This window comes from Sphingomonas sp., from assembly GCF_013812825.1.
In the GTDB taxonomy this organism is placed as follows: Bacteria; Pseudomonadota; Alphaproteobacteria; order Sphingomonadales; family Sphingomonadaceae; genus Sphingomicrobium.
Genome location: NZ_JACCSU010000045.1, coordinates 53484 through 108085, shown reverse-complemented (window position 1 = coordinate 108085; position 54602 = coordinate 53484). Strand labels below are relative to the sequence as shown.

55 protein-coding genes and 1 tRNA gene (2 of these 56 cut by a window edge) are annotated in these 54602 nt (G+C 66.5%); 20 read left to right on the top strand and 36 right to left on the bottom strand.

What is annotated here, in order from left to right; translation table 11 throughout:
• The 3 genes in view from rpiB to nrdR are tightly spaced (each overlapping or abutting the next) and all read left to right on the top strand, a layout consistent with a single transcriptional unit that may run on beyond the window.
• Positions 1-7 carry the 3' portion of a ribose 5-phosphate isomerase B gene (gene rpiB / locus H0T81_RS06300; RefSeq protein ID WP_294011035.1) on the top strand. It extends 440 nt beyond the left edge of the window, so the window shows 7 of its 447 coding nt (coding positions 441-447); the start codon falls outside the window, past its left edge; its stop codon occupies positions 5-7.
• A complete protein-coding gene (gene glyA / locus H0T81_RS06295) occupies positions 7-1311 on the top strand; it encodes a serine hydroxymethyltransferase (RefSeq protein ID WP_294011033.1) in 1305 nt (434 codons plus the stop codon). The genes rpiB and glyA overlap by 1 nt, the downstream gene beginning before the upstream one ends.
• A complete protein-coding gene (nrdR, locus tag H0T81_RS06290) occupies positions 1311-1820 on the top strand; it encodes a transcriptional regulator NrdR (RefSeq protein ID WP_294011031.1) in 510 nt (169 codons plus the stop codon). The genes glyA and nrdR overlap by 1 nt, the downstream gene beginning before the upstream one ends.
• Here the strand turns inward: nrdR and apaG are convergent.
• The 4 genes from apaG to H0T81_RS06270 form a co-directional block, all read right to left on the bottom strand.
• Positions 1817-2209: a Co2+/Mg2+ efflux protein ApaG gene (gene apaG, locus H0T81_RS06285; protein WP_294011101.1), complete on the bottom strand. Its 393-nt coding sequence runs from the start codon at positions 2207-2209 to the stop codon at positions 1817-1819. The two genes, nrdR and apaG, sit on opposite strands and share 4 nt — an antisense overlap.
• A 62-nt stretch (positions 2210-2271) precedes the next feature.
• Positions 2272-3009, bottom strand: a complete 738-nt coding sequence (recO, locus tag H0T81_RS06280; RefSeq protein ID WP_294011029.1) for a DNA repair protein RecO — start codon at positions 3007-3009, stop codon at positions 2272-2274.
• Entirely contained in the window at positions 3006-4955 is a 1950-nt protein-coding gene (gene uvrC / locus H0T81_RS06275; RefSeq protein WP_294011027.1) for an excinuclease ABC subunit UvrC, read from the bottom strand. The genes recO and uvrC overlap by 4 nt, the downstream gene beginning before the upstream one ends.
• Before the next feature lie 145 nt (positions 4956-5100).
• Positions 5101-5505, bottom strand: coding sequence for a hypothetical protein (locus H0T81_RS06270; RefSeq protein WP_294011025.1), 405 nt, complete (start codon positions 5503-5505; stop codon positions 5101-5103).
• 76 nt (positions 5506-5581) lie between these two features.
• On the opposite strand from H0T81_RS06270, the gene H0T81_RS06265 reads away from it, so the two are divergent.
• Together H0T81_RS06265 and H0T81_RS06260 are read left to right on the top strand one after the other, a co-directional pair.
• On the top strand, positions 5582-6796 hold the full coding sequence (locus H0T81_RS06265; RefSeq protein WP_294011023.1) for a histidine kinase: 1215 nt from the start codon (positions 5582-5584) through the stop codon (positions 6794-6796).
• Positions 6793-7641 carry a LytTR family DNA-binding domain-containing protein gene (locus H0T81_RS06260; protein ID WP_294011021.1) on the top strand — a complete coding sequence of 283 codons (849 nt, stop codon included), beginning with the start codon at positions 6793-6795 and terminating at the stop codon, positions 7639-7641. The genes H0T81_RS06265 and H0T81_RS06260 overlap by 4 nt, the downstream gene beginning before the upstream one ends.
• Before the next feature lie 377 nt (positions 7642-8018).
• Here H0T81_RS06260 and H0T81_RS06255 read toward each other — a convergent pair whose 3' ends face one another.
• The 3 genes from H0T81_RS06255 to H0T81_RS06245 form a co-directional block, all read right to left on the bottom strand.
• Positions 8019-8735, bottom strand: a complete 717-nt coding sequence (locus tag H0T81_RS06255) for an amino acid racemase (protein ID WP_294011019.1) — start codon at positions 8733-8735, stop codon at positions 8019-8021.
• A gap of 130 nt (positions 8736-8865) precedes the next feature.
• Positions 8866-10275: an NAD(P)(+) transhydrogenase (Re/Si-specific) subunit beta gene (locus H0T81_RS06250; RefSeq protein ID WP_294011017.1), complete on the bottom strand. Its 1410-nt coding sequence runs from the start codon at positions 10273-10275 to the stop codon at positions 8866-8868.
• The gene (locus H0T81_RS06245; RefSeq protein ID WP_294011015.1) at positions 10268-10558 is read right to left on the bottom strand and encodes an NAD(P) transhydrogenase subunit alpha; all 291 of its coding nucleotides are present in this window, start codon (positions 10556-10558) and stop codon (positions 10268-10270) included. Before H0T81_RS06245 ends, H0T81_RS06250 begins: the two co-directional genes overlap by 8 nt.
• A gap of 170 nt (positions 10559-10728) precedes the next feature.
• Between H0T81_RS06245 and H0T81_RS06240 the strand changes: the two genes are divergently transcribed.
• The 3 genes from H0T81_RS06240 (at position 10729) to H0T81_RS06230 (ending at position 14541) form a co-directional block, all read left to right on the top strand.
• Entirely contained in the window at positions 10729-13035 is a 2307-nt protein-coding gene (locus H0T81_RS06240) for an EAL domain-containing protein (RefSeq protein ID WP_294011013.1), read from the top strand.
• Positions 13036-13612: 577 nt separating this feature from the next.
• Positions 13613-14035 (top strand): secondary thiamine-phosphate synthase enzyme YjbQ, encoded by a 423-nt coding sequence (locus H0T81_RS06235; RefSeq protein WP_294011011.1) that lies wholly within the window; start codon positions 13613-13615, stop codon positions 14033-14035.
• A gap of 17 nt (positions 14036-14052) precedes the next feature.
• Positions 14053-14541, top strand: coding sequence for a YbaK/EbsC family protein (locus H0T81_RS06230; protein WP_294011009.1), 489 nt, complete (start codon positions 14053-14055; stop codon positions 14539-14541).
• Here H0T81_RS06230 and H0T81_RS06225 read toward each other — a convergent pair.
• Both H0T81_RS06225 and H0T81_RS06220 read right to left on the bottom strand, forming a co-directional pair.
• On the bottom strand, positions 14538-15662 hold the full coding sequence (locus H0T81_RS06225) for an NAD(P) transhydrogenase subunit alpha (RefSeq protein ID WP_294011007.1): 1125 nt from the start codon (positions 15660-15662) through the stop codon (positions 14538-14540). The two genes, H0T81_RS06230 and H0T81_RS06225, sit on opposite strands and share 4 nt — an antisense overlap.
• Positions 15663-15694: 32 nt before the next feature.
• Positions 15695-15844, bottom strand: coding sequence for a hypothetical protein (locus H0T81_RS06220; protein ID WP_294011005.1), 150 nt, complete (start codon positions 15842-15844; stop codon positions 15695-15697).
• A 108-nt stretch (positions 15845-15952) separates the two neighbouring features.
• On the opposite strand from H0T81_RS06220, the gene H0T81_RS06215 reads away from it, so the two are divergent.
• Positions 15953-17404, top strand: a complete 1452-nt coding sequence (locus H0T81_RS06215; RefSeq protein ID WP_294011003.1) for a sigma-54 dependent transcriptional regulator — start codon at positions 15953-15955, stop codon at positions 17402-17404.
• A gap of 17 nt (positions 17405-17421) precedes the next feature.
• Positions 17422-18237: a phosphodiester glycosidase family protein gene (locus H0T81_RS06210; RefSeq protein ID WP_294011001.1), complete on the top strand. Its 816-nt coding sequence runs from the start codon at positions 17422-17424 to the stop codon at positions 18235-18237.
• Here the strand turns inward: H0T81_RS06210 and folP are convergent.
• The 9 genes from folP to H0T81_RS06165 all read right to left on the bottom strand — a co-directional run bounded on the left by folP (position 18188) and on the right by H0T81_RS06165 (position 29307).
• Positions 18188-19258: a dihydropteroate synthase gene (gene folP, locus H0T81_RS06205; RefSeq protein WP_294010999.1), complete on the bottom strand. Its 1071-nt coding sequence runs from the start codon at positions 19256-19258 to the stop codon at positions 18188-18190. The genes H0T81_RS06210 and folP overlap by 50 nt on opposite strands.
• Positions 19255-20100: a C13 family peptidase gene (locus H0T81_RS06200; protein ID WP_294010997.1), complete on the bottom strand. Its 846-nt coding sequence runs from the start codon at positions 20098-20100 to the stop codon at positions 19255-19257. The genes folP and H0T81_RS06200 overlap by 4 nt, the downstream gene beginning before the upstream one ends.
• A gap of 168 nt (positions 20101-20268) precedes the next feature.
• Complete coding sequence (locus H0T81_RS06195; RefSeq protein WP_294010995.1) at positions 20269-21408, bottom strand: site-specific DNA-methyltransferase; 1140 nt, start codon at positions 21406-21408, stop codon at positions 20269-20271.
• 149 nt (positions 21409-21557) lie between these two features.
• Positions 21558-22226, bottom strand: coding sequence for a ribonuclease HII (locus H0T81_RS06190; RefSeq protein ID WP_294010975.1), 669 nt, complete (start codon positions 22224-22226; stop codon positions 21558-21560).
• 61 nt (positions 22227-22287) lie between these two features.
• Complete coding sequence (gene thiD, locus H0T81_RS06185) at positions 22288-23460, bottom strand: bifunctional hydroxymethylpyrimidine kinase/phosphomethylpyrimidine kinase (RefSeq protein ID WP_294010973.1); 1173 nt, start codon at positions 23458-23460, stop codon at positions 22288-22290.
• Positions 23457-24791: a phosphoglucosamine mutase gene (gene glmM / locus H0T81_RS06180; RefSeq protein WP_294010971.1), complete on the bottom strand. Its 1335-nt coding sequence runs from the start codon at positions 24789-24791 to the stop codon at positions 23457-23459. The genes thiD and glmM overlap by 4 nt, the downstream gene beginning before the upstream one ends.
• Before the next feature lie 86 nt (positions 24792-24877).
• Entirely contained in the window at positions 24878-26260 is a 1383-nt protein-coding gene (locus H0T81_RS06175; protein WP_294010969.1) for an amidohydrolase family protein, read from the bottom strand.
• Entirely contained in the window at positions 26257-27651 is a 1395-nt protein-coding gene (locus tag H0T81_RS06170) for an amidohydrolase (protein ID WP_294010967.1), read from the bottom strand. Before H0T81_RS06170 ends, H0T81_RS06175 begins: the two co-directional genes overlap by 4 nt.
• A 21-nt stretch (positions 27652-27672) precedes the next feature.
• Entirely contained in the window at positions 27673-29307 is a 1635-nt protein-coding gene (locus H0T81_RS06165; RefSeq protein ID WP_294011099.1) for a peptide MFS transporter, read from the bottom strand.
• Positions 29308-29483: 176 nt separating this feature from the next.
• Between H0T81_RS06165 and H0T81_RS06160 the strand changes: the two genes are divergently transcribed.
• Genes H0T81_RS06160 through H0T81_RS06150 form a run of 3 tightly spaced genes read left to right on the top strand, consistent with a single transcriptional unit; the run spans position 29484 to position 31423 of the window.
• Positions 29484-30086, top strand: a complete 603-nt coding sequence (locus tag H0T81_RS06160; protein ID WP_294010965.1) for a nitroreductase — start codon at positions 29484-29486, stop codon at positions 30084-30086.
• 30 nt (positions 30087-30116) lie between these two features.
• On the top strand, positions 30117-30473 hold the full coding sequence (locus H0T81_RS06155) for a GntR family transcriptional regulator (protein ID WP_294010963.1): 357 nt from the start codon (positions 30117-30119) through the stop codon (positions 30471-30473).
• A gap of 38 nt (positions 30474-30511) precedes the next feature.
• A complete protein-coding gene (locus H0T81_RS06150; RefSeq protein ID WP_294010961.1) occupies positions 30512-31423 on the top strand; it encodes an L-threonylcarbamoyladenylate synthase in 912 nt (303 codons plus the stop codon).
• Here the strand turns inward: H0T81_RS06150 and msrA are convergent.
• The gene (msrA, locus tag H0T81_RS06145) at positions 31420-31983 is read right to left on the bottom strand and encodes a peptide-methionine (S)-S-oxide reductase MsrA (RefSeq protein ID WP_294010959.1); all 564 of its coding nucleotides are present in this window, start codon (positions 31981-31983) and stop codon (positions 31420-31422) included. The two genes, H0T81_RS06150 and msrA, sit on opposite strands and share 4 nt — an antisense overlap.
• A 52-nt stretch (positions 31984-32035) precedes the next feature.
• Positions 32036-32746 (bottom strand): PilZ domain-containing protein, encoded by a 711-nt coding sequence (locus H0T81_RS06140; protein ID WP_294010957.1) that lies wholly within the window; start codon positions 32744-32746, stop codon positions 32036-32038.
• A gap of 139 nt (positions 32747-32885) precedes the next feature.
• Here H0T81_RS06140 and H0T81_RS06135 point away from each other — a divergent pair, with 139 nt between their 5' ends.
• Together H0T81_RS06135 and H0T81_RS06130 are read left to right on the top strand one after the other, a co-directional pair.
• Positions 32886-33275, top strand: a complete 390-nt coding sequence (locus tag H0T81_RS06135) for a response regulator (protein ID WP_294010955.1) — start codon at positions 32886-32888, stop codon at positions 33273-33275.
• Positions 33272-34120 (top strand): EAL domain-containing protein, encoded by an 849-nt coding sequence (locus H0T81_RS06130; RefSeq protein WP_294010953.1) that lies wholly within the window; start codon positions 33272-33274, stop codon positions 34118-34120. The genes H0T81_RS06135 and H0T81_RS06130 overlap by 4 nt, the downstream gene beginning before the upstream one ends.
• 50 nt (positions 34121-34170) lie before the next feature.
• On the opposite strand, the gene H0T81_RS06125 is transcribed toward H0T81_RS06130, so the two are convergent.
• The 5 genes from H0T81_RS06125 to H0T81_RS06105 form a co-directional block, all read right to left on the bottom strand.
• A complete protein-coding gene (locus H0T81_RS06125) occupies positions 34171-35325 on the bottom strand; it encodes an aminotransferase (protein WP_294010951.1) in 1155 nt (384 codons plus the stop codon).
• Positions 35326-35426: 101 nt separating this feature from the next.
• On the bottom strand, positions 35427-36473 hold the full coding sequence (locus tag H0T81_RS06120; protein ID WP_294010949.1) for a glutathione synthetase: 1047 nt from the start codon (positions 36471-36473) through the stop codon (positions 35427-35429).
• Positions 36474-36485: 12 nt separating this feature from the next.
• The gene (locus H0T81_RS06115; RefSeq protein WP_294010948.1) at positions 36486-38333 is read right to left on the bottom strand and encodes a flavohemoglobin expression-modulating QEGLA motif protein; all 1848 of its coding nucleotides are present in this window, start codon (positions 38331-38333) and stop codon (positions 36486-36488) included.
• A complete protein-coding gene (locus tag H0T81_RS06110; RefSeq protein ID WP_294010946.1) occupies positions 38323-39066 on the bottom strand; it encodes an N-formylglutamate amidohydrolase in 744 nt (247 codons plus the stop codon). The genes H0T81_RS06115 and H0T81_RS06110 overlap by 11 nt, the downstream gene beginning before the upstream one ends.
• Before the next feature lie 60 nt (positions 39067-39126).
• On the bottom strand, positions 39127-39384 hold the full coding sequence (locus H0T81_RS06105; RefSeq protein WP_294010944.1) for a GlsB/YeaQ/YmgE family stress response membrane protein: 258 nt from the start codon (positions 39382-39384) through the stop codon (positions 39127-39129).
• A 384-nt stretch (positions 39385-39768) separates the two neighbouring features.
• Here H0T81_RS06105 and trpD point away from each other — a divergent pair, with 384 nt between their 5' ends.
• Genes trpD through trpA form a run of 4 tightly spaced genes read left to right on the top strand, consistent with a single transcriptional unit; the run spans position 39769 to position 44156 of the window.
• A complete protein-coding gene (gene trpD, locus H0T81_RS06100) occupies positions 39769-40839 on the top strand; it encodes an anthranilate phosphoribosyltransferase (protein WP_294010942.1) in 1071 nt (356 codons plus the stop codon).
• A complete protein-coding gene (gene trpCF, locus H0T81_RS06095; protein WP_294010940.1) occupies positions 40832-42223 on the top strand; it encodes a bifunctional indole-3-glycerol-phosphate synthase TrpC/phosphoribosylanthranilate isomerase TrpF in 1392 nt (463 codons plus the stop codon). Before trpD ends, trpCF begins: the two co-directional genes overlap by 8 nt.
• On the top strand, positions 42214-43374 hold the full coding sequence (gene trpB, locus H0T81_RS06090; RefSeq protein WP_294010938.1) for a tryptophan synthase subunit beta: 1161 nt from the start codon (positions 42214-42216) through the stop codon (positions 43372-43374). The genes trpCF and trpB overlap by 10 nt, the downstream gene beginning before the upstream one ends.
• A 14-nt stretch (positions 43375-43388) precedes the next feature.
• The gene (gene trpA / locus H0T81_RS06085) at positions 43389-44156 is read left to right on the top strand and encodes a tryptophan synthase subunit alpha (protein WP_294010936.1); all 768 of its coding nucleotides are present in this window, start codon (positions 43389-43391) and stop codon (positions 44154-44156) included.
• 56 nt (positions 44157-44212) lie between these two features.
• Here trpA and H0T81_RS06080 read toward each other — a convergent pair.
• The 8 genes from H0T81_RS06080 to H0T81_RS06045 all read right to left on the bottom strand — a co-directional run bounded on the left by H0T81_RS06080 (position 44213) and on the right by H0T81_RS06045 (position 50540).
• Positions 44213-44287 (bottom strand) — tRNA-Gln (locus tag H0T81_RS06080).
• A 76-nt stretch (positions 44288-44363) separates the two neighbouring features.
• The gene (locus tag H0T81_RS06075) at positions 44364-45254 is read right to left on the bottom strand and encodes a branched-chain amino acid aminotransferase (protein WP_294010934.1); all 891 of its coding nucleotides are present in this window, start codon (positions 45252-45254) and stop codon (positions 44364-44366) included.
• 48 nt (positions 45255-45302) lie between these two features.
• The gene (locus tag H0T81_RS06070; protein WP_294010932.1) at positions 45303-46115 is read right to left on the bottom strand and encodes a pyrroline-5-carboxylate reductase dimerization domain-containing protein; all 813 of its coding nucleotides are present in this window, start codon (positions 46113-46115) and stop codon (positions 45303-45305) included.
• 1 nt (position 46116) lies between these two features.
• Positions 46117-46635 carry a YbjN domain-containing protein gene (locus H0T81_RS06065; RefSeq protein ID WP_294011097.1) on the bottom strand — a complete coding sequence of 173 codons (519 nt, stop codon included), beginning with the start codon at positions 46633-46635 and terminating at the stop codon, positions 46117-46119.
• On the bottom strand, positions 46632-46952 hold the full coding sequence (locus H0T81_RS06060; protein ID WP_294010930.1) for an accessory factor UbiK family protein: 321 nt from the start codon (positions 46950-46952) through the stop codon (positions 46632-46634). Before H0T81_RS06060 ends, H0T81_RS06065 begins: the two co-directional genes overlap by 4 nt.
• A 91-nt stretch (positions 46953-47043) precedes the next feature.
• Positions 47044-47778: a TlyA family RNA methyltransferase gene (locus tag H0T81_RS06055; RefSeq protein WP_294010928.1), complete on the bottom strand. Its 735-nt coding sequence runs from the start codon at positions 47776-47778 to the stop codon at positions 47044-47046.
• Positions 47779-49380: a carboxyl transferase domain-containing protein gene (locus H0T81_RS06050; RefSeq protein WP_294010926.1), complete on the bottom strand. Its 1602-nt coding sequence runs from the start codon at positions 49378-49380 to the stop codon at positions 47779-47781.
• On the bottom strand, positions 49377-50540 hold the full coding sequence (locus H0T81_RS06045; protein WP_294010923.1) for an isovaleryl-CoA dehydrogenase: 1164 nt from the start codon (positions 50538-50540) through the stop codon (positions 49377-49379). Before H0T81_RS06045 ends, H0T81_RS06050 begins: the two co-directional genes overlap by 4 nt.
• Before the next feature lie 182 nt (positions 50541-50722).
• Here H0T81_RS06045 and H0T81_RS06040 point away from each other — a divergent pair, with 182 nt between their 5' ends.
• Positions 50723-51916, top strand: a complete 1194-nt coding sequence (locus H0T81_RS06040) for an acetyl-CoA C-acyltransferase (RefSeq protein WP_294010921.1) — start codon at positions 50723-50725, stop codon at positions 51914-51916.
• On the opposite strand, the gene H0T81_RS06035 is transcribed toward H0T81_RS06040, so the two are convergent.
• The 3 genes from H0T81_RS06035 to nadC all read right to left on the bottom strand — a co-directional run.
• Positions 51913-52389, bottom strand: a complete 477-nt coding sequence (locus tag H0T81_RS06035; protein ID WP_294010919.1) for an SH3 domain-containing protein — start codon at positions 52387-52389, stop codon at positions 51913-51915. The two genes, H0T81_RS06040 and H0T81_RS06035, sit on opposite strands and share 4 nt — an antisense overlap.
• A complete protein-coding gene (locus H0T81_RS06030) occupies positions 52389-53795 on the bottom strand; it encodes a nitronate monooxygenase (protein ID WP_294010917.1) in 1407 nt (468 codons plus the stop codon). Before H0T81_RS06030 ends, H0T81_RS06035 begins: the two co-directional genes overlap by 1 nt.
• Before the next feature lie 78 nt (positions 53796-53873).
• On the bottom strand, positions 53874-54602 hold the 3' portion of the coding sequence (nadC, locus tag H0T81_RS06025) for a carboxylating nicotinate-nucleotide diphosphorylase (protein ID WP_294010915.1). The gene runs 123 nt beyond the window's last position; the window shows 729 of its 852 coding nt (coding positions 124-852); its start codon lies beyond the right edge, outside the window; its stop codon occupies positions 53874-53876.

Below are 54602 nucleotides of genomic sequence, written 5' to 3'. Positions count from 1 at the left end.
CGACTGATGGCCAGCGCCGCCAAGCTTAACGAGGTTCAGCCGGAAGGTTTCTTCACCAAGCGACTCGCCGACGCCGACCCCGAGATCGCCGACGCGATCGCCAGCGAGCTCGGGCGCCAGCGCGACAAGATCGAGCTGATTGCATCGGAGAATATCGTGTCGCGGGCGGTGCTCGAGGCGCAGGGCTCGGTGCTGACCAACAAATATGCGGAAGGCTATCCGGGCCGCCGCTATTACGGCGGATGCGAATATGTCGACATCGTCGAGCAATTGGCGATCGACCGCGCCTGCGAGCTGTTCGGCGCGAAATTCGCGAACGTCCAGCCCAACAGCGGCAGCCAGATGAACCAGGCCGTGTTCCTCGCGCTTTTGCAGCCCGGCGACTCGTTCATGGGGCTCGACCTCAACGCCGGCGGCCATCTGACCCACGGCTCCCCGGTCAACATGTCGGGCAAGTGGTTCAAGCCGATTCCGTACGGCGTTCGCCCCGACGACCATCTGATCGACATGGACGAGGTCGCCCGGATCGCCCGCGAGCAACGCCCCAAGCTGATCATTGCCGGCGGCACCGCTTATTCGCGAATCTGGGACTTCGAAGCGTTTCGGCGCATCGCCGACGAGGTCGGCGCTTTCCTGATGGTCGACATGGCGCATTTCGCGGGGCTGGTCGCGGGCGGCGCCCACCCCAATCCGGTGCCGCACGCCCATGTCGTCACCACCACCACCCACAAATCGCTTCGCGGCCCGCGCGGCGGAATGATCCTGTCGAACGACGAGGATCTCGCCAAGAAGCTGAACAGCGCGGTGTTCCCGGGGCTGCAGGGTGGCCCGCTGATGCATGTGATCGCCGCCAAGGCGGTCGCCTTCAAGGAGGCGCTCCAGCCCGACTTCCGAAGCTACGCCCAAAGCGTGGTCGACAATGCCCGGGCGCTTGCCCTTGCGCTGCAGGACGCCGGGCTCGACATCGTTTCCGGGGGCACCGACAACCATTTGATGCTGGTCGACCTGAGGCCCAAGCAGGCCAAGGGCAAGCACGCCGAAAAGGCGCTCGATCGCGCCTGGATCACCTGCAACAAGAACGGCATTCCGTTCGACCCCGAAAAGCCGTTCGTCACCTCGGGAATCCGCCTCGGCACTCCGGCCGGGACAACGCGCGGGTTCGGCGAGGCCGAGTTCCGCGAGATCGGCGGCCTGATCGCCGAAGTCGTCGACGGGCTGCGCAAGAACGGCGAGGCCGGTGACGCCCAGGTCGAGCAGTCGGTCGCCCGGCGGGTCGGCGAGCTGTGCGCGCGTTTCCCGATCTATAGCTGATGCGCTGCCCGTTCTGTTCGCACGAAGACAGCCAGGTAAAAGACAGCCGACCGTCGGAGGACGGCGCGGCGATCCGCCGCCGCCGCCAGTGCGAGGGCTGCGGGGCGCGCTTCACCACCTTCGAGCGGGTCCAGCTGCGCGACCTGACGGTGGTCAAGAAGACCGGCGAGCGCGAGCCGTTCGACCGCGCCAAGCTCGAGCGCTCGATCGCCATCGCCTGCCGCAAGCGCGACATCGCCCCCGAGCGGATCGAGCGGCTGGTGTCGAGCATCCAGCGCCAGCTCGAGACCCGCGGCGACGAGGTCCAGGCGGTGCAGATCGGCGAAGCGGTGATGGATGGGCTCAACGCCATCGACCATGTCGCCTACATCCGCTTCGCGAGCGTCTACAAGGACTTCACCGAGCCCGGCGACTTCGCCGACATCGCCGGCAAGGTCGGCGAGCAGCCGGCGGCCGAAGGATCGGAACGCAAGGCTGAAAAGCCCGCCGACGAAGGCAAGCTGCTCTAGTTGACCGAGCTCAGCAGGGTGAAGCGCGGGATCGCGACCTCGAACGCGTTGCCGTCTTCGTCGACCATCCGGTAACTGCCGCTCATCGAGCCGGTCGGAGTGTCGAGCGGGCATCCCGACACATAGTCGAAGCTTCCGCCCGGAGCGATCAGCGGCATTTCGCCGACCACCCCTTCGCCATGCACCTCGTGGACCGTGCCGCGGCCGTCGACGATCCGCCAGCTTCGCGACAGCAGCTGGATCGCCCGGTCGGAGCCATTCTCGATGCGCACATGATAAGACCAGAACCAGCGCTCCGACGCTGGGTCCGACTGCTCGGCGAGATAGCTGACCGCGACCCGCACCGAGATGTCGCGAGTCGTCGCCACGTTCGGAAACAGCATTGCCATCGTGTCGGTGCCGGTCACGGATCGACGCTAGGCGAGCGCGCGGCGCGGAACAATGGTGCGAATCAGCTGAGTCCGCCGGCCCGCCGCAGCCGGTCGACCAGCCGCTCGCGCGCCTCGCCGAGCACCGCCGATTTCTGGGTCAGGAGGTCGCGCATCAGGAAATGGCCGGTGAGGTCGAGGCCGTGGGCGATGTCCGCCCAGCTCGCCGGCCCGCCGTCGCGAACGAAGCGCGGCAGGGGCAGCAGTTTGCCGGCATAGGGCTCCGCCTCCGCGGCGCTGACCGCCCGGCCCGAGCGCGGACTAACGGCGACCAGGTCGTCGCTGGAGCCGGTCACCGCGCACCGCTCGAGGTCAAGGCCAAAGCCGAGCTCGGCGAGCAGCAGCAGCTCATAGCGGACCAGCGCCGCTCCCCAGCCGGCGGCCGACGGCGCCGCCTCGATCGCCGCCAGCAGGGCATCGAGCGCCGAATGGAGCCGCGGGTACGGCTGGCCTTCGGGAAGCGCGGTCGCGGTCAGAGCCGTCGCCCATTCGATCGCCGCGGCGGGCAGCGGCTCGCCGAGCAACGGCGCTCGGCTGTGGGTCAGTTCGACACTCGCCTGCGGCAGCTGGCTGTCGGTCCGGGCGCTCAGAGTCGCGGCGACCAGATTGCCGGCGATCAGCACCGGTCGCATTCGCCGGCCGCGGGCCCCCCGGACGTACGCGGCCTGGAGCCCGTGCTCGGCGGTCATCAGGCGCACCACCGCGCCATGCTCGCCGTGGGAGCGCAGAGCGCAGACGATCGCCGAAACCTCGATCCTCATCCGCGCGGGTGGAAATAATCGTAGAGCTGGCGCGCCATTGCCTTGCTGATCCCCGGCGCCCGCTCGAGGTCGTCGAGCGCCGCGCCCTTCACCGCCCGGGCGGTTCCGAAATGCATCAGCAGCGCGCGCTTTCGGTTGGGGCCGATTCCCGGAACCTCGTCGAGGGTCGAAGTGGTCAGGCTTTTCGAGCGCTTCGCCCGGTGGGTGCCGATGGCGAAGCGGTGCGCTTCGTCCCGAAGCCGCTGCAAATAGAACAGCAGCGCCGAGTTCGGCGGCAGAGTCAGCTCGCGGCCGCCGGGCAAATGGAAGGTCTCGCGGCCGGCGGTTCGGTCCGGCCCTTTCGACACCGCGATCACCGGGATGTCGTGGACCCCCGCGTTCTCCATCATCTCGCAGGCCGCCGACAGCTGACCCTTGCCGCCGTCGATGATCAGCAGGTCCGGCCACTCGCCGCTGGCCCGGTCGGGGTCCTCCTTCTCGAGCCGTGCGAAGCGCCGCTCGAGCACCTCGCGCATCATCGCAAAATCGTCGCCGGGCTGGGTCTCGAGACGCTTGATGTTGAACTTGCGGTAGTTGTTCTTGCGGAAGCCCTCGGGGCCAGCGACGATCATCGCTCCCGTCGGGTTGGTGCCCATGATGTGGCTGTTGTCATAGACTTCGATGCGCTTGGGCACGTCGGGCAGCTCGAACGTGTCGGCGAGCTCGCGAAGCACCTTGGCCTGCGACGTCGTCTCGGCCATCCGCCGCTCGAGCGCTTCCTCGGCGTTGCGCCGCGCCTGCTCGATCAGCCTGGCGCGCGAGCCGCGCCTGGGCTGGTCGATCGAGACTTTGTGGCCGGAGCGCTCGCACAGCGCTTCTTCCAGCAGTTCCCGGTCGGCAAGCGCGCGGTCGACCAGGATTCGGCGCGGCGGCGGCATGTCCTCGTAGAACTGGACCAGAAAGCTCGACAGCACTTCGGCTTCGGGGACGTCGTTGGTGTGCGCCGGGAAGAACGCCCGGTGGCCCCAGTTCTGCCCGCCGCGGATGAAGAACGCCTGGATGCACATCGCCCCGGCCTTGCAGGCAAGCGCGAAGATGTCGCCGTCGCCCAGCCCCTCGGCGTGGACCGTCTGGCTGCCCTGGATGTAGGTCAGCGCCCGAAGCCGGTCGCGGTAGACGGCGGCGAGCTCGTAGTCCTGCGCCTCCGCCGCTTCGGCCATCTGCCGGCCGAGCCGCGCCTGGACCCCGGTCGACTTGCCGGCCAGGAACGCCTTTGCGTCCTCGACCAGCTCGGCATAGTCGGCCTCGGCGATCCGCCCGACGCACGGCGCCGAGCAGCGGCGGATCTGGTAGAGCAGGCAAGGCCGCGACCGGTTGGAGAAAAAGCTGTCGGAACAGCTTCTTAGGAGAAACAGCTTCTGCAGCGCATTAAGAGTCCTGGTGACCGATCCGGCGCTTGCGAACGGCCCGTAATAGTGGCCCCGTTTGACGTTCCGCGCGCCGCGGTGCTTCTGGACTCGCGGGAACGGGTGGTCCTCGCGAAGCAGGATGAACGGGAAGCTCTTGTCGTCGCGAAGGAGCACGTTGTACGCCGGCCGGAAGCGCTTGATCAGCTGCGCCTCGAGCAGCAGCGCCTCGGCCTCGGTGCGCGTCGTGACGATGGTCATCGAGCGGGTCTGCGCCACCATGCGTTGGAGTCTCTTGGGCAGCCGGGCGACCTGGGTGTAGCTGTTGACCCGCGACCTCAGGGTCCGCGCCTTGCCGACATAGAGCACGTCGCCGCGCGAATCCTGCATCCGGTAGACCCCCGGCCGCGCCGGAAGCGTCTTCAAAATGTTGCGGATCGCCGCGACGCCGGCCTCGAGGTCGGGCGCGCCGGAGCCCTTCACCGCATAGGTGGCCTGATCCTCGTTGAAGCGCTCGGCGGCGCTCGGGTGGTCGGGCCGGTCAGCGGGCGTGCGGTCCATGTCGCCGATTTAGGACCACTCACCCGTCATTGCGAGGGACGCCCTCCCAGTAGCGCTAATGTCCGCTTTCGACCCAAAGCGGACATTTCACTATTAGCTGGTGGCTGACTTTCGCGGCTCGCCCGACCGCGCAAGCGGTGCCCGCTCAGCAGCCGCCGCCCCTGACACAAGTGCTCTGCTGAATGCGTTCGAGTTGCTGCCGGTCGAGCTGTCGCTTATTTTCCCATTCGGCGGCGGTCATGCACACCTTGTACGATTTGAAGATGCTACCGCTGTGTTCGACGTATCGGCAGACGGTTCGGTTGGCGTTCCGTGAGTCGGCCTTCTCCTTGGCCTCCCATTCGGCCTTGGTCAGGCATAGCTGGTAGGGCTTGCTGCCGGGCTCCGCAGTCACGACGTGCTTGCAGATCTTGCTCGGCCCGGGGGTCGAGTTGTCAGCCGCCTGTTGGGCCGTGGACCGGATAGCCGGCGCAGCCGACGAGGTCTGCGGCGCGGCTACGCAGGCCGACGATCCCAAGGCAATGGCTGCCAAAGTAATGATTCTGACCATTCTACGCTCCGTCTCTTTAGTCAAAAGCTCTATCGGTGCTTCTCACTGAAGATTACAACTCTTCGGTGCCCGATTCATGGCGGATGTTGTGAGTGAACCGAAAAGTGCGTTGAACGAACTCCGGGCAGCCAAGTCACCGGAAAAAACGGCCGAATCCCCCCTGCAGGTGATGGAGCCCGCTCCGTCAAGAGCGGCGCTTCCACCGGCGCCGAGGCCGCGGAGCCCGAAGCGCGACTTGGCACAAATGCCGACAGCAGTCATCATCCTCTTCTGGACCCTTCAGTTCATTGGCTTTTCGCTCGATCGTTTAGCTCGAGCGCCGGAGGGCGAAAGCTGGTCCACCATTCAGTCGCGAGTGATCATCACGGCCCTCGGCGTGCTTATTTCGCTCGTGATGTTGAAGGTTCTCCGGTCAAGCGCGAGTCTTTCCTTCTTCAAGCGCGCTCTGGTGGCGATCACACTGGCGATGGTCGCTGCAGCGTTGCATGGGGTAATCAATATGCTCGTCTTCTGGACGATCAATGGGCCACCTCCGGGCGAGACCTTTTCCTTCGAAGCGATAGCGCCGTACTTGCCCTCGCTCATCTTCTTCTTCTCATGGGTTTACTTGGCGATTGCCATTTTTCTGCTCTCCATCACCTATGGCGAAAACTTGCTTCAGCAAGAGCGCCGAATTGCCGAGTTGGTCGGGGAGGCTGATCGGGCCCGTCTGAGCGCGTTGCGATACCAGCTTAATCCTCATTTCCTGTTCAACTCGCTGAATTCTGCTGCCAGCCTGGTCGCAGCTCGCCGGAACCGTGACGCGGAAGCCATGCTGGAGAACTTGGCGGATTTCCTGCGGTCCACGTTGCAACTGGACGCCGAAAAGGAGATTACCCTTCGTGACGAACTCGCCCTGCAATCTTTATATCTGGAGATGGAGCAGATCAGGTTTCCTCACCGTCTCCGCGTCGTGAAGGAGGTTTCGGAGGAGCTGCTCGACGTCCTGGTACCAAACTTGATCACGCAGCCGCTTATCGAGAACAGCATGAAGCATGCCGTTGCCCACAGCACCCGGCGCGTCTGTCTTTCGATCATCGCGCGGGAGGTGGGGGGCAAGCTCAGGATTAGCGTCAAAGACAGCGGCGGCAACGCAGGCATAATTACCGGCAACGGCCTTGGCCTGGGGCTCCAGAACGTGGCGAAGCGCCTCAAGATCCACTTCGGCGAAGAGGCCGAGTTCCAAGCCGGGCCCACGGCAGACGGAGGTTTTGAGAGTCAGATGGCGATCCCTAGTCGGAGAGGCCGATGAAGACACTGAGGACCATCATCTGCGACGACGAGCCACTTGCAGTGGACCGGCTGGGGCGAATGCTGGAGGCGCTACCCGGGGTCGAGGTCGTTCAGACGTTTCTCAGCGGCGAGGACATGCTGGCCCGCTTCACAGGCGGCGCCGACCTGCTGTTGCTCGATATCGAGATGCCAAAACTCGATGGATTCGATGTGGTTGAGGCTCTTTCCCGTCTGCACTGGTCCGATGCCGATGAGGCGCCGGTGCTCGTGTTTGTGACGGCTCACTCGGAGCGTGCTGTCCAGGCGTTCGACTCGGGTGCGATCGATTTCCTGAGGAAGCCCGTCAGGTTGAGCAGGTTGGATCGCGCGGTGGAGCGCGCCCGAGAAGCCGTGGAAAATCGGCAGGCGCGCCGGCGTTTGAACGAGGTCGCCGAGCAACTTCACGCACTCAGGCGACTGCGCGCCAACGTCGCGGATGAGCCGCACCTATGGTTACGGAAAGGATCTAAGTTGATGCGCCTCAACGTGTCGAAGATTGATTGGATATCCGCAGAAGGAGAATGCGTGCGTATTCATTCCGGCGAAGAGTCCTACTTGGAGCGGTTGTCGATCAGCGCCGTAGCACAGCGATTGAGCGAGCTTGGGTTCATGCGCATCCACCGGTCGGCAGTCGTAAACACCGACAGAATCGAATCGATGACTCGGACCCGGTGGGGAGCGCTGAAGGTTCGTTTGAGGACCGGGACCGATCTTCGCGTAAGCAAGTCGTTTGAGCCGCTTGTAAGGGGACTCAAAGAGGGTAGCCGCCAGGCCCATTCCAGATTCTCGGCCAAACGTCCGCTTTCCACCCATTCCAGACATTAGCCGCTTAGGTCTGCTTTCCACCCATTGCGCTCATTAGGCGAGGTTAGGCTTCGCACCTTTTTCGAGGTAGAAGAACGAAATGCGGCCTAGTCGTCAGGTATCTGCAGCAGTGCTGTTGCTGCTGGCGGCGTGCGGTCAGCCCGAGCTTCCAGCAATATGTCGATAGCAGCCCGCCTGAGGCTTCTGAAGCCTACGATGAGTGGCTTCGAGCTTATAATGAGGCAGACTGCGACGAGCGCGTTCGAAAGGAGCTAAGCAGCACAGGTGCAAACGGAGTGGAGTAGGACCGTAGTGTCCGCTTTCCACCCATTGCGGACATTAGCTATCGTCAGGCGCGACCGTTCCCGGCGAGGTCATTTTCGCTCCTTCGGCGACAATTACGCCGCCGCCCTCGCCTGCTCCTCGTCCTCGAGCATCCAGTCGACGGCGGCGCGGGCGTGGATCGCCGTGGTGTCGTAGACCGGGATCACGTTGGCCCGCACGTCGACGGCGAGCACCAGCTCGGTGCAGCCGAGCACGACCGCCTGGACCTTCTGCTTGGCGAGCTCGGTGATCAGGCTCTTCAGCTTGCGCTGGCTGTCGCGGGTGACTCGGCCCGCGGCGAGCTCGTCGAAGATGATCCGGTCGACCTCGCGCATCCAGTCGGCGCGGACCGGCGCGAGGCTGATCCCGCGCACTTCGAGCCGGTCGCGGATGTAGCCCTCGGTCATCGTGAAGCGGGTGCCGATCAGGGCGACCCGGGTGCGTTTGTCGGCGACCAGCCGCTCGGCGGTCGCCTCGCCGATATGCAGCATCGGCAGGCGCACCGCGGCTTTCACCCGGTCAAAGACCTTGTGGGAGGTGTTGGACGCCAGCAGCAGCCCTTCGGCGCCCGACGCCTTCAATTTCTTGGCCGCTTGGGTGAGGACCGCGGCGACCCCGTCCCAGTCGTCCGACAGCTCCATCTTGGCAACCGGCGCGAGGTCGAGGCTCTCGATCGCCAGCCGGGCGCTGTGGAGTGCCCCGAGCCGCTGGGCGACGCCGCGGTTGATATGCTCGTAGTAGAGCGCGGTGGAGGACCAGCTGGTGCCCCCGACGATGCCAAGCTTGCGCACTCTTTGCAGCCCCTTTCCAGTCCACCCTCAACCGGGTGACCGGCTGGGGGCTCTAACCCAGGTGCGAATTCCTCGAAGACCTTCCGAATCAGGCGAGGTTCTTCACGAGATCGTAAAAGCACTCGCTCGGCTAGGCGAGCGCTTTGACGATCTCCTCTACCATCTTCTTGGCGTCGGCGAGCAGCATCATGGTGTTGTCGCGATAAAACAGTTCGTTGTCGACGCCGGCGTAGCCGACGCCGCCCATCGACCGTTTGACGAACAGCACGGTGCGCGCCTTTTCGACATCGAGCACCGGCATCCCGTAGATCGGCGAGCTCTTGTCGGTCTTGGCGGCCGGGTTGGTAACGTCGTTGGCGCCGATCACGAACGCGACGTCGGTCTGCGCGAATTCGCTGTTGATGTCCTCGAGCTCGAAGACTTCGTCATAGGGCACGTTGGCCTCGGCCAGCAGCACGTTCATGTGCCCGGGCATTCGCCCTGCGACCGGGTGGATCGCATATTTGACCCGCACGCCTGCTTCCTTGAGCAGATCGGCCATCTCGCGCAGCGTATGCTGGGCCTGCGACACCGCCATTCCGTAGCCGGGAACGATGATCACCTGCTCGGCCTGCTTGAGAAGGAACGCCGCGTCCTCGGCCGAGCCGCGCTTCCACGGCCGGTCGATCGCCGCGGCATCGCCGCCGCTGGTGACCGCGCCGAAGCCGCCGGCGATCACCGAGATGAAGCTTCGGTTCATCGCCCGGCACATGATGTAGGAAAGGATCGCGCCCGAGCTTCCGACCAGCGCGCCGGTGATGATCATCGCGCTGTTGTGGAGCGTGAAGCCCATCGCCGCCGCCGACCAGCCCGAGTAGCTGTTGAGCATCGAGATCACGACCGGCATGTCGGCGCCGCCGATCGGGATGATCAGCAGAAAGCCGATGGCGAAGGCGAGCGCGGTCACGGTCCAGAAGATCCACGGGGCTTGGTCCTGCGTGAAATAAGCGATCAGGCCGACGATCGCGGCGAGCGTGCCGAGGTTGATCACATGGCGGCCGGGAAGCAGGATCGGCGCTCCCGACATGTTGCCGTTCAGCTTGAGGAAGGCGATCACCGAGCCCGAGAAGGTGATCGCGCCGATCGCCACCCCAAGCCCCATTTCGACCCGGCTGACCGGCAGGATCGCACCGGCCGCGTCGGTGATGTCGAACGCGGTGGGATTGAGGAACGCCGCCGCCCCGACCAGCACCGCGGCCATTCCGACCAGGCTGTGGAACGCCGCGACCAGCTGCGGCATCGCGGTCATCTGGATCCGCCGAGCGGTGACGAGGCCGATCGCGCCGCCAATCGCGATCGCCGCTGCGATCTCGGCGATCGAGCCGATCTCGTGGATGGCGAGCGTGGTGACGACGGCGATGGCCATGCCGACCATCCCGGCGCGATTGCCGCGGCGGCTGGTTTCCGGGTGCGACAGGCCGCGCAGCGCCAGGATGAAGCAGACTCCGGCGATCAGATAGGCGAGCAGCACCCAGTCCGGCACGGCCGCCACCTCATGCATCGCGGCGCTCCTTCTTCTTGTACATCGCCAGCATTCGCGCCGTGACCGCAAAGCCGCCGAAGATATTCACCGATGCCAAAGCGACGGCCACCAGGCCGAGCCATTTCGCGGTCGGGCTCCCAGCCGCGGCCGCGGCGATCAGCGCCCCGACGACGATTACCGAGGAGATCGCGTTGGTCACCGACATCAAGGGCGTGTGAAGCGCCGGGGTCACCGACCAGACGACAAAATAGCCGACGAAGCAGGCGAGGACGAAGATCGACAGGATCGCGACGAAATCCATTGGCCCTCCCTTTATCTCGTCAGCATGGAGCGCACGCTGACCAGCGGCGCTTTGTGGCGGCTCCGGTGAACGCTGTCGAGAGGGCGAAAATCCAGCGGCGCACAGTGCGATTAACCCAAAAGCGGTTTCCGATTTGATAACCTTTTCACGGCATCAGGTGGAGCGACGCAGTGGGAAGGGAACGGGCGCCGGTGCCGTCGCGAAAGAAACAGAATTCGGGGCCATCGCCATTCGGGCTGCTGCTGTGGACTGCAGTGGTCGGATTGATCTTCGGCGTCATTGGCTTCGGCGAGCTGGCCGAAGACGGGCTTCGCAAGAGCCGCAACAACTTTCACCCCCACTCGGCGAGCGGCGATATCGTGCTCGTGACCATCGACGATCGGGCGCTTCAGACCGTCGGCCGCTGGCCTTGGCCGAGGCGCCAGCATGCCGAGATGATCGATCGGCTCACCGAGGCGGGGGCCAAACGCATCTTCTTCGACATACTGGTCGAGACTCGGAGCAATCCGCAGGACGACCGGATGCTTTCCGAGGCGATCCGCCGGTCGGGACGAACGGTCCTCCCGGTTCGCGCTCAGTCCGGGCCAAGCGGGATGGTGCAATCGAGCCCTGGCCCGCTTGGAATGTTCGGCAATGGCGCGCAGCTCGCCTCGATCAACGTCACCTACAATTATCAGAACGCAGTGTGGCGCCTGCCTTATTCAGTCGATGTCGGGGGCAAGCGCCTGCCGTCATTCGCGGCGAGCCTCGCCGGCCACGAGGGCAGCACTGGCGAGTTCATCGTCGACTATTCCGTCAAGCCGACGAGCATTCCCCAGATCGCCGCCGACAAGGTACTTGCCGGCCGATTCGACCCGCGTCTGGTCAAAGGCAAGGACGTGGTCATCGGCACCGACACCAAGGCCATCGGGGATCAATATTTCATTCCCGGCGTCGGACAAATGGGCGGGGTGTACATCCAGATCCTCGGCGCCGAGACCCTGAAGCAGGGCAAGCCGGTCTACCTTGGCTGGGTTCCCCCATTCCTGCTGGCGATCGCGCTTGTCGCGCTGGTGCTGTTTCGGCAGCGGCGGCGCAGCCACAACTGGGACCTGGGCGCAGCGACCGTCGCCCTGCTGCTCGCGCCGGTCGGCCTCGAAGCCTACTTGATTTTCGTCGATGTGACCCCGGCCTTGTTCGTGATCCTGGCGGTGTGGGCAGTCCTGGGGCGGCGGAGCATTCGCAGCCGGGGTCTGGTCCACGCCATTTCGGGGCTTCCCAATTTGAGCGCGCTTCGGTCGAACCGGGAGGGAAGGAATCAGGCGCTAATCGCTGCCCGCGTCTTGAATTACGAAGAAATCGTCGCGGCCCTTCCGGCGGAGCAGGAACGGCAGCTGGTCGAACAGATTGTCTCCCGGCTCAGGGTCGGCGCGCCTGACCGGACTCTCTATCAGGGCGATGGGGGAATTTTCGCCTGGTTCGAGGAAGCGCGACTGCCGTTCGGAAATCACATCGAGGCGCTGAACGCCTTGTTGCGCAACCCGGCGCGCGTCGGCGCTCAACAGGTCGACCTGTCCATCAGCTTCGGCGTCGAGATCGGCAGCGGCCGATCCCTGTCGAATCGGCTGGCGTGCGCCTTGGTCGCCGCCGAGGAAGCGGCCCACGACGGCCTGAAGTGGAAGTATCACGATCCGGAAATGCTCGCTGACGCGTCGTGGAAGCTGTCGATGCTGAGCCAGCTCGACAGCGCCGTGGACAAAGGCGAGGTGTGGGTAGCCTACCAGCCCAAGCTCGACCTGAAGACGCGCAAGGTCGTCGGCGCCGAAGCGCTCGCTCGCTGGACTCACCCGGAGAAGGGACCGATTTCAGCCGCAGAGTTCATCACTGCCGCCGAGCAGCACGACCGCATTGGCAAGCTCACCGACTTTGTGCTCGACCAGGCGATCGGCGCCGCCGCGGCCGTAAACCGCAAGCAGCGCGGCTTCGGGATGGCGGTGAACCTCTCCGCGCGCCTGCTGGCCGACAAGGGTTTCGTCCTTCGCCTGCAGGCGATGCTTGCCCGTCACGACTTGCCGCCGGAACTGCTGACCCTCGAGCTCACCGAAACTGCCGCCCTCGCCGGCCGGGAGTCGGCGTTCGACATGCTCGCCGCGCTGCGCGAGTTCGGAGTGAAGATTTCGATCGATGATTATGGCACCGGGCTTTCCACACTCGACTATCTGAAGAAGATTCCAGCAAGCGAGATCAAGATCGACCAAAGCTTCGTGAAGGCCATGCTCGACAACCGCAGCGACCAGGTCATGGTCCAATCCACGATCGCTCTTGCCCATTCGCTCGGGCGCAAGGTTGTCGCCGAAGGAGTCGAGAGCCATTTGGTGCTGGACGCACTGGTCGAAATGGGTTGCGATGTGGGGCAAGGCTTCGTCATTGGCCGGCCGATGAGCCTGGAGAGCCTGCTGAGGCGCCTGTCCTCGTCGCGGCACTCGCGAGTCGCCTGACGTCGCGGGGCGGCCTTCGAGCCAGCCCCTAATCCAATCTGTGGCCGCAGTACCGGCCGCCCTGATCTCACCGATCGATAAGTCACGGTCGCTAGCTCGCCGCTGCGCTGGGCACGTGCTTCACTTTGATTGGAGGCTGACGCCGCGGCGGCTTGGTTAATCGATTGCTAACCACGTTTTTTAAGGTTAATATCCCCTCAACTGTCATCTGGGGCAGTCGTGCAAAAAGGGGATGTTCGATGACCAAGCAAAAGCCCACTCGTGGTGGCTGGTGGTCCTGGTGGTGGGGCAGCGGAGAGAGCAGCACCGGAGCCAGCGGCTAAGCGCGACCGAGGGGCGCTTGTCGCCCCTTTCACGCTGATTTTTCAAGGTGATAGACGAAGCGTCCGCGAATCAGCGGACGCTTTCGTGCGTCCTGCTGCCCGCCTGCCTGGCGTCGGTTGTGCGCTGGCGTGCATGCCTCGCTCCTGATCGAAGCGGCGGCCGTCTGTCCGGTCGTTGCGATCACGACTCGGCTGTGCGTTTCCCCGGATTCGAGCCGCTGGCCCTGCCTGCGACATTGGACTAGTCGGGCGGAATGCTGCGCCATTCGCTCGGGACCATCACCGTCGAGGCTCAGGGACAGGGACTCTACGAGATCACGCCGAAGGTCGCGGCCTGGCTTTCGACGCAGGAGATCGGCGATGGGCTGCTGACCCTGTTCTGCCGCCATACCTCGGCCTCCCTGCTCATCCAGGAGAATGCGGCGCTGGCGGCGCGCAGCGACCTCGAAGCCTATTTCGCGCGGATCGCGCCCGAAAATCCGTCGGCCTATGCCCACAACGACGAGGGGCCGGACGACATGCCGGCGCACCTGCGCGCGGCGCTCACCCAGACCCAGCTGGCGATCCCGGTCCAGTCCGGCCGGATGATGCTCGGCACCTGGCAAGGCATTTATCTGTTCGAACACCGCCGCGAGCCGTCGCCGCGACAGATCATCGTGCATCTCGCCGGGGAATGATGGCTTGAGCCATTGCGATGAGCCTTGAATCGGCCCGCATGTGGCTGGCCGCGCACGCGCCTGACGTCGAACTGATCGAGGTCGCGCAAAGCACCGCTACGGTCGACGCCGCGGCCCTGGCTCTGGGCGTCGAACCGGCGCGGATCGCCAAGACTCTGGCGGTTCGTGCCGGAGACGAGGTGTTCCTGCTGGTCGCGCGCGGCGACGCCCGGCTCGACAATGCCAAGTGCAAGGCCGAGTTCGGCGCCCGGCCGCGCATGCTGGGCCCGGAGGAGACGCTGGCGCTCACCGGCCACCCGATCGGCGGCGTCTGCCCGTTCGGCCTCGCGACTCCCCTCCCCGTCTACCTCGACCTCAGCCTGCGGCCGTTCGACTGCATCTATCCCGCGGCCGGGTCGCTCAATGCCTCGGTGCGACTGACTCCCGAGCGCCTGTTCGAGCTGGTCGGACGCCGCTGGGTCGATCTCTGCCGCTTGCGCGATGAGGAGCCTGGCCCCGCCGCCTAGGCCAACCGCTCGTGGACCACCTTGCCGCCGCGGGTCAGCCGGATGCCCTGGACCAGCTCGTCGTCGTCCGGGAGCAGCGGGCGGTTGGCCTCCTTGTCCCAGAAGGCGCTGAGGAAATTGTAGACATTGCGCGAGAACAGCGCCGACGCGTCCGCCGGCAGGCTGCGGGCGAGATTGCTGGCGCCGATGATGGTGACGTCATGACGCCGCGCCCGCTCGCCGGCGACGCAGCCTTCGACATTGCCGCCAGCCTCGGCGGCGAGGTCGACGACGATGCTCCCCGCCCGCATGGTCGCCAGCTGCGCATCGCTGATCAGCCGCGGCGCCGGCTTGCCCGGGATCAGTGCGGTGGTGATGACGATGTCCTGCTTGGCGATGTGGCTCGACACCAGTTCGGCCTGCGCCTTTTGATATTCCTCCGACATCTCCGTGGCATAGCCGCCCGCGCCCTCGCCCTCGATGCCGGCGACATTCTCGACGAAGACCGGCTTTGCGCCCAGCGACAGGATCTGCTCGCGGGTGGCTGAGCGCACGTCGGTGGCGCTGACCTGCGCTCCCAGCCGGCGAGCGGTCGCGATCGCCTGCAGCCCGGCCACCCCGACGCCCATGACGAAGACCTTGGCGGCGCTGACCGTGCCCGCCGCGGTCATCATCATCGGCAGCGCCCGTCCGTAGGCCGCGGCCGCCGCGATCACCGCCTTGTAGCCGGCGAGGTTCGACTGGGACGACAGGATGTCCATCGACTGGGCCCGGGAAATGCGCGGCATCCATTCCATCGCCAGCGCCTCGAGTCCGGCGGCGGCATAGCCGGCGATCGCTTCGCGCCGCCCCGCCGGGTCGAGGCCACCGACCAGCAGCGCGCCTTGCTCCGCTCCGTCCAGCTGCGCGGGATCGGGGCCGGTCACGCACAAAATCGCTTCGGCGCCCTTGAGCACCTCCGCCCGTGGGCCGACCTTGGCTCCAGCCGCTTCGAAATCCTGGTCGGAAATCAGCGCCTTGTCGCCCGTTCCGCTCTCGACCGCGACGTCGGCGCCCAACGCGGCGAACTTCCTCACCGTCTCCGGAATCGCGGCGCAGCGGGTCTCCCCGGGCGCGCGCTCCTTGAGAATCGCGATTTTCATCGGCGGGTGGATTTCATCGGCTGGAATGCGGCCTAGCTGATGATCATCATGACGAAGAGCGCCGTAATGAACGAGATGATCGCGCCCCATTTCAGAAGCTGGGTGAAGCGCGAGTAATCGCGGACGTGGTGGGCGACGTCCTGGGTCGGAGGATTGACCAGGATCGACTCGTCTTCGGCCATGTTGCTCCCCGGTTAGGCTGCGTGCTGCGGCACAGCCCCATAACAAGCCGGTCCAGCGCGCCCAAGCCTTTAAGCGCGCCTTTACTCCTCGCGGCTACAAGTCTCGGGATGAAACCGGAACGGATCATCGAGAACCGTACGCGGTCGCTGTTGTTGCTGGACGCCGACCCCGACGAGCGGCGGCTGGTGTCGGCGATCGCCGGGCGCGCCGGCTGGAGCGTCGTCGGGGCTGCCTGCAGCGAGACCGCCGTCGGATTGCTCCAGGGCCAGCACGGGAGCGAGGTCCAGGCGGCCCTGATCGGCAACTGGGACCCGGAGGTGGGCCCGGGCCTGATCGCCGATCTTCGCTCGTGCCGCGAAAATCTGCCGATTATCGTCGTCGCCGACGGAGAATCGGTCGCCGTCGCGGTCGAGGCGATGCGCGCCGGAGCAACCGATTTCCTCAGCCGCCCGGTCGTCCAGGAGCGGCTTCTGGAGGCGCTGGCAGTCAATTCCGATCGCCGCCGGGCGGCCGGTGAGCTGGCCCCGGTGACCGAGAAGCTCGCTCCGGACCTGTCGCTCGAGCAACTGGTCGGTGCAGCGCCCGATTTCCGAGCGACCCTTGCGGTCGCTGCCAAGGCGGCCCGCAACCGGCTGCCGATCCTGATTGTCGGCGAGCCCGGCACCGGCAAGGAGACGTTCGCCCGCGCCATCCACGCGGCGAGCCTGCGCGCCAAGGGGCCGCTGGTCACCGTCGACTGCAAGGCGATTCCCGCCAACATCATCGACAGTCAGCTCTTCGGCCACGAAAAGGGCGCATTCCCGGGTGCTTTTGGAGCCAAGACGGGCAAGATCGTCGAGGCGGACGGGGGCACCCTGTTGCTCGACGAGATCGCCGCGCTTCCGTCCGAAACCCAGCAAATGCTCGACCGGGTGCTGGCTACCGGCGAAGTGCGCCCGGTCGGGTGCAACGGCAGCAATTCGGTCGACGTTCGAGTCATCGCGACGACCAGCCGGCCGCTGCCGCCGGAATTCGACGAGGGCCTGACCGAGCGGATTGGCGCCACCGTCGTCACCTTGCCGCCGCTGCGCGACCGAAGCGGCGATATCCCGGCGCTCGCCCGGCATCTGCTCGCGCGATTCGCGGATCAGGCCAAGCTGCGCCCGCTGCCGATCGGCAATGACGCGCTGGCGGTGCTGATGCGCTACGGCTGGCCGGGCAACGTCCGCCAGCTCGCCGGAGTCCTGTTCCGCGCCGGCCTACATTGTCAGGGCAACTCGCTCACCGCCGAGGATTTCCCGCACATCGCGATCCAGTCGCGATTCAGCGGCCGCCGCAACGATTTCGCGCCCGAGATCACCCAGTCGAAGAGCGACGAAGCGATCGCCGGCGCCCCGTCGGTCACCTTGTACCGCAACGACGGGCATTTGCGGCCGCTCGAAGAGATCGAGGCCGACATCATCCGCCTCGCGATCGGCCATTATCGCGGCCGAATGACCGAGGTCGCGCGGCGGCTCGGGATCGGCCGCTCGACGCTTTACCGCAAGCTTGGCGAGCTCGGCATCGACACCGCCGCCTGAACCGCTAGCTTCGCATCATGCGAAGCGCAGTTCTGCCCCTGCTCTACCTGCTCGTCGCCTGCGGCGACGCCGACTCCAAAGCGCCCGCGGCCCCCACCGCCATCGCGGCCCATAATCCCTGCAACCAGCAAATCTTCGAAGACGACCGCTTCACAGTCTGCGACGCCGGCGGCGGCCGGATCGAGCTGGCCGCGGCGGCCCGCAACGAGACTCCGGTTCGCCGGTTCGCCGATCTCGAGTCGAAGCTGGGCGCCCGCGCCGGCCGAGTTGCCTTCGCCATGAACGCGGGCATGTACGGCGAGGACGGCCGCCCGATCGGCCTGGCGATCGTCGAGGGCCGCCAGGTCCGGGCGATCAACCGGCGAAAGGGCGGCGGCAATTTCCATCTGATGCCCAACGGGGTCTTCCAGGTGCGCGGCGACGGCCGCTCGGAGATCGTCACCACCGCCGATTGGAAACCCTCGCCCGACACCCGGATCGCGACCCAGTCGGGCCCAATGCTGGTGATTGGCGGCAAGCTCCATCCGGCGTTCGACCACGACGGCAGTTCGCGCCACATCCGCAACGGGGTCGGCATCGCGCCCGACGGCCGGCCGCTCTTCGTCATCAGCGAGGACCCGGTCTCCCTGGGCAAATTCGCGCGTTTTTTCCGCGACCGGCTCAAATGCCGCGACGCTCTTTTCTTCGACGGCGCGGTGAGCGCCTTGTGGGATCCGGCCAATCACCGCCGCGACGTCACCGTCCCGCTTGGCCCGATCCTGGTTGCCTTCAAACCCGGGACGTTCAGACCCGAGGCGTCAAAGCCTGGTCCCGAAGGCCGCGCCACACCTTGAGCGCCTGAACGGTCTCGAACACATCGTGAGTGCGGATGATCTGGACGCCCTGCTCGGCCGCCTTCACTGCCAGGACGATGCTGCCGCCGAGGCGCTTGTCCGCCGCAGCCTCGCCCGACAAGGCGCCGATGGTCCGCTTGCGACTCGCTCCAAGCACGATCGGGCAACCGAGCGAGTGGAACAGCGCGAGCCCGTTCATCAGCTCGAGGTTGTGGGCGACGGTCTTGCCGAAGCCGAAGCCGGGATCGACGAGGATGTTTGGACGGGCGATTCCGGCGCCTTCCGCCGCCGCGATCCGCTGTTCGAGCCACTGATAGACCTCAACCAGCACGTCGTCGTAGCTCGGCGAATCCTGCATGGTCTCCGGGCTGCCCTGGTGATGCATCAGGACCACCGGCACGCCCGCGGCGGCGACAAGCTCGGCCGAGCGGGGGTCGAAGGTCAGCGCCGAGACGTCGTTGACCAGCCGAGCGCCGGCGCCGAGCGCAGCCGTCATCACCTCGGACTTGCGGGTGTCGATCGACACCGCCGCGCCGCTTGCCGCAAGCTGGCGGATCACCGGAACCACCCGCTCGGTCTCGTCGCCCGCCCACACCGGCTTGGCACCCGGCCGGGTCGATTCGCCGCCGACGTCGATGATCGCCGCGCCCTCCGCCGCCATGTCGGCGCCCGACTCCGCCGCGGCACTGGCATCGGCAAATCGGCCGCCGTCGGAAAAGCTGTCGGGCGTGACGTTGAGCACGCCCATCACCTGCGGCTGGTCGAGGCGCACCGTTCGCTCGCCCAACTGGAGCGGCGCCCGATTGCCGGTCAGCGCCTGCCACTGCGCCGCCCCCGGCTCGTCGAGCCGCCGTTCGAGCTGCTCGACGGGCACCAGCTCGCTCGCGACCCTTTTGCTGCCCTCGACGCTCAGCAGCTCGACCGCGCTGAACCAGCACAGGCCGCCGGCGAGCTGGGCGACCTTGCCGTCGTGCCCGAACGGCGAATCGACGAAGCCCGTCGGGCTAATCAGCTGTCTCATTGGGTTCGGCTCAGCTCCGCGACATCGGCGGGCCCCTCCCCGACCGGCCTGGTTGCGGTTTTCGGGGCGCGCGCCTCCAGCGCCTTCAGCCAGCCCGATGTCGCTCCGCCGATGCTGAGCTGCGGGTCGGAGGCCGGAAGGCCGGCCCGCTGTTCCGCTTCGACGACGATCTCGGCCGCGCGTCGAAACTGCGCCTCCAGCGGCTGCGGCTCGCGCATCGCGACATTGATCAGCGCGTGGCCGTAAAGCGTCCAGTCATTGCCTGGACTGCAGCCGAAGGAAGGGCGGTCGGCGGCTGCCGCCGTGGCGACGATCGTGCCCTCTGCCGCCAGGGCCGGGACAAACTGGCCGGAATAACAAGCCTGGAGAATCAGCAGCCGGTTCCGGAAGCCGAGCGCGCCGATCAGCTGGGCGAGCTTTGCCGGCGGAACCGCGCCGATCCCGCGCTTCGAATCCTTGTAAAGCAGCCCGCCGAGCGGATGACCGTGGCTGGTGCTGTAGAGCACGAGCACGTCCTCGTTGCGGTCCATGGCCTCCGCGGACGCGGCCAGCGCCAGCGCGAGGTGATTGAGCGAGCCGGGCGCGTGACCTTTTGAATCGCCCTCATCGGCGGCCAGCACGATGGTCCGTCCGTCGGCCGCGAACCGTCGGGAGAGCACCCTTCCCGTTTCGCGAGCTTCGCGGTTGAACACCGGATCGGAATCGAGCGCGACGACGACGACATAGGCGTCGACCACGCCCTTGCGTTGCGGCTTGAGAGAGCGAAGCGCCGCATGGATCCGGCGATGGTCCGAGAGCTGCTGAGCCGGCGGGGCCAGCACGGCTCCCCAATCGGCAGTCATCCTGGCGGGCTGGCCATCCTGTGGCTGGGCTGGCGCGGCCGCCGTGGGGAGCACCGCAAGGGCGAGTGCCGCCACCACAAAGCCGGCAGGCGCTAGTCGCATCGACGATGACTTTCGGTCGTGAATTGAGCGCCGCATCTTGTCTGGAACAGGCGGCGGCGCAACCCTTTAACCGAGGCCGGAAAGATGGCGCTGGCGCAAGACGTCGATCGGCTCGAGCGTGCCGCCATCCTCGACGTGCCAGAAGCTCCAGCCGTTGCATGAAGGAGCGCCCATCAGCGCCGCCCCGACCTGGTGGATGGACCCGCTATGGCCGCCCGATTGAACCGAGCCGTCGACCCGCACCGTGGCTTTCCAGCGCCGCCTGGAGTCGGTCAGGATCGTTCCCGGCTCGACCGCGCGGATCTCGACCAGCTGGCCGAACGCGACCCGCGGCGCCGAGCGCTTGTCGGCCATTCCGGTCATCGCGCTCTCGTCGAGCGGCAGCGCCGACTCGATCCGTTCCCGCGCCACCCGCACATAGCCCGGCTCGCGCTCGATCCCGATCCAGCGCCGGCCGAACCGCCGAGCGACCGCCCCGGTGGTGCCGCTGCCGAAGAACGGGTCGAGCACGACATCCCCCGGCTTGGTGCAGGCGAGCAGGACCCGGTACAGCAGAGCCTCGGGCTTCTGGGTCGGGTGGGCCTTGTGGCCGTCGCCGTTCTTGACCCGCTCGGGCCCGCCGCAAATCGGCAGCAGCCAGTCCGAGCGCATCTGCAGATCGTCGTTGAGCGCCTTCATCGCGCGGTAGTTGAAGGTGTAGCGCGCCTTGTCGTCCTTGGCGCACCAGATCAGCGTTTCGTGGGCGTTGGTGAAGCGGGTGCCGCGGAAGTTGGGCATCGGGTTCGACTTGCGCCAGACGATGTCGTTCAAGATCCAGTAGCCGGCGTCCTGGAGCAAGGCGCCGACTCGAAAGATGTTGTGGTAGCTGCCGATCACCCAGATCGAGCCATCGTCCTTCAGGATCCGCCGCGCCTCCGCCAGCCACTGGCGGGTAAAGTCGTCGTAAGTGCCGAGGCTATCGAATTTGTCCCAGTCATCGTCGACCGCATCGACCCGGCTGCCTTCGGGACGGAACAGGTCGCCGCCCAATTGCAGATTGTACGGTGGGTCGGCGAAGATCATGTCGATCGATTTGTCCGGGAGCCGCGCCATCGCGGCGATACAGTCATCCTCGATGATTCGGTCGAGCGGAAGCGTCTCGGCCGGGCGACTTGAACGCGGACGCAAACGTCCCCGGCCCTCCGCGATCGGTGCGATGAGGTTCATGCAATCCCCCTGTTGGCCGCAAAGGGTGAGTCAGGGGGGAGTCCGGGTCAAGCGCGGAGAGGTTAACGGAGGTCCGGAAACAGGACGGTCGCCGAGAGGTTCGTAACGCCTCCGGCACAACATCTTGCGTTATCGCAGGTGCAAGAGGCTCAACAGGTGGTGGTGTGACTCAAAGGACTCGCCGGTGGGCATTCCTGCAGCGCCAGCTCGGGCTGGGCATGGCGGGACAGCATTTCGCGCACCGGTGCAAAGCTTCGCCGGTGCAGCGGAGTCACTCCAAGCGCTTCCAGCCCGCGGTAGTGCTCGGGCGTTCCGTAACCCCGATTCGTTTCCCAGCCGTAGCCCGGATAATCGCGCGCCCGCTCGGCCATCAGCCGATCGCGAGTGACCTTGGCGACGATCGAGGCGGCGGCGATCGACCGGCAGCGGGCGTCGCCGGCGACGATCGCCCGTGACGGCCGCTGCCAGCGCGGGCAGGCGTTGCCGTCGACCAGGATCCACGCCGGATCGACCCCGAGCGCCTCGACCGCGCGAGTCATCGCCAGCATCCGCGCCCAGTAGATGTTCAGGGTGTCGATCTCCTCGACGCTGGCAATGCCGACGCCGATCACCGCGCACTTGACCAGCCGGGCGTGGATCGACTCGCGTTTGTCGATCGGCAGGTTCTTGGAATCGTCGATCCCGCGCGGGAAGCATTTGCGATCGAGGATCACGGCCGCGGCGACGACCGGCCCGGCGAGCGGAGCGCAGCCCGCCTCGTCGACGCCGGCCAGCGGCTCCGGGTAATCGAGTTCGATCTTGAAGCACGGCCTGCCCATGAGGGCACAGCTTATGGGCGCTCGCCGGGAGCCGCCAGAGGGCCGGCGAAAAAACTGTGGATCAGTCGATTCGCCAAGGCGGGAAACGGCGCGCCTCGCCGGCCTTGTAGAGGAAGATGATGTTGCCATCGGGGTCGCGCAGCCTCGCTTCACGCCACATCCACGGCTGGTCGCGCGGCCCGTGCTCGAACGGAACCCCGCTCCGCGCGAGCTTCTCGACGCGCTCGTCGAGGTCGTCGCACTCGAGATAGATGGCGGTCGTCGCTGAAATCTTCTCCTCGGGATCGCACTGGATGGACAGGGTCGCGCCGCCCGCCGTCTCGAAGCGGGCGTAACCGTTCTCGACGCTGTGGACGATCTGCTTGACCCCAATCCGCCGGTAGAATTCGACCGCCTTGGCGAAATCGTTGACCGTCACCGTCACCTGGTTGAGCCGCGGGCCGGCGCCGACGTCGAGCCGGACATCGCCCTGCCCGATTGGGCCGGCGCCGCCGCCAAGGCCGGGAGCGGCGTGCAGCGCGACCCGGACAAATTCTCGCGCTCGCGCCACCGCGTCGGCCAGGGACGCCCCCTGGCCAAGGAACAAGGCGATCGCGCTGGCCAGCGAGCAGCCGGTGCCGTGGGTGCTGGTGGTGTCGATTCGCTTGCCCTGCCAGCTGGTCATGTTGTCGGTCTCGATGAGGGCGTCGGCGAGCGCGTCGCCTTCCTCATGGCCGCCCTTGATCAGCACCGCGCAGCCATGGTCGGACACCAGGTGCAGGGCGGCCGCGACCGGGTCCTCTTCCTGGGTCAGCCGCGACAGCTCGGGCAGGTTGGGCGTTGCGAGGGTGGCGACGTCCATCAGCTTGGCGAAAGCCGCAACCGTCGCCTCGTCGGCGAGCGCCGCGCCGCTGGTTGCGACCATCACCGGGTCGAACACGATCGGCAGCTCGGCCTGTTCCTGGCGGAGCTGCTGGAGGCGCTGCGCGACCTGGTCGGCGGCGAACGCGCTGCCGATCATCCCGATCTTGACGGCATCGACACCGATGTCGCTGACGACCGCGTCGATCTGCGCCAAAATGACCTCGGCCGGCACCGGGTGAATGGCGGTGACTCCGAGCGTGTTCTGGGCGGTGATCGCGGTCACCGCCGTCATCGCGTGGCCGCCGAGCATGGTCACGGTCTTGATGTCGGCCTGAATCCCCGCGCCGCCGCCCGAGTCGGAGCCGGCGATGATGAGGATTCGGGGGATCACGCGGCCGCGACTGCGTCGCAGATGTCGTCGACCAGCCGTTCGACCAGCGCCTCGTCGTCGCCTTCCGCCATCACCCGGATCACCGGCTCCGTGCCCGATTTGCGGATCAGCAGCCGGCCGTGTCCGTGGAGCTCGGCCTCGGCGGCGGCGATTCGTGCCTTGACCGTCTTGGAATCGAGCGGCGCGCCGCCGTTGAAGCGAACATTCTTCAGCAGCTGCGGAACCGGATCGAACTGCTTGAGAACCTCGCTCGCCGGCTTGCCTTCCTCGACCAGCACGGCAAGCACCTGCAGCCCGGCGATCAGCCCATCGCCGGTCGTCGTGTAATCGGTCAGGATGATGTGGCCGGACTGCTCGCCGCCGACATTGCAGCCCGTCTCGCGCATCGCCTCGAGCACGTAGCGGTCGCCGACCTGAGTGCGGATCAGCTTGACCCGCTCCTTGCCGAGCCGGCGCTCGAGCCCGAGGTTCGACATCACCGTGGCGACCACCGAGCCGCCCTTGAGCTTGCCCGTGCGCTTCCGCTGTAGTGCAATCAGCGCCATCAACTGGTCGCCGTCGACCAGCCGTCCGTTCTGGTCGACGACCATCAGCCGGTCGGCATCCCCGTCCAGCGCCAGCCCGATGTCGGCTTTCTCCGCGATCACCCTGGCTTGCAGCACCTCGGGATGGGTCGAGCCGCAGCCGTCGTTGATGTTGATGCCGTCGGGCCTGACCCCGAGTGGCACGACGTCAGCGCCCAGTTCCCACAGCGCTTCGGGGGCGACGTGATAGGCGGCGCCATTGGCGCAATCGATGACGATCTTGAGCCCGTCCAGCCGCAGCTGATCGGGGAACGTGGACTTGGCGAAGTGGATGTAGCGGCCGCGGGCGTCGTCGATTCGCATCGCCCGCCCGATCAGCTCGGGCTTCGCGCGCTTCGGTTCTGTCTCGAGCCGCCGCTCGATCGCCCGTTCCGCCTCGTCGCTCAATTTGTATCCGTCGGGACCAAACAGCTTGATGCCGTTGTCGGCGAACGGATTGTGCGATGCGGAGATCATCACTCCGAGGTCGGCGCGCATCGACCGGGTCAGCATCGCCACGGCCGGGGTCGGCATCGGGCCCAGCAGCACGACGTCCATGCCGACGCTGGCGAAGCCCGCGACCAGCGCCGACTCCATCATGTAGCCCGACAGCCGCGTGTCCTTGCCGATCACCACCCGATGACGATGGTCGCCGCGCAGGAAATGCGCGCCCGCCGCCTGGCCGACGCGGAGCGCGGTCTCGGCGGTCATCGGTTCACTATTGGTCAGGCCGCGGATGCCATCGGTGCCAAAGAAATTGCGAGTCATGGACTGCGCCTTAGCGCGAGGGGGTTAACCGCGCGAGTTTCAGCCGATCCAGGCGACGGCGGCAAGGTGGGAGCCGATTGACGCAGTCAATGCCGATAGGCCTCCGGAAGGTCGCGCCGCGGCAGATAGCGGTAGCGGTCGCGAAGCCTGGTCTGGTGGGTGACAAGCGGCTGCTGGACACCGTCGATGAAGACCGTCTCCGCAGCGCTCGCGCCCTCGAGCGGGTCGCCCGACCAGATCACCACGTCGGCCCGGCGCCCGGCGAGCAGGCTGCCGATCTCGCGCCCCATGCCGAGGGCCTCGGCCGGCCGGGAGGTGATCATCGCCAGCGCTTCGCCCCAGCTGACGCCGGTCGCACCGGGCACATTACGCAAGGCGACGAGATTGCCGGCATACTGGCGCTCATAGAAGATGTTGCGAGCATCATCATCGTCGATCATCCCGATCGACACGTTCACCCCGGCCTGTCGCATGCGACCGACGTTGGACTGGGTCGCGGCGAGCTGCTCGAACGACGACGGCAGGTCATTGACCGGCGAGGCGATGACCGGAATCCCCGCCGCGGCGATCCGGTCGGCGACGGTCCATCCCTCGCTCGCTCCCACCAGCACCAGCTTGAGCGACGGGAACTCGCGCCTCAGCCGGATCACCTGGAGGATGTCGCTGGCGCGCTCGGCGTGGACCAGCAGATATTGCCGGCCCTGGAGCACCGGCACCAAAGCGGCGGCGTCGAAGCGCGTCAAAAGCACGTCCTGGCTGCGGCGCGCGTCCGGGCCGATGATGCGCGACTCGTTCGGGTCGCGGATCACGGGGCGATCGCGCTCGTCGGGTTCCCGATCGCCGCTCGACGCGATCGGCTGTGCAAAGCGGCGCAGCTCTGCGGCCTCGCGCAAGGCGTTGCGGAACAGCACATGGGCCGATGCGCGCGACCCCCCGGCCTTGTCCGCCCCGGTCTCGCCGAGTTCGACGAACTGGAAGCGGCGAGCGGCGGTGATCGGGTCCATATCCGCGCCAGTGTCGATCACCGCGCCCTGGCCGGCGAAGATGTTCCTCGATGACTCCGGCGCGACGATGGCCCGAGTCACGCCATCGGCTCGATTGACGGCGATCGTCGAGGCAAGCGGGTTGATCGCGGGAGCGACGTCGATGGCCGCGCTGAACGGCCCGTTGGCACTCCGGTCGTCTGTTCCCTCGGCCGAGAGATCGACTTCGCTTAGCCCGAGGCGTGAGAAGCCGGCGACGATCCCCGGAGTCACCCATTTGCCACTCGCATCGACAATGGTCGCGCCGACCGGAACGCGGACGCCCGGTCCTGCCGCGACAATGCGGCCGTTGCGGATGACCACCGTGCCGGAAACCGGCTCGCTGCCGTCGCCAGTGGCGACCATTCCGCCGGTAATGGCAATCGTTTGCGCCGCCACCGGGGCGGCAGCGCCGAGCAACAAAGCGGCCAGCGCGGCGCGGATCATTTGACGTCTCCCTCGCCAGGCTGGCCGAGCTCGAAGTCGCTGATCGGACGGCGCCTGGGGTCGTTGGCGTCGTACATCAGCGCGCCGTCGATCCAGACGCGCTCGGGCCGCGCGTAAACGCTGAACGGATTGGCGTTCCACAGCACTACGTCCGCCATCTTGCCTGCGCGCAGACTGCCAGTCCGGTTGAAGATTCCGAGCGCCTTGGCCGGATTGGAGCTGAGCCAGGTCCAGGCGACCTCCTCGCTGACGTTGATCCCGGCCCGGCGGCCGTCGGCGAGCGCCTTTGCGGCCTCCTGGTTGAGCCGCTGGATGCCGTTGGGATCGTCGGAATGGACGATAGCGCACGCGCCCGAATTGTGGACGAACGGGATGTTCTCCTTGATCGCGTCATAGCTCTCCATCTTGAAGCCGTACCAGTCGGCCCACATTGCCGAGCAGATGCCGTTCGCGGCCAGCAGGTCGGCGACCTTGTAGCTCTCGACGGCGTGATGGAAGGTGCCGATCTTGTATCCCATCTCCCGCGCGACATCGATCATGATCGCCATCTCGTCGGCGCGGTAGCAATGGTTGTGGATGATGATCTTGCCGGCGAGAACGCCGCGAAGCGTGTCCATCGCAATATCGCGTTCGGGCATGTTGCCGCCCTTGCGCTCATAGGCATCCCATTTGCGCTTGTACGCCTGCGCCTTCAGCCAGGTGGCACGAACCGTCGCGATATTGCCCATCCGGGTCTGCGGCATATTGCCCTTGGAGCCGTAGACCCGCTTCGGGTTCTCGCCGCAGGCCATCTTCAGCCCGTAGGGCGCACCCGGGAATTTCATCCCCTGGACGGTTCGCGCATAGACGTTCTTGAGCGTCACCGACCTTCCCCCGAACAGGTTCGCCGAGCCCGGCAGCACCTGCAGCGCGGTAATTCCGCCGTTGGTCAGCGCCCGGCTGAAGCCCGGGTCCTGCGGCCAGACGCTGTGCTCGGCCCACACCTCGGGCCGCGCCGGGCTGGTCGCCTCGTTGCCGTCGGCGTGCGAGTCCACGCCCGGCGACGGGTAATCGCCAAGGTGGCTGTGGACGTCGATGATCCCGGGAGTCACATATTTGCCGGTGCCGTCGATCTCGAGCGCGCCCGGCGGGGCGGCAAGCCCGGGCCCGCCAACGGCCTGAACGACGCCATCGGCGAGGATCACCGTTCCGCCGTTGATCCGCCCCCCCTCGCCGTCGAAGACCGTCGCGTTGCGGATCACGGTCGGGACGCCGGGATAGCGCACGTAGGTCGATGCGTACGGATCCTCGTTGATTCGGATCGGCGGCGCCGGCCTCGGCTTGGGCGCGAGCTGCGCGCACCCGGTCGCGAGGGCGCAAACTACGGCGCATCCGAGCAGGCTAAGGCGCATCGATGACCGTTCTACAGGAACCTAGGTCTCCTGGGGACCCGGCTTCGTCTCACGCTGCGGGAACATGCCCGGAGCCTCCTTCTCGCCCAGCTGCTTGTAGCCGGCCAGCTCCTCGTCCTGCGTGTCGCGGAGAGTGTCGAGGTGCATCAGCTTCTTGATCAGCGGCGAGACCAGGATGACTCCGACGCCGACGCCCACCGCGACCCAGCCGACCGTTGTATAGACGTCTAGGTAGATCTCCGGAGTGGCCGCGACCTCGCCGGCTTCGAGGCCTTCGGCACCGGTCGCGGCGGCGATCAGACCGGCGGCGAAATTGCCGGTCGCCGAAGCGAAGAACCAGGTGCCCATGATCAGACTCGCCATGTGCGCGGGCGCGAGCCGGTTCATCGCCGACAGTCCGACCGGTGACAGGCACAGCTCTCCGGTGGTGTGCAGCAGGTAGAGGAGGAAAATGAAGATGATCGGCGTCGGCACGTTGAGTCCGACCATGTTGGCGCCCCACACCAGCACCAGGAAGCCCGCACCGAGCTGGATCATCGCCAGACCGAACTTGGCAGGCGCGGACGGCTCCTTCCCGTGGCGGCCGAGCCAGGTCCACATATAGGCGAACAGCGGCGCCAGGAGGATGATGTAAATGGGATTGATCGACTGGAAGATCGCCGCCGGCACCCCGCCGATCGCCGCATAGCGGTCGGTGTAGAGGTTGATCGACGAGCCAGCCTGTTCGAACAGGGCCCAGAACAGGATCGAGCCGATGATCAGGAACATCGCCGCGAAGATACGGTCGCGGTCCTCCGCCGGGAGCTTGGTCACCGCGTAGTAGACGACGTAGCTGACGAGGATCGCGCCGAAGACGCCGAGCAGGCCGCCGACCAGGTCCTGGTACTGGATCAGCACCCAGATCACGCCAACGGCAGCGACTCCGACCACGTACAACAGCCATTCGAACTTCATCCCGGCGATTCGGGAATTCAGCCGCTCGGGGGTGCTGGACTCGCCCCGGCCCTGCAGCAGCGGGCGGAAGAAGATGAACACCGAGAGGCCGAGGAGCATGCCGAATCCGGCGGCGCCGAAGCCGTAGGCCCAGCCGTAGGTCTGCCCCAGATAGCCGGCGAGGATCGTGCCGATCGCCGCCCCCGCGTTAATCCCCATGTAGAAGATGGTGTAGGCGCCGTCGCGGCGCACGTCGGTGCGCGGGTAGAGCTGGCCGACGATCACCGAGATGTTGGCTTTAAGAAAGCCCGAGCCGACGATGATGAACGACAGCGCGAGCCAGAAGACGTTGATCGCCGGGTCGGCCTGCTTGATCGCCGGGTCCGTGACTCCCCGCATGCCCTCGAACGCCATCAGGAAGTGGCCGAAGGTCAGCAGGACCGCGCCGAATTGCACGGCCTTGCGCTGCCCGAGATAGCGGTCGGCAATATAGCCGCCGAGGACCGGGGTGATGTACACCAGGGCGGTGTAGGCGCCGTAGATGATCGACGCGGCGTCGTCGGCGAACAGCCAGTGCTGGGTGAGGTAGAAAATCAGCAGCGCGCGCATGCCATAGTAGGAGAATCGCTCCCACATCTCGGCGAAGAACAGGACGTACAGGCCCTTGGGATGCCCGGCGAACTCGGGCTCCTTGCGGGTGACGATGTAGGCTCCGCCCGCCAACAGGAAGATCAGCAATGCTGCGGCGATCAGCGCGATGACTGCTCCGGTATCCACTGGCTTCGGCTCCTCGACTGATCGCACCGCCTAAGCGGCCACCGGGGGCGCACCCTAGCGCGCTAAATGCACTTGTGAAGCCGATTGTTGCAGACCGGCGCGACTGTTAGTCGAACGGGCACATGCTCAACGACCGCTCCTCGCTGCTTTCGCTGCTCGAAACGCGCCGCTCGGCCAAGCCTCGGGAGATTGTCGATCCGGGGCCGAGCGCCGACGAGCTCGAGCGGATCCTGGCGATGGCCGCCCGGACCCCCGACCACGGCAAGCTGTCGCCGTGGCGGTTCGTCACCATTGCCGACGACCAGCGCGATGAGCTTGCAAAGCTGCTCCGCGAAGCGCTCGCCAGCGAAGATCCATCCGCAACCGTCGCGCATTACGAGAAAGCCGATCAATTCGCCCATTATCGAGGAGCGCTGGTGGTGCTCGTCTCGGCGCCGGTTGAAGACCACAAGATCCCGGTGTGGGAGCAGCAATTGTCGTGCGGAGCGGCGGGGATGAACCTTTTGCTCGCCGCCCACGCACTCGGGTTTGTGGCCGGCTGGGTGACCGGCTGGCAGGCCTATTCCGAACATGTTCGGGCTGCATTGTGCGAGCCACGCGAGCGCATCGCCGGCTTCATCTTCATCGGCCATGCCGGCACCGCGCCGTTCGAGCGGCCGCGCCCGGCGCTGGAAACCGTCCGCCGCACGTGGACGGCACCGCCGCAAGTGCCGCCGATACCTTGACCTTTTTCCGCGCTGCTGTATTACGACAGCATGACGCTTGGATCGCAGCACGAAAAGCCCGTCTACGTCCGACTGCGCGAGACGATTGCCGACGCCATTCTCGCCGGCCGTTATTCCGACGGCGACCCGCTGCCGTCCGTTCGAGCGTTCGCGGCCGAGCAGTCGGCCAATCCGCTGACCGTCGCCAAGGCCTACCAGGGTTTCCAGGACGAAGGGCTGATCACGGTCAAGCGCGGAGTCGGCATGTTCGTCGCTCCCGGGGCCTGCGCTCGCCTGCGCGACTCCGAGCGCAGCCGCTTCGTCAAGGAAGAATGGCCGGCGGTGCGCGAGCGGATGAGGCGGCTGGGCATCGATCCTGCGAGGCTCCTCGAGCAAGAGAACGCCTAGTATTCCTGCGAACGGCTGAATCCAGTAGCGAACCGCGCATGACACGCGTGGCGCCCTTCAGCGACGATGCAATCGGCGAGGCGGCGGAATTGGTCCGAAGCGGCGAGCCGGTCGCGATTGCCACCGAGACCGTTTACGGCCTCGCCGCCGACGCCACCAATGCCGCGGCTGTCGCGCGCATCTACGAGGCCAAGGGCCGGCCGCGCTTCAACCCTCTGATCGTGCACGTGCCGGACCTGGGCGCCGCCGGGCGCATCGGCGAGCTCGGACCCGAAGCGCTCGAGCTCGCGCGCCAGCATTGGCCCGGGCCGCTGACGCTGGTGGTTCCGCTCAAAGCCGATGCCGGCATCGCCTCGCTCGTGACCGCCGGCCTTGCGACCATCGCTCTTCGCGTCCCGTCGCACCGAGCGATGCAGGCACTGTTGCGCGCCACCGGCCGGCCGCTCGCCGCGCCGTCGGCCAACGCCAGCGGCTCGATCAGTCCGACCCGCGCCGAGCATGTGCTCCAGAGCCTCGACGGCAAGATCGAGCTTATCGTCGACGACGGACCGTGCGGGCGCGGCATCGAGTCGACCATCGTTGCCGCGACCGGGGGCGCGCTTCGACTGCTTCGCCCCGGACCGATCCTCGTCGACGCACCGGCGGGGTTTGGCGAGGCGATCGAGTCCCCGGGGCAATTGCAGAGCCACTATGCGCCCTCGAAGCCTTTGCGCCTTGAAGTGATCGAAGCGGCGAGCGACGAATATCTGATCGGCTTCGGGCCGGTCGCGGGCGACTCCAGCCTCAGCCGGTCGGGAGACTCCGTCGAAGCCGCGGCACGGCTGTTCGACCTGCTCCATTTCGCCGACATGTCACCCAAGCCGCGCATCGCCGTTGCCCCAGTCCCCGGTGAGGGGCTCGGGATCGCGATCAACGATCGCTTGCGGCGAGCGGCGGGCCGGCGCGATTAGGCCGGCGCCGAGGCGCTCTTCGCCCGATCCTGGAAGCTCTTGCGCAGCTTGCTCAGCTTGGGCGGGATGGTCGCCAGGCAATAGGGGTTTCGCTGCCCCTCCCCGCTCCAATAATCCTGGTGATAGTCCTCGGCCGGATACCAGTCGCCCGCGGGTTCGATGGTTGTCACGACGCGGCCGCCGTGCTGCTCGTTGGCCTGGGCGATCGCGGCTCGCGCTTGCTCTTCCTGCTCGGGCGATTGCGGGAAGATCGCCGAGCGGTATTGCGTGCCGACGTCGTTGCCCTGGCGATTGAGCTGGGTCGGGTCGTGGGTCGCGAAAAAGATCTCGAGCAGGTCTTCGTAGCGGATTTGCCCGGGGTCGAAGGTGATCCGGATTGCTTCGGCGTGGCCGGTGTCGCCGCCGCATACCTGCTTGTAGGTCGGACTGATGGTTTCGCCCCCGGTATAGCCGCTTTCAACCGATTTTACCCCGACGATGTCGAGGAACACCGCTTCGGTGCACCAGAAGCACCCGCCGGCAAGAACCGCCACTTCGTCAGCCCCAGATTCATCAGGCATCGACCTGCTCCTTTGCGGCGAAGCAGTGCAGATAGTGCTGCGGCGGCGGCCGTTAAAGAGTTTTGGGCTGGTAGCTCGCCTTGAGGCTGGCCAGCTCGAGCCGCTTTCCGACCCACTCGGACAGCTCTTCGAATTTCAGTTCCTTGTCGAACACGATGCCGGCGCGGCGCTCGGCGAACCAGCGAACCTGACCCTTGATCGGCCGCAAGCTCTCGACGACGACGGTAACGTCCCGGCCGAGGCAATATTCCTCGATTGGCTCGACCTTCATTCCGCCCAACGAAATGTCGTGCACGTCGACGGTATAATAGACCTTGCCGACGCGGACCGAAGCCTTGCAGCTGACGTCCAGCCGCGGCGGTCGTGGCCGGAAGCCGTGGCGCGGCTTGCGCCCGGCAAGGAGCTCGCCGAGGTCGACGTTCTGGTCGAACTTGACGCCGACGGTCCCCTCGCGGATCCAGACGACGGTCGATGGAATGGTCTGCGACGAGAGCTCTACGGTCACCTGCTCACCGACGGACGGCGGTGCCTGTACGGTCTCTGCCAGCAGTCCACCAGCGGAGATGTTGCGCACCCGGATCAGCTGCTCGCCGTTGCCACCGATCAGCTTTGCGACCCGCAGGGTCGGCAGAATTCGAGCATCGGTCCGGCGCTCGCAGGGCCGCGGAACGGCCGTCGACAACGTGAAGGTCGTCGATTCGAAGGATGTTTCGTCCTGATTCCAGGCCGTTGCAGGCTTTTTTCGAATGAGCGATCCGAACATTCGAAGGGTCTCCAGGGCGCGGGGAAATCGCACCAATTCGGGACTTTATGTGGCGCATAGTTAAAAAGCCGTTTCATTCGTTTGACCTAACCGGGCGAAAAAGCGCACTGGTAGGGTACAGGGGGTGAGGAGGTTCGGCATGAAGCGGCCCCGGCTGCTGCTGGTTGACGATGAGCCGATGCTCGCCGACTTCGTCGCCAGCGCCGCTCGTGAAAGCGGCTACGATGCGATCCTCACCTCGGACGACGAGCAGTTCCGCGCCGAATTTATCGCAGCTCGGCCCGACATGGTCGCTCTCGATCTTGGAATGCCGGGGATGGACGGCGTCGAGCTGCTGCGCTTCCTGGCCGACCAGCAGTTCCAGTCGCCGGTGCTGATCATCAGCGGCTTCGACCGACGGGTCCTGGAAAGCGCTTTCCGGCTCGGCGAGGCGCATGGACTGACGATGGTCGGGCCGCTCGAAAAGCCCGTCCGGCTCGATGATCTCGAAGCCGTTTTCACCGAGCTGAAATCGACTCTGGGATCATGACGCCGCGGCCCGAGCTGGCGCTCGTCGAAGGGTTCGAGCGGGCGCTGATCAATCAGCGGCTGCACATGGTCTACCAGCCCAAGGTCCGGCTTCGCGACGGCGCTCTGACGCGAGTCGAGGCCCTGGTCCGGTGGAAGGATTCGGAGTTCGGCTCGGTGCCTCCGTCGCGCTTCGTGCCGCTGGCGGAAAAGCACGGCCTGATCGAGGAGCTGACGCAGTGGGGCCTTCGGACCACCCTTCGGCAGTGGCTCAAATGGCGCGAGCAGGGAATCGACACTTCCCTCGCCTTCAACATTTCCGCGCTCAGCCTCGAGCAGCTCGATTTTCCCGACCTCGTCGAACGGATGTGCCGAGCGCTCGACGTTCCGACCGACCGGCTGGTGCTCGAGCTGACCGAGAGCGCGACCCAGCCGCTGATCAAGCTGATGGACACCCTGACACGCTTCCGAATCAAGGGCATCGGGCTCGCGATCGACGATTTCGGGACCGGCTATTCCTCGCTGATGCAGCTTCGCCAATTGCCGTTCACCGAGGTCAAGATCGACCGCTTCTTCGTCGGCGACGCGGTGAACTCCCAGGAATCGCGGTTGATCGTCAAAGCGATCATCGACCTCGCGCATGGGCTCGGGCTGACCGCCACCGCAGAGGGAGTGGAAACTCGCGAGCAGCTGCAATCGCTGGGCGAGCTCGGCTGCGATGTCGCCCAGGGCTATTTGATCTCGCACCCCCTGGAACCCGACGCGCTCATGCCCTGGAAGCAGGAGTTTCGCGGCCGCTGGCCTGGCTTGATCGAGGACAAAGGCCTCGCGCTATGGAGCTACGCCGAAACGGATAACCTGCGCTAGCGGGAGCATCGTGGCGGGAGCTCGGGGGGTTGTCGCGCCCCTCGCGGGGCTCATTCGAACAGCTTCTTTGCCTTGGCCATCGCCGCGACTCCGGCGTCGATCGTCTCGTCCTTCTTGCCAAAGCACAGCCGGACCAGGTGCCGCGGCGGATCCGCTTCCGCGAAGGCCGACAGCGGCACCACCGCGACGCCTGCCCGTTCGACCGCCGCGGCGGCGAAGCTCTCATCGTCGAGGCCGATCCCGGATTGAGCCAGGTCGACGCACAGGAAATAGGTCGAGGCGGCGTCGAGCACCGCGAATCCGGCGTCGCGGAGCCCTTGGGTCATGCGGTCGCGAGCGCGGGCGAAGCGCTGCTTCATCGGCTCGATCCACGCGTCCCCTTCGTCGAGCCCGTAGGCGACCGCCGACTGCAGGTTGGGAGCGGTCGAAAAGGTCAGGAACTGGTGAGCGCGCGCCGCCACTCCCGCCATCTCCGGCGCGGCGACCATCCAGCCGACCTTCCAGCCGGTCAGCGAGAAGATCTTGCCGGCCGAGCCGATCTTGATCGTCCGCTGGGCCATCTCCGGCAGCGAGGCAAGCGATACGAAATGCTGCTCGTCGAGGACGATATGCTCCCACACCTCGTCGCTGATCACGGTCAAATCATGCTCGCGGGCGACCGCCGCCACGACGTCCAGCTCGTCGCGCGTGAACAGCCGACCGGCGGGGTTGTGAGGATTGTTGAACAGGATGGCGCTCGTCTTCGGCCCGACCGCTGCCTCGAGCGGCTCCCGGTCGATCCGCCAACGTGGGGGGCGCAGGGCAACTTCGCGAACCGTTCCGCCGGCGCGTCGGATCATCGGCGCGTAGCAGTCGTAGGCCGGGGTCAGGATGATCACCTCATCGCCTGGCCGGACCGTCGCCAGGATCGCCGCTCCAACCGCCTCGGTCGCGCCACTGGTGACGCAGACATGGGCGGCGGCGACGTCGAGCTGCTGGTGCCGGTTGTAATGGGCGGCGATCGCCTCGCGCAGCGGCGGCAAGCCGCGCGACGGCGGATATTGGTTCGAGCCCTCGGTCAGCGCCCCAGCCGCGGCCTCGAGGATTTCCTCCGGCCAGCCAAAATCGGGGAAACCCTGCCCCAGGTTCACCGCGCCGTGCTTGGCCGCCAGGCCCGACATCCGCTCGAACACGCTGGTCTGCATCTGCTCGTAAAGCGGGTTCAAGCGGGGCCTCACAGCGGTTCGTGAATTGCCGCCCATAGCCGGTGCCGCCGCCTGCCGCGAGTGCGTCGGCGGCTTCACAGACACTCTTGGCGGCCTCCTCTTCACATGACGGCGAGCGCCCGGTTGTCGAACGCTCGTGCGAACTCCTTGGAGATCTCGACCTTGCGCTCGACCGACGCGATGATCGGCTCGGCGAAATTGACGCCCTGAAGCGTGTTGCAGGCGCGCAGATTGCCGGGGCTGAACACGTTCACCTCGAGGATCTTGTCGCCGACGATGTCGATCCCAACGAGGAACATGCCGTCGGCGATGAGTTTGGGCCGGATGAGCTCGGCGACGCGAAGCTCGGTCTCGCCAATCTCGACGGCAACCGCCTTGCCGCCAGCGTGGATGTTGCTTCGGATGTCGTCTTCGGCGCTGACCCGCCGCAACGCCGCATATTTCTTGCCGATGCGTAGCGGGTGCCCGTTCATCACGAACAGCCGGATGTCGCCCCTGGCCGCGGCGGGCACATAGGCCTGCGCGATCACATAGCCGTCGCGGGTGATCGCCTCGATCATCTGGTTGAGGTTCGATTCATTCTTCTTGTCGACCTTGAAAACGCCCGATCCGCCCGAACCCTGCAGCGGCTTCAGGATGCACTCGCCGCCATGCTTCTTGGCAAACTCCTTCACATCGGCGGTGTGCTTGGTGATCAGCGTTTCGGCTCGAACCGCATCGGGAAACGACTGGAAGTACATCTTGTTGACCGCCAGGCTGAGGCTGCTCGGGTCATTGAGAACGAGGACTCCGCGCTTCACCGCCTCGCGCCCGAACAGGATCCCGGCGTCGGCCGCCCATGGCGCCGACTGCGCGTCGAGCGCCGGATCGCTTCTCAGCCATAGGACGTCGACGTCGGTCATGGCCAGCTCGGTGGTCTTTTCGCCGACTGCCTGGATGCCCTTGAAGAAATCGGTGTGCGACTTGTGCTTTTTCGTCGGCGCCATGCGCGCGTGGATCTGCATGCTGTCGTCGGGCAGCATGACGAAATCCCCGGGCGTGATGTAACAAACCCGGTGGCCGCGCTGGACCGCCTGGTGCGCGAGCACGGTGGTGGTGTAGTTGGGAAACTCCCGGGCCATGTCGTTGACGAAAAACGCGATCAGCATTGAGTTTGGCTTTCAGATTAGCTGGGAAAGTGCGGGCGCCGTCCGCATGGTCGCAATACGCGCCTGCGCGTCGGGTCGGGCAAGGAATTGCGGCAGCGTGCGCGGCGCCTGCAGCAGGCCGCGGGCCGCGAGTTCCTCGATCACGGGAACGTGGCGGGCGGCGATCTTCCCGTACCAGAACGGGGTCAGGTCGCTGCCCGCGGCGAGCAGGTCGAGAACCTGCCGGAACCCGCGCAGATAGATGGCGTCCTTGCTCAGCCCGCCCGAGCGGTAAACCCGAGCGGCGACGTTGAACGACATCCGGGATCCAAAGCCCTGGTCCTTGAGCAGCCGGAACGCCTCGATGAATTCGGCTCCGGCGATCATGGCATCGACCACCACGACCCGTGCCGCCAGCAGCCGCAGTCGGGCCGCGGTCAAGCCACCGACCGCGCATTCGGCGAACACCCCGAGCCCTTCCTGGACGCCCTCGTAGCCGGCAAGCCCGGTGCGGAAGATCTTGAGTCCCTGCGCGTTGCCATTGACGAAAGTCAGCAGGTGCACGCTGACCTCGTGCTGCAACAGCGCGTCGAGCCGGTGCTTGGGCATCCGCGTCGACTGCGAGATCATCAGCGTCCGGCCCGATACCATCAGGCCGGCTGGAATATCCTGGCGAACCTCGATCCGGCCGTTGAATTCGGGATCGGCCTGCCGATAGTCGGCGATCAGCGCGCGCGCCGCCTTGCGCACGGCATCGGCGCCGATCGCTTCGCCGCGATGCCGATCGCCGCTGACTCGGTCGAGGACCTCTCGAGCGCCCGCCAGAAGCGCCGGCTCGACCGGCCCGTACAAAGTCAGCGATACGTAGCGGAAATCGCCGCTGTTGCGGCAGGCCAGCATCGTCAGCTGCTGGTCCAGCTCGCGCCGCTTTTCGGCAAACAGATGCTCGAGCACCGGGTCCTCGACGCGCCGCAGGTCGATGGCATAAAGCGCGCGCTTGGCGAGATCCGGATCCACCGTCAGCGGCCGGTAGCGGAATGTCGGCGGGGTATCGAACTTGTCGGCCTTGAACTTGTCGTAGGCCTGTTCCGAATTGATCGGCGAAACGCTCAGCAGGAAGTCGAACGAGGTCGAGATGCGCAGCAGCTTGCGGTCGACCGAGCGGGCCGCATCGATGAAGCTTCGCCGTCCAAGCGCCCGGTGGGACTTGGGCGGATCAGGCGCGATCTCGGCGAGGAACGCATGGCTCGCCTGCAAGAGGGCATCAAAGACGCTGATCTCGAGCTCGTGGAGCAATTGCGGATAAATCGCGTCCTGCCCGGGGACCCGGTAGGTTTGCGGCAGGCCCAGCGAGATGTGCGACAGCCAGTGAAGGCGCTGCACGAGATCCTCGACCCCCGACACGAACCAGGCCTCCGACACATGCTCGACGGAGCAGTTGCGAAGGTCGATCTCGATCTTTTCGAGCGCTTCCGTGAGCCGCTTGGCGGCGGCCTGAGCGGGCTCATCCGGACTGGCGCTCAACCGTGCCGTGAACGCCTCCAGCTTCGGCTGCTCCGGATCGAGCAAGACGTCGCGGGGAAGGTCGTAGATCGACACCAGCAGCACCCGGCCGTGCTTGTCGTGGGCGCGGCGCGCGATCTGGTCGATCGCCTGCAGCGCCTGGTCGTCGTTGGGCCCCGGCCACACGACATAGGCCGAGCTGGTCGCCGCGACCCGCGCCGCGAGGCTTTCGGCCCCGCCTCCGCGATTGAGGATCAGGAACGGCAGCGCGCGATCGACATGCGCTCGGCCGCCGCCATCGAGCCGCAGCCGGGACGGTGCGCCGCCGCGAACTTCGAGGAACGGCTCAGCCGCCGCCTGGGTGGCGCTATCGGCCATCGAGCAGCTCCCGCGCCACCGTAGCGACGTAGTTGACCCAGCCGCGCATGTGATCGAGCGCCGCCGAGTCCGGCTCGCCGCTCCACTCATCCATATAGAATTTCTTGAATTCGATGGCGATTGCGCAGCCGACGCCGGGATAGCGCTCGTGGACGAAGCGGGTCAGCTCGCCCTTGCCCTGGAACGCGATATTCTCGCGCACGTCGAGGTGCCGCCCGCCGAAATCATGATCCCGCATCGCCCCCATCAGCGGATCGATCAGCCACGCCCAGTCGGACCGCGGCATCGAGAAGGTGCCGATGTTGATTTCGGGCGCCTTCTCGGCCGGAGCCGGAGGAGCGTCGCGACCCTCCCGGCGATGGTTATAGCTGTGAACGTCGAGCAGCACGAAGCGCGGGAAATCGGTGGCAATTTCGTCAAGAACGGCGGCCACCGTCGCGTAGAAACGGCGGTGATATTCGAGCGAGCGCTCGACCATGTCTTCGTCGAGCGGCGCCCGCCACACTTTCAATCCCCAGCACTGCTCGGGCGTTCGGTACACCGCAGTCTGCGGCTCGCGATTGAGATCGGCCTCGAAGCGCGAGCGATGGGCGATGAAGTGCGTCGGCACTCCGCGGATCGCCTGGCCGGTGAACGGGTCTTCCTCCCGCAGCCGGTCGGCGTCGGCTAGCGCCATCCGCTCGGCAATCTCCATCCGCAGGCCGTGGCCGTCGTGGATCGCCGCCGCAGCCACGGGTCCCTCGCCGCGCTGCAGCGTCCATAAGGCGGTGGACAGATCGCTACTCCTTGGCCGTCAGCGCACACTGCCGCGGCGGACGAGATTGACGATCGCCAGCAAGACGACGGCTCCAAGGAGCGACCAGAGGAAGCTTTCAAGAGTGATCTGGTCGTTGATCGAGCCGCCGCCGACGATCAGCCCGGCAAGGAATGCGCCGACGATGCCCACCACGATATTGAGCAGGATGCCCTGCTGCGCATCCGTTCGCATGATCATGCTGGCCAACCAGCCCACCACGCCGCCGACGATCAGCCAAAGAATAATACCAAGCATTGTTTCCTCCTGTCCTGCGTTTCTAATGCAACGAAAAACTGGCTGGTATGCTCCCGAGCACCCCAGGGGCGGCCGCATCCAGGGCCGATCCCCGCTAGGGCACTTTCTCTATCCATGCGGGTTGAACGAGCAGTTGCGCAACGGGAACGAACCTTGGCGACCTATCTTTACGGCGTCGTTCGGCGCCAGAAGCTTGACCGGGTCCCCCCGCTTATCTACCAAGCAACTGATGATGCACCTGAAAGCCATCGCCGCAGCTTCGGCCGTCCACCTTTGGTGGCGCGGTTTTTCTCATGCGGCGCGATGGCGCGACTGATCGTCTAGGCCCACGATCGTCGACTGCCCGCCCGCCTCTTGGCGGGCTTTTTTGTTTCAGGAAAAATCATGACCCAGATTCTACCTATCCAGCGGGGGGCGGACTCCGCCCCGGCGCCTGCGAACAGCCAGGCTGAGCAAGCCATTGCCCACTTGCTCGATGGCCGCGACCTCGACCGCGCCGCCAGCCGGCAGCTGTTCTCCGAAATCGTCGAAGGCCGCCTTTCAGAGCCGCTGATGGCGGCAGCGTTCGTCGCGCTTCGAGTGAAGGGCGAAACCTCCGAAGAGCTGATCGGTGCGGCTCAGGCCCTGCGTGCTGCGGCAAGGCCCTTTCCGCGCCCCGAAACGCAGTTCGCCGACAGCTGCGGGACCGGTGGGGACTTCTCGGGATCGATCAATGTCTCGACCGCAGCCGGCATGGTCGCGGCGGCTTGCGGGCTGCCGATCGTCAAGCATGGCAACCGGTCCTTCACCTCGAAATGCGGATCGGCCGATGTTCTGGAAGCGCTCGGAGCGAGGCTGGACATCAGCCCGGAGAAGTCGCGCAAGACGCTGGACGAGACCGGCTTCTGTTTCCTGCTCGCGCCGCTCTACCACCCCGGGATCGCGCATGCGGGTCCGGTCCGCCGGGCGCTCAAGGTGCGGACCATCATGAACTCGCTCGGGCCGTGCCTGAACCCGGCCCGGCCACCCGTTCAGCTGCTCGGAGTCGCCGATCCGAGGCTGCTGAGGCCGATCGCCGAGACTCTGCAGGCACTGGGCATCGGGCGGGCACTCGTTGTCCACGGCTCGGGCCTCGATGAGGTCGCGCTGCACGGCCCGACGAGCGCGGTGCTGCTGTCCGGTGGAGAACTTTGCGAGATCGAGATTACGCCCGAGCAGGCCGGTTTGCCGCGCTTCCCCGTCGAACGGATTGTCGGCGGGACTCCGCAGGAAAATGGGGAGCGCCTCTCCGCTTTGCTCGCCGGCCGCGGTGGCGAGGCGGACGCAGCGGTCGTCGCGATCAACGCCGGCGCGTTGCTGATGACTGCCGGCAAGGCAGCCGACCTTCGCGAAGGCGTCGACCTCGCCCGCGATGCGATCAGCTTCGGATCCGCGCATCGGCTGCTGCGCGACTTCATCGAAGCCACCAATGACTGAGCCGGCGGGCGTGCTCGGTGAGATTGCCCGGGCTAAAAAGCGGGAGCTCACGAGCCGCTTTGACGGGGTCTCGCTGGACGGATTGCGGAGCCACGCGACGCCGACGAGGCGCAGCCTGGCTGAAGCGATCGCAAAGCCGGGATCGTCCTTCATCCTGGAGATCAAAAAGGCATCTCCATCGGAGGGTGCGATCCGCCTTGGAGCCGATGCGAACGCGCTCGCCCGGAGCTACTGCGGCGTCGGCGATGCCCTCAGCGTTCTAACGGACAATGAGTTTTTCGGCGGCTCGATCGCGGACCTGTCGGCCGCGCGGTCGGAATTCGAGGGTCCGATTCTCGCCAAGGACTTCTTCATCGACCGGCGGCAGGTTGCGGAGGCGCGCCTGGCCGGCGCCGACGCTGTGCTCGTCATGCTGTCGCTGCTCGATGACGCGCGGGCTCACGAGATCATCGACGAGGCGCACCGCCTCGGCATGGAGGTCCTGGTCGAGGTCCACGACGAAGCGGAAATGCGGCGCGCATTGGCGCTGCGAGTGCCGCTGATCGGAATCAACAATCGGGACCTTCGCGACCTGTCGATCGATCTGTCGACCACCGAACGGCTTGCCCGGCTCGCGCCCGAGCACTTGCTCGTCAGCGAGTCCGGCATCACTGGCCGCGGCGATGTCGACCGGCTCTCGGGCCACGTGAATGGGTTCCTGGTCGGCAGCTCTTTGATGCGATCGCCGAGCCCGGCCCAAGCGGCGCGCAATCTGGTGTTCGGCCGAGTGAAGCTCTGCGGCCTACGTACAAAACAGGACATCGAGGCTGGCCGGGCCGCGGCTTTCGTGGGGTTCGTGTTCGTGCCAGGCACGCCGCGCCACGTCACTGCGCAGGAAGCGGCTCCGCTCGCGGCTCTCGCGCGCAGCTTCGGAGTCCTGCCGGTCGGAGTCTTCCGAGACTCACCAGTCCCGGCCGTCGGGGAAGTCGCGGCGACGCTAAAGCTGCACGCGGTGCAGCTCCACGGGCGCGAGGACGACGACTATGTTCGCGATCTGCGACCACATCTCCCGGGGTCCTGCGAAATCTGGACCGCCATCAGCGCCGGGCGCCAGCCACTGCCCGAACGGTCCGGAGACCGCTTGGTGTTCGACAACGGCGACGGGGGCACGGGGCGCACCTTCGACTGGGATCAGGTGCGGCATCATCCAGGCCTGCCGAAGGCGCTCGTCGCTGGCGGGATTGGCCCAGGTAACGCTCGGGCGGCCGCCGCGCTCGGCGGCTACGCTCTCGACGTCGGCTCGTCGCTCGACAGCATGCCAGGCGTAAAGTCGCCGGAGAAGATCCACTCACTCTTCGAGGCATTGCGCCCACCGTGCCGCGAACGGCTCCGCGCGTGCGCCTAGACGGGAGGTTCGGCCGGTTCGGCGGCGCTTATGTTCCGGAAATCCTCATGCCGGCGCTCGAGCAGCTCGAAGCGGCGTTCCTTGATGCGCAGGAAGACGGCGAATTCCAGACACAGCTTGCTGCTCTGCTGGCCAGTTATGCTGGCCGCCCGACACCGCTGACTCGCTGCCGCAACCTGCCGGGAACCATTTATCTGAAGCGGGAAGACCTGCTTCATGGCGGCGCGCACAAGACCAACCAGGTGCTCGGCCAGGGCCTGCTTGCTAGGCGCATGGGCAAGTCCCGACTGATCGCCGAAACCGGCGCCGGGCAGCATGGCGTTGCGACGGCAATGGCGGGCGCTTTGCTCGGGTTCGAGACCATGATCTACATGGGCGCCCAGGACGTCGAGCGGCAGGCCCTCAACGTCTTTCGAATGCGCCTCATGGGCGCGCAAGTCGTCGCCGTGGAGAGCGGCGGCCGGACGCTGAAGGACGCGATCAACGAGGCCCTCCGCGATTGGTCGGCGAGCTTCGAAGACACGCACTATTTGCTCGGCACGGCGGCTGGGCCCCACCCGTTCCCGACCATGGTGCGGGAGTTCCAGCGGGTCATCGGCCGCGAAGCGAAGGCGCAGATCCTCGAGCAGCTAGGCCGCCTGCCGGATTCGGTGATCGCCTGCGTTGGCGGAGGATCGAACGCGATCGGACTGTTCGCCGATTTCCTTGCCGATCGCGTGGAGCTGATTGGCGTCGAGGCCGCCGGCCGGGGACTCGATGGAGCAGAGCATGCGGCAACCCTGCTGCGTGGCCGACCCGGAATCCTGCACGGCGCCGAGACCTACCTTCTCCAGGACGATGAAGGGCAGATCACCGACACCTGGTCGGTCTCGGCCGGGCTCGACTATCCCGCGGTCGGTCCCGAACATGCGCACCTGATGGACAGCGGACGCGCTCGATATGTCGGCGCCACCGACCAGGAAGCGCTTGCCGCTTTCAAGGCGCTCGCGACCAATGAGGGGATCCTGTGCGCGTTCGAATCCGCCCATGCGCTCGCCCACGCGCTGAAGATCGCTGGCGAGCGCCCCGATGCCGTGTTGCTCGTCGGCCTGTCGGGACGCGGCGACAAGGATGTCGCTCAAGCGGAGCGGCTGCTTGGGCCATCGGCGTGAGCCGCTACTCCGCGATGTTTGAACGGCTGAGCCAGCGCGGCGAAGGCGCGTTCGGAGCGTTCTTGATGCTTGGCGACCCGGACCTTGAGACCAGCGCCGGATTGCTGGATGCGCTAGTCGAAGGCGGCGCCGACATGGTCGAAGTCGGAATTCCGTTTTCCGATCCGATCGCCGACGGGCCGGTGATCCAGGCGGCCGCCAGGCGGGCGCTGGATGCGGGGGTTCGAGTAGATGACTGCTTTGAGCTGATCGCGGGCTTGCGCGAGCGACACCCGGACATCCCCATCGGCATCCTGACTTATGCCAATCTCGTCGTGGCGCGCGGCCGCCTAGACTTCATGAAAGCCGCCGCGTCGGCCGGAACGGACAGTTTGCTGGTCGCCGATGTCCCGGCGCGCGAAGCGCAGCCCTGGACGTGCGACTTGCAGGAAGCCGGCATCGAGCCCGTGCTGATCGCAGCCGCCAACACACCAGCTGAGACGCTGCAAGCAATCACTCGTTTGACAAAGGCCTTCACCTATTGCGTGAGCCGGACGGGGGTTACCGGCGTCCATGCTGACGCGCGCTTCGAATCGGCCCTTCCCGCCCGCATAAGTGACGCCGGAGGGCCTCCACCAATATTCGGCTTCGGAATCTCGCGTCCAGAACATGTGCGGGCGACCTTGGCGGCCGGGGCCGCGGGCGCAATCAGCGGAACCGCCGTCGTGCGGCTAACCTTGGAAACTGAACCTTGTAAACGAGTGGTTGAGTTTGTTTCAGCAATGAAGGCCGCGACGCTCTGATCACCACAGCTAGAGGTCCCGTCCTGCAAAGGGGAAGCTGAAATCGAGCGAAGTACTGGCTGGGGCGGCAGGATTCGAACCTGCGAATGCCGGTACCAAAAACCGGTGCCTTACCACTTGGCGACGCCCCAGCAGGCGAGCCCGTCATGCGGGAGAGATGGCGCTTATACCCTCGGAAAGCGATGAGAAAAGGGCTGGTGGTGCCCGTCAGCTGTTTGCAATGCGCCCGTTGACCGTGTCGTCGTAATCCCGGGCAAGTGCACGCGACAGGTCGCCGACCGCGAAGCTCCACGGGCCCGCCGACTGCACGAACGTCACTTCGGCGGCGCTTCCGGTCAGGAACATCTGCTCGAAGCTCTCGAGCTCCTCGGGCCAGATCGCCCGCTCGACCACCTCGACTCCGCGGTTCCGGGCAAGGTCCATCACCGTGCGCCGGGTGATCCCGTCGAGGAAGCAGTCGGGGCTCGGAGTGTGAAGCGCCCCGTCGCGGACGAAAAACACATTGGCGCCGGTCGCCTCGGCCACCTGGCCGCGCCAGTCGAGCATCAATGCGTCGTCGAAGCCGCGGCTTTCCGCCTGCTGCCGCGACAGAGTGCAGATCATGTACAGCCCGGCGGCCTTCGAATGGACCGGGGCGGTGTAGGGCGCGGGGCGGCGATAACGCGCAATGTCGAGGCGGATGCCGTTCTCGGCCAAGGCCGGGTCGAAATATTTGCCCCATTCCCAAGCGGCGATGGCGAGATGCGGCTTGGTGCCGCGGGCGGTCACCCCCATCTGCTCCGATCCGCGCCAGGCGACCGGACGCATATAGGCGTCGACCAGCTTGTTGGCCTTGAGGACTTCCTTGCACGCCGAGTCCACCTCAGCGACGCTCCACGGGATCTCGAAGCCGAGGATTTTCGCGCTCTCGTGCAGCCTCCGGCTGTGCTCGTTGAGCTTGAAGATCTCGCCGTTGTACGCCCGCTGGCCCTCGAACACGCTGCTCGCGTAATGCAGTGCGTGGGTCAGGACATGGGCATTGGCCTCGCGCCAAGGGACGAGCTTGCCGTCGAACCAGATCCACCCGTCGCGATCGTCGAAGCTGCGCTGCTCGGCCATGCAAATTCCCTGTTGAGCCAAGCGGCGTAAGACAGCGGTCAGGTGGAATCAACTCGACCGGTCGGCGGCTTCCTCGGCGAGCTCGGCGCTGCGACGGGCGGCGGCGTCGATGGTCGCGGCAATCAGATTGTCGAGATGCGGATCGAGGACGGCAAGCCCGGCCTCGGTGGTGCCGTTCGGGCTGGCGACGCGGCGGGCGATCCCGTCCATCGGCTCGCGGCTCGCCGCGCCGAGCCAGGCGGTCCCGAGCACGGTCTCGAGCGCGATCGTGGCGGCCAGTGAATCCGGCAGCCCGCGCCGCTGTCCGGCCTTGGCGAGCGCGGCGATGAAGCGCGCGGCATAGGCGGGGCCAGCCCCGGCGACCGAGCCGATCGCCGCCAACGTCGCTTCGCTGTTCGTCCACACCGCATAGCCGAGCATCGCCGCAAGCTCGGACAGCTGCGTACGCAGCGAATCCTCGGCGTCGTCGCTGTAGAGCGCGATCACTCCGCGGCGGATCGAGACGGGCAAATTGGGCGCCGCGCGGACAATCGAGCGGGCCCGCAGGAAGCGGGTGCGCAGGGTCGCCGCCTCGACTCCAGCGAGGATGGACACGACCACGGTCTCCTCGGTCAGCAGCCGGGCGAACTCGGGCGCGACCTCGTCGAGCTTCTGGGGCTTGAAGCCGAGGACGGCGAGCTTCGGCGGCTCGCCAGCTTCACCCATCGATTTCACGGTCCGAACGCCTTCGACCGGCTCGCCGCTCGGCCGGATCGCGACCGCACCCGACAAATCGACTCCGCCCGAGCGCCAGCCTTCGACCATCGCCCCGGCCATGTTGCCGCAGCCGACGAACCAGCTGGGGGTGGGAAGGGCGACCACGTCAGGCTTCCCCATGCGTGTCGATCAGCGCTGCGGCGATCGCCTCGCCCGGCGATTTCCCGCCCCACAGGACGAACTGGAACACCGGGTAGAAGCGCTCGCATTCCTCCATTGCGGCCTCGGTGATGGCTTCGGCCTGCTCGAGGCTGAGGCCGTCGCCTTCGCGCGCGTCGAGGATGGTCGCGTGACGGAAGACGATCAGCCCGGAGCCCGACCACATCTCGAAATGGCCGAGCCACAATTGCTCGTTGATCAGCCCCAGGGCCTCGTAGATCGCGGCGCGCTTTTCGACCGCGACCTTGATGTCGGGGAAAGCGAGGAACTGCAGCACCTGGTCCTCGGGGCGCCAGACGCCGCGAAGCTCATATTGCGCCCAGCTGCCGGTCGCCGAGGCGACGATCTCCCCTTCCCCCGAGCGCTCGCACGCCCAGCCGCGGGCGTCGAAATACTGCTCGAGTACCTCGATCGGAGCCCCATCGTCGCGCTCGTCGCGCTCTTCCTGCTCGTCGGTCTCGCTCAGGGCCGAGCCTCCGGTTTCGGTTTCGCGCCCGGACCGGGCCCGCGCCTGGCCTTGGCGGTCCCGGCCGCCGGCCCGGCGACCTTGGCCTCGAGCGCGGCGATCCGGCTTTTGAGGATCTCATTCTCGTCACGCGCCGCGGCGGCCATCGCTTTGACCGCCTCGAACTCGTCGCGGCCGACGAAATCCACGCCGCCGATCCACTCGCGCATCCGCTCGCGCATCGCGCCCTCGGCTTCGCGGCCGGCCCCGGCCATGGTGCCGGCGACGCCGTTCACCATCTTCACCAGGTCGTCGAACAGGCGGTTCTCGGACTGCATCACTGGTCTCCCTCGGGATGATCGTCCCGTTGCGCGCCAGATAGGGTGCCGGGGCCGCAACCGCCAGTGCCCCCTCGCCTTGAAACGCGGGTTAGTCTTTCACCGCGCCGAGGAGATATTCGACATTGCCTTCGGGCCCGGTGATCGGGCTCTCGGCGATGCCGAGCACGGTCCAGCCCTGCGACGCGACCCAGTCCGCCGCCTGGTCGCAAACGCGGCGGCGGACATTTTGGTCGCGCACCACCCCGCCCTTGCCGACTTCCTCTCGCCCCGCCTCGAACTGAGGCTTGACCAGCGCCACCAGCCTGGCGCCCGGCCTGGCGAGCCCGAGCGCGGGGCCAAGCACCTTGGACAGCCCGATAAAGCTGGCGTCGCAAACGACCACATCGACCGGCTCCGGGACGACCGACTCGTCGAGGTAGCGCGCGTTGACCTGCTCGTGGACCACCACCCGCGGGTCCTGGCGAAGCTTCCAGGCCAGCTGGTTGGTGCCGACGTCGACCGCATAAACCTTGGCCGCGCCGCGGCTCAGGAGCACGTCGGTGAAGCCGCCGGTCGACGAGCCGATATCGAGCGCCACCGCACCGGCGACGTCGAAGCCGAAATGCGTCACCCCGTGGTCGAGCTTGACCCCGCCCCGCGACACCCACGGATGATCGCGGCCCTTGACCTCCAGCGGTGCGTCCTCGGCGAGCAGGTCGCCGGCCTTGGCGACGCGCCGGTCACCGGAAAACACGCTCCCGGCGAGGATCAAAGCCTGCGCCCGGGTCCGGCTGTCAGCCAGCCCTCGAGCGACGAGCAACTGGTCGGCCCGTACCTTCGCCATTCACATCCGGAACACGCCGAACTGCGCGCGCTCGGGGATCGGCGCGTTGAGGCAGGCGGCGAACGCCAGGCCAAGGACGTCGCGGGTCTGGACTGGATCGATGATGCCGTCGTCCCACAGCCGCGAGGTCGCGTGCCAGGGGTTGCCCTGCGCCTCGTAATCCTCGCGGATCGGAGCCTTGAAGGCCTCGGCCTGTTCGGGCGTCCATTTGTCGGCGTCGCGGTGGACGGTGGCGAGCACCGAGGCCGCCTGCTCGCCGCCCATCACGCTGATCCGGCTGTTGGGCCAGGTGAACAGGAAGCGCGGGCTGTAGGCGCGTCCGGCCATTCCGTAATTGCCGGCGCCGAAGCTGCCGCCGATCAGGACCGTGATCTTGGGCACCTGCGCGGTCGCCACCGCGGTGACCAGCTTGGCGCCATGCTTGGCGATGCCCTCCGCCTCATATTTGCCGCCGACCATGAAGCCCGAGATGTTCTGCAGGAACAGCAGCGGGATCCGACGCTGGCAGGCGAGCTCGATGAAATGCGCGCCCTTGACCGCGCTTTCGGAGAACAGGACGCCGTTGTTGGCGAGGATCGCGACCGGAATCCCCCAGATGTGGGCGAACCCCGTGATCAGGGTCGAGCCGAACAAGGGCTTGAACTCGTGCAGTTCGGACCCGTCGACCAGCCGAGCGATCAGCTCGCGCACGTCATAGGGCTCGCGAACGTCCTCCGGGATCAGCCCGTACAGCTCCTCGGCGGCGTGCAGCGGCGGGCGCGGCTCGCGCGCCTCGATCTCGGCGCCACGTTCCGAGCCGAGGTGCGAGACGATGTCGCGGACGATGGTCAGCGCATGCTCGTCGTTATCGGCGAGATGGTCGACGACCCCCGATTTGCGCGCATGCAGGTCACCGCCGCCGAGGTCCTCGCTCGAGATTTCCTCGCCGGTCGCGGCTTTCACCAGCGGCGGCCCGGCGAGGAAGATCGTGCCCTGGTTGCGGACGATGACGCTCTCGTCGCTCATCGCCGGCACGTAGGCGCCGCCGGCGGTGCAGCTGCCCATCACGCAGGCGATCTGGGCGATGCCCTTGGCGCTCATGTTGGCCTGGTTGAAGAAGATCCGCCCGAAATGGTCGCGGTCGGGGAACACCTCGGCCTGGTGCGGCAGATTGGCGCCGCCGGAGTCGACCAGATAGATGCACGGCAGCCGGTTGGCCTCGGCGATCTCCTGAGCCCGCAGATGCTTCTTGACCGTCAGCGGATAATAGGTGCCGCCTTTGACCGTTGCGTCGTTGGCGACGATCATCGCCTGCCGGCCCGCGACCCGGCCGATGCCGGCGATCATCCCCGCGCCCGGCACTTCGCCGTCGTACAGGTCGAACGCCGCGAGCTGGCCGATCTCGAGGAACGGCGAGCCCGGGTCCAGCAGCCGCTCGACGCGAGTCCGAGGAAGCAATTTGCCGCGCTCGGCATGGCGGTCGCGGTGCTTCTGGGTCCCGCCGAGCGCCGCCCGGGCAACGTCGGCGCGAAGCTTCTCGGCGAGCGAGCGATTATGCTTGGCGCGCGCCTTGAACTCCTCGCCGTCGAGGGAGACCTTGGTGTCGATCCGCGGCGCGCTCATGCCCCGATCAATTCGCGGCCGATCAGCATTCGCCGGATCTCGTTGGTGCCGGCGCCGATATCGAGCAGCTTGGCGTCGCGGAAATAGCGCTCGACCGGCCAGTCCTTGGTATAGCCGGCCCCGCCCAGCGCCTGGATCGCTTCGCCCGCGACCTTGACCGCGTTCTCGCTCGCCAGAAGGATCGCCCCGGCAGCGTCGAAGCGCGTCGTTCGCCCTGCGTCGCACGCCCGGGCGACCTGGTAGACATAGGCCCGAGCCGAATTCAGCGCGACGTACATGTCGGCGATCTTGGCCTGCATCAGCTGGAAGCTGCCGATCGGCTGGCCGAACTGCTTGCGCTCGCGGACATAAGGCAGCACGACGTCGAGGCACGCCTGCATGATCCCGATCTGGATCCCGGCGAGCACCGTGCGCTCGTAATCGAGCCCGCTCATCAGCACCTTCGCGCCGCCGTTCTCCTCGCCCATCACGTTCTCGGGAGGAACGAAGCAGTCGTCGAACACCAGTTCGCTGGTCGGTGACCCGCGCATGCCCAGCTTGTCGACGCTCTGGCCGGTCGAGAACCCGTCCATGCCTTTTTCGATCAGGAAGGTGGTGATGCCTTTGCTGGGGTTGCCGCCCCCGGGCCCGGTCTTGGCGTAGACCACCAGGACATCGGCGTCGGAGCCGTTGGTGATCCAGAATTTGGTGCCGTTGAGCCGGTAGCCGTTGCCGCTTTTCTCGGCCTTCAGTTTCATCCCGATGACATCCGACCCGGCGCCGGCCTCGCTCATCGCCAGCGAGCCGACATGCTCGCCGCTGATCAGCCTGGGCAGATATTTGCGCTTCTGCTCATCGTTGCCCCAGCGGCGGATCTGGTTGACGCACAGGTTGGAGTGGGCGCCGTAGCTGAGGCCGACCGAAGCCGAGGCCCGGGCCACTTCCTCCTGGGCAACGACATGCTCGAGATAGCCGAGCCCGAGCCCGCCCCATTCCTCCTCGACCGTGATGCCGTGCAGCCCGAGCTCGCCCATCTGCGGCCACAAATGGCGCGGGAATTCGTCCTTCTCGTCGATCTCGGCGGCGATCGGGGCGATCTTGTCGGCCGCGAAGCGCCGCGTCGTGTCGCGGATCGCCTCGCCCATCTCGCCGAGGTCGAAGTCGAGGCCGGGATCGGACATCGTGGGGCTCTCCTGTCGGTCAAAGCCGCTAGCATTGCGCCCGAGCCTTGGACAAGGCGCACCGCGGCACTATGTGCATCCCGAACCCGTCATTGCGAGGAGCGCAGCGACGCGGCAATCCAGCCGAGCAAGGAAATGGATTGCTTCGCTCCGCTCGCAATGACGAACAAGGAGCTTTGACCATGGCCACTCAAGCATCGGACCCGACCGTCATCCTGTCCTACGCCCGCACTCCGATGGGCGCGATGCAGGGCGCTCTTGCCGACGCCTCGGCAACCGATCTCGGAGCGACCGCGGTCAAGGCGGCGATCGAGCGTGCGGGAGTCGCGGGCGACGCGATCGACCGCATCTACATGGGCTGCGTGCTTCCCGCCGGGCTCGGCCAGGCGCCGGCGCGCCAGGCGGCGATCAAGGCCGGGCTTCCGACCTCGGTCCAGGCGACCACCGTCAACAAGGTGTGCGGGTCGGGCATGCAGACGGTGATCATGGGCGACGAGGCGCTGACCGCGGGCAACGCCGACTTCATCATCGCCGGCGGCATGGAATCGATGACCAACGCGCCCTATCTGCTCAAGAAGCACCGCTCGGGCGCGCGCATCGGCCACGACACCGCCTACGACCACATGTTCCTCGACGGGCTCGAGGACGCCTATGAGCAAGGCCGCGCGATGGGCAGCTTCGCCCAGTGCACCGCCGACGAATATCAGCTGACCCGCGAGCAGATGGACGAATATGCGATCGAGAGCCTGCGCCGGGCCAAGGATGCGGTCGACAATGGCGGCTTCGGCGACGAAATCGTCCCGGTGACCATCACCGGCCGCAAGGGCGAGACCATCGTCGACACCGACGAGGCTCCCGGCCGTGGCCGTCCGGACAAGATCCCTCAGCTGAAGCCCGCCTTCTCGAAGGAGGGCACGATCACCGCCGCGACTTCCTCGTCGATTTCCGACGGCGCCGCCGCGGTCGTCCTCACCCGCGAATCCACCGCCCGCGACAAGGGCCTCGAGCCGGTCGCCCGGATCGTCGCCACCGCCGCCCACGCTCAGGAACCGGCGAAGTTTACGACCGCCCCGATCGGCGCCATCGAGAAAGTGCTCGCCAAGGCGGGCTGGAAGACCGGCGACGTCGACCTGTGGGAAGTCAACGAGGCGTTCGCTTGCGTCGCCATGTTCGCGATGAAAGACCTCGGTATCCCGCACGAGAAGATCAACATCCACGGCGGCGCGACCGCGCTCGGCCACCCGATCGGCGCCAGCGGCACCCGAATCCTGGTCACTCTGGTCAACGCGCTCAAGCAGACCGGCGGCAAGCGCGGAGTCGCGAGCCTGTGCATCGGCGGCGGCGAAGCGACCGCCGTGGCGGTGGAGCTGGTTTAGTCCACCACCTCGCGCTCGGCGACGCCCCAGACGTCGGCCGTTCGAATGAAGCCTTCGCGCTTGCCGATCCGGATCCGGCACCAGCCGTTTGCGCACCGGTCGATCCGCCCCACCACTCCGTGCTCGGCCCGGTAGCGCACCCGACTGCGCTCGTTCGGCTCGAGGTGGATCGACCGCGACTCGCCCGGCTTGACGATCGCGGTGCGCTGGTCGCTGAGCAGAGTCACCAGCATCCAGCCCCGCGCGCCGTCGGGGTCCTCGATCATCCGCCAATTGGGATAGGTCTTGACGACCCGCACCGGCAGGTCGCGGCGCTTGTAGAGCCAGATGCCCGGATAATTCTTGCCCGGCCCGGTGCGCATCATGGCCTCGCCGCTGGCGATGGACGCCCAGTACGGCGGCTGCTTGTCCTGCGCCGCGGCAGGCAGCGCCAGCGCCACCAATACTGCCGCGAACAGCCCCCGCTTAAGCATCACGCTCCCGTCAGGATTCGATCGACCAGTTGCTTCACCGTCGGAACGAAGCCGTTGGAGTAGAACGGGTCGCTCTTGAACCGGAAGGCGGAGTGGCCGGCGAACATCAAATTCTTGTCGACGGGCCCGCCGTGGGCGATGTCCTGAAGCGTCTTCTGGATGCAGAAGCTGCGCGGGTCGGCGAGGCGGCCGGTGCTGTTCTTCTCATTGTCCGCCCAAGAGGAAAAGGCGCATTGCGACAGGCAGCCCATGCATTCGGCCTGGTCGCGGCGGATGGTCTTCTTCTCCTCGGGAGTGACGAACACCAGAGTCTCGTCGGGCGTCTTGAGCGCCTCGGTCAAGCCGGCCGCATGCCACTCGCGCGCGTGCTGCAAATCGCCCTTGGTGACCCAATAGCCCTTCTTGGTGCCGATCCCGACGTCGAGCTCGAACGCGTGGTCGCCCAGCGGCTCTTTGGTGAACGCGATCTGACGCTCGCTGCGCGCCTCTAGGTTGCGCAGGAACGGGGTGCGCACCGCCGATGAGTAGAAGCCGGTCGGACTGAAGCGGTGGAGCAGGATGTCGCCCTCCTCCAGCGTCATCAGCCGCGCCTTCCAGCCCGGCGGGATGGGGCTCTCCTGGGTCAGCAGCGGGCGGGTTCCGAACTGGAAGACGATCTGCCCGAGCTCGGGATTGTCGATCCAGTTTTCCCATTCGTCGAGCCGCCACACGCCGCCGGCCATGACGATCGGCAGCGTGTCGGGGATTCCGCCTTCGCGCATCGTCTCGCGCAACTCCTTGACGCGCGGGTACGGGTCCTGGGGTTTGCGCGGGTCCTCCGCGTTCGACAGGCCGTTGTGCCCGCCGGCCAGCCACGGGTCCTCGTAGACCACCGCCCCGAGCCACTCCGCCGCCTTGGAATAGGCCCGCTTCCACAACGCTCGAAACGCCCGGCCCGAGCTGATGATCGGCAGGTAATAGACGCCGTAGGAGGCGGCGATCTCGGACAATTTGTATGGCATTCCGGCGCCGCAGGTGACGCCCGCCACCTTGCCGCGAGTGCGCTCCAGGACACCATGCAGGATTCGCTGGGCTCCGCCCATTTCCCACAAGACGTTGATGTTGATGGCGCCCTTGCCGTCGGCGATCTCATAGGCGCGCTCGACCTGCGCGACCGCGCCGTCGATGCCGTACTGGATCAATTCCTCGTGCCGCTCGCGGCGGGTCATGCCGTGATAGACCTGGGGGATGATGCGGCCTTCGGGGTCGTAGCTGTCGGCGTTGACCGCCGAGACCGTGCCGACGCCGCCCGCCGCCGCCCAGGCACCCGAGCTCGCGTGATTGGTGGCGCTGACGCCCTTGCCGCCCTCGACCAGCGGCCAGACCTCGCGCCCGCCATAAAGGATGGGCTGGATGCCCTTGAACAAACGGAGTCTCCTAAATCCTCGGCGCCATATAATGTCCAACGCGGCAGATGCTAAATAAATCCATGTTGCGGGCGGTCGCTACTGGGCGTGCTCGGCGAGCGAATAATCGAGTCCGATGTCGACCGCGGGCGCCGACTGGGTGATGCGGCCGAGCGAGATATAGTCGACACCGGTCTCGGCAATGCCGCGGATGGTGTCGAGATCGACTCCGCCCGAAGCCTCGAGCGGAACCCGCCCGGCGACCATCGCGACCGCGCGGCGAAGGCGATCCGGATCCATGTTGTCGAGCAGCAGCCGGTCGGCGCCGGCGGCGAGCGCGGGTTCGATCTGGTCGATCCGGTCGACCTCGACCTGCACCGGCAAACCGACGTCCGCCGCCTTCGCGGAGCGCACCGCTTCGGCGACTCCGCCGCACAGCGCGACATGGTTGTCCTTGATCAGGATGCCGTCGTCGAGCCGCATCCGGTGGTTCTGGGCGCCGCCCATCCGGGCCGCATATTTGTCGAGCACTCGCAGGCCCGGAAGGGTCTTGCGCGTATCGAGCAGGACCGCCCCGGTGCCGGCGATGGCATCGACATAGCGGCGCGTGAGGGTGGCGATCCCCGACAGATGCTGCAGCGTGTTCAGCGCCGACCGCTCGGCCGCCAGCATCGCCCGCGCATTCCCATCGAGCCGGATCAGCTCGGCTCCGGCCCGTGCCCGGTCGCCGTCCCTGGCCAGCGTGTCGACCCGAACATCGCGGTCGAGCGCCCGGAAGAACGCGGCTGCAATCTCGAGTCCGGCGACAACTATTGCTTCGCGGCAATT

What these genes read in the sequence shown, in the direction of transcription:
- glyA (WP_294011033.1), top strand. Translation starts at nt 7, where the DNA reads ATGGCCAGCGCCGCCAAGCTTAACGAGGTTCAGCCGGAAGGTTTCTTC.
- nrdR (WP_294011031.1), top strand. Translation starts at nt 1,311, where the DNA reads ATGCGCTGCCCGTTCTGTTCGCACGAAGACAGCCAGGTAAAAGACAGC.
- apaG (WP_294011101.1), bottom strand. Translation starts at nt 2,209, where the DNA reads ATGGCAATGCTGTTTCCGAACGTGGCGACGACTCGCGACATCTCGGTG.
- recO (WP_294011029.1), bottom strand. Translation starts at nt 3,009, where the DNA reads ATGAGGATCGAGGTTTCGGCGATCGTCTGCGCTCTGCGCTCCCACGGC.
- uvrC (WP_294011027.1), bottom strand. Translation starts at nt 4,955, where the DNA reads ATGGACCGCACGCCCGCTGACCGGCCCGACCACCCGAGCGCCGCCGAG.
- H0T81_RS06270 (WP_294011025.1), bottom strand. Translation starts at nt 5,505, where the DNA reads ATGGTCAGAATCATTACTTTGGCAGCCATTGCCTTGGGATCGTCGGCC.
- H0T81_RS06265 (WP_294011023.1), top strand. Translation starts at nt 5,582, where the DNA reads ATGGCGGATGTTGTGAGTGAACCGAAAAGTGCGTTGAACGAACTCCGG.
- H0T81_RS06260 (WP_294011021.1), top strand. Translation starts at nt 6,793, where the DNA reads ATGAAGACACTGAGGACCATCATCTGCGACGACGAGCCACTTGCAGTG.
- H0T81_RS06250 (WP_294011017.1), bottom strand. Translation starts at nt 10,275, where the DNA reads ATGCATGAGGTGGCGGCCGTGCCGGACTGGGTGCTGCTCGCCTATCTG.
- H0T81_RS06245 (WP_294011015.1), bottom strand. Translation starts at nt 10,558, where the DNA reads ATGGATTTCGTCGCGATCCTGTCGATCTTCGTCCTCGCCTGCTTCGTC.
- H0T81_RS06235 (WP_294011011.1), top strand. Translation starts at nt 13,613, where the DNA reads ATGCTGCGCCATTCGCTCGGGACCATCACCGTCGAGGCTCAGGGACAG.
- H0T81_RS06230 (WP_294011009.1), top strand. Translation starts at nt 14,053, where the DNA reads ATGAGCCTTGAATCGGCCCGCATGTGGCTGGCCGCGCACGCGCCTGAC.
- H0T81_RS06225 (WP_294011007.1), bottom strand. Translation starts at nt 15,662, where the DNA reads ATGAAAATCGCGATTCTCAAGGAGCGCGCGCCCGGGGAGACCCGCTGC.
- H0T81_RS06220 (WP_294011005.1), bottom strand. Translation starts at nt 15,844, where the DNA reads ATGGCCGAAGACGAGTCGATCCTGGTCAATCCTCCGACCCAGGACGTC.
- H0T81_RS06215 (WP_294011003.1), top strand. Translation starts at nt 15,953, where the DNA reads ATGAAACCGGAACGGATCATCGAGAACCGTACGCGGTCGCTGTTGTTG.
- H0T81_RS06210 (WP_294011001.1), top strand. Translation starts at nt 17,422, where the DNA reads ATGCGAAGCGCAGTTCTGCCCCTGCTCTACCTGCTCGTCGCCTGCGGC.
- folP (WP_294010999.1), bottom strand. Translation starts at nt 19,258, where the DNA reads ATGAGACAGCTGATTAGCCCGACGGGCTTCGTCGATTCGCCGTTCGGG.
- H0T81_RS06200 (WP_294010997.1), bottom strand. Translation starts at nt 20,100, where the DNA reads ATGACTGCCGATTGGGGAGCCGTGCTGGCCCCGCCGGCTCAGCAGCTC.
- H0T81_RS06195 (WP_294010995.1), bottom strand. Translation starts at nt 21,408, where the DNA reads ATGAACCTCATCGCACCGATCGCGGAGGGCCGGGGACGTTTGCGTCCG.
- H0T81_RS06190 (WP_294010975.1), bottom strand. Translation starts at nt 22,226, where the DNA reads ATGGGCAGGCCGTGCTTCAAGATCGAACTCGATTACCCGGAGCCGCTG.
- glmM (WP_294010971.1), bottom strand. Translation starts at nt 24,791, where the DNA reads ATGACTCGCAATTTCTTTGGCACCGATGGCATCCGCGGCCTGACCAAT.
- H0T81_RS06175 (WP_294010969.1), bottom strand. Translation starts at nt 26,260, where the DNA reads ATGATCCGCGCCGCGCTGGCCGCTTTGTTGCTCGGCGCTGCCGCCCCG.
- H0T81_RS06170 (WP_294010967.1), bottom strand. Translation starts at nt 27,651, where the DNA reads ATGCGCCTTAGCCTGCTCGGATGCGCCGTAGTTTGCGCCCTCGCGACC.
- H0T81_RS06160 (WP_294010965.1), top strand. Translation starts at nt 29,484, where the DNA reads ATGCTCAACGACCGCTCCTCGCTGCTTTCGCTGCTCGAAACGCGCCGC.
- H0T81_RS06155 (WP_294010963.1), top strand. Translation starts at nt 30,117, where the DNA reads ATGACGCTTGGATCGCAGCACGAAAAGCCCGTCTACGTCCGACTGCGC.
- H0T81_RS06150 (WP_294010961.1), top strand. Translation starts at nt 30,512, where the DNA reads ATGACACGCGTGGCGCCCTTCAGCGACGATGCAATCGGCGAGGCGGCG.
- msrA (WP_294010959.1), bottom strand. Translation starts at nt 31,983, where the DNA reads ATGCCTGATGAATCTGGGGCTGACGAAGTGGCGGTTCTTGCCGGCGGG.
- H0T81_RS06140 (WP_294010957.1), bottom strand. Translation starts at nt 32,746, where the DNA reads ATGTTCGGATCGCTCATTCGAAAAAAGCCTGCAACGGCCTGGAATCAG.
- H0T81_RS06135 (WP_294010955.1), top strand. Translation starts at nt 32,886, where the DNA reads ATGAAGCGGCCCCGGCTGCTGCTGGTTGACGATGAGCCGATGCTCGCC.
- H0T81_RS06130 (WP_294010953.1), top strand. Translation starts at nt 33,272, where the DNA reads ATGACGCCGCGGCCCGAGCTGGCGCTCGTCGAAGGGTTCGAGCGGGCG.
- H0T81_RS06120 (WP_294010949.1), bottom strand. Translation starts at nt 36,473, where the DNA reads ATGCTGATCGCGTTTTTCGTCAACGACATGGCCCGGGAGTTTCCCAAC.
- H0T81_RS06115 (WP_294010948.1), bottom strand. Translation starts at nt 38,333, where the DNA reads ATGGCCGATAGCGCCACCCAGGCGGCGGCTGAGCCGTTCCTCGAAGTT.
- H0T81_RS06105 (WP_294010944.1), bottom strand. Translation starts at nt 39,384, where the DNA reads ATGCTTGGTATTATTCTTTGGCTGATCGTCGGCGGCGTGGTGGGCTGG.
- trpD (WP_294010942.1), top strand. Translation starts at nt 39,769, where the DNA reads ATGACCCAGATTCTACCTATCCAGCGGGGGGCGGACTCCGCCCCGGCG.
- trpCF (WP_294010940.1), top strand. Translation starts at nt 40,832, where the DNA reads ATGACTGAGCCGGCGGGCGTGCTCGGTGAGATTGCCCGGGCTAAAAAG.
- trpA (WP_294010936.1), top strand. Translation starts at nt 43,389, where the DNA reads ATGTTTGAACGGCTGAGCCAGCGCGGCGAAGGCGCGTTCGGAGCGTTC.
- H0T81_RS06075 (WP_294010934.1), bottom strand. Translation starts at nt 45,254, where the DNA reads ATGGCCGAGCAGCGCAGCTTCGACGATCGCGACGGGTGGATCTGGTTC.
- H0T81_RS06060 (WP_294010930.1), bottom strand. Translation starts at nt 46,952, where the DNA reads ATGCAGTCCGAGAACCGCCTGTTCGACGACCTGGTGAAGATGGTGAAC.
- H0T81_RS06055 (WP_294010928.1), bottom strand. Translation starts at nt 47,778, where the DNA reads ATGGCGAAGGTACGGGCCGACCAGTTGCTCGTCGCTCGAGGGCTGGCT.
- H0T81_RS06050 (WP_294010926.1), bottom strand. Translation starts at nt 49,380, where the DNA reads ATGAGCGCGCCGCGGATCGACACCAAGGTCTCCCTCGACGGCGAGGAG.
- H0T81_RS06045 (WP_294010923.1), bottom strand. Translation starts at nt 50,540, where the DNA reads ATGTCCGATCCCGGCCTCGACTTCGACCTCGGCGAGATGGGCGAGGCG.
- H0T81_RS06040 (WP_294010921.1), top strand. Translation starts at nt 50,723, where the DNA reads ATGGCCACTCAAGCATCGGACCCGACCGTCATCCTGTCCTACGCCCGC.
- H0T81_RS06035 (WP_294010919.1), bottom strand. Translation starts at nt 52,389, where the DNA reads ATGCTTAAGCGGGGGCTGTTCGCGGCAGTATTGGTGGCGCTGGCGCTG.